This window comes from Bradyrhizobium sp. URHA0013 (genome assembly GCF_000518345.1).
In the GTDB taxonomy this organism is placed as follows: Bacteria; Pseudomonadota; Alphaproteobacteria; order Rhizobiales; family Xanthobacteraceae; genus Bradyrhizobium.
Genome location: NZ_KI912427.1, coordinates 112,532 through 153,116, shown reverse-complemented (window position 1 = coordinate 153,116; position 40,585 = coordinate 112,532). Strand labels below are relative to the sequence as shown.

The 40,585-nt window shown below is 63.5% G+C and carries 39 protein-coding genes; 22 read left to right on the top strand and 17 right to left on the bottom strand.

Annotated elements, in window-relative coordinates; genetic code table 11:
• On the bottom strand, positions 1 to 2,848 hold a 2,848-nt coding region (locus N551_RS36410), incomplete at its 3' end, for a VCBS domain-containing protein (protein WP_035963327.1).
• A gap of 620 nt (positions 2,849 to 3,468) precedes the next feature.
• On the opposite strand from N551_RS36410, the gene N551_RS0130120 reads away from it, so the two are divergent.
• Positions 3,469 to 4,200 (top strand): transglutaminase-like cysteine peptidase, encoded by a 732-nt coding sequence (locus tag N551_RS0130120; RefSeq protein ID WP_027570086.1) that lies wholly within the window; start codon positions 3,469 to 3,471, stop codon positions 4,198 to 4,200.
• Between the two features lie 216 nt (positions 4,201 to 4,416).
• Positions 4,417 to 5,541 (top strand): lysozyme inhibitor LprI family protein, encoded by a 1,125-nt coding sequence (locus N551_RS0130115; protein ID WP_027570085.1) that lies wholly within the window; start codon positions 4,417 to 4,419, stop codon positions 5,539 to 5,541.
• A 183-nt stretch (positions 5,542 to 5,724) separates the two neighbouring features.
• On the opposite strand, the gene N551_RS0130110 is transcribed toward N551_RS0130115, so the two are convergent.
• The 6 genes from N551_RS0130110 to N551_RS0130085 all read right to left on the bottom strand — a co-directional run bounded on the left by N551_RS0130110 (position 5,725) and on the right by N551_RS0130085 (position 12,552).
• Positions 5,725 to 6,924 carry an ABC transporter substrate-binding protein gene (locus tag N551_RS0130110; RefSeq protein ID WP_027570084.1) on the bottom strand — a complete coding sequence of 400 codons (1,200 nt, stop codon included), beginning with the start codon at positions 6,922 to 6,924 and terminating at the stop codon, positions 5,725 to 5,727.
• 79 nt (positions 6,925 to 7,003) lie between these two features.
• Positions 7,004 to 8,842, bottom strand: a complete 1,839-nt coding sequence (locus N551_RS0130105; RefSeq protein ID WP_027570083.1) for a long-chain fatty acid--CoA ligase — start codon at positions 8,840 to 8,842, stop codon at positions 7,004 to 7,006.
• Positions 8,843 to 8,972: 130 nt separating this feature from the next.
• Complete coding sequence (locus N551_RS0130100) at positions 8,973 to 9,761, bottom strand: ABC transporter ATP-binding protein (protein WP_027570082.1); 789 nt, start codon at positions 9,759 to 9,761, stop codon at positions 8,973 to 8,975.
• A 4-nt stretch (positions 9,762 to 9,765) separates the two neighbouring features.
• Positions 9,766 to 10,524 carry an ABC transporter ATP-binding protein gene (locus N551_RS0130095; RefSeq protein ID WP_027570081.1) on the bottom strand — a complete coding sequence of 253 codons (759 nt, stop codon included), beginning with the start codon at positions 10,522 to 10,524 and terminating at the stop codon, positions 9,766 to 9,768.
• Positions 10,521 to 11,672 (bottom strand): branched-chain amino acid ABC transporter permease, encoded by a 1,152-nt coding sequence (locus N551_RS0130090; RefSeq protein ID WP_027570080.1) that lies wholly within the window; start codon positions 11,670 to 11,672, stop codon positions 10,521 to 10,523. The genes N551_RS0130095 and N551_RS0130090 overlap by 4 nt, the downstream gene beginning before the upstream one ends.
• A 4-nt stretch (positions 11,673 to 11,676) precedes the next feature.
• Positions 11,677 to 12,552, bottom strand: coding sequence for a branched-chain amino acid ABC transporter permease (locus tag N551_RS0130085; protein ID WP_027570079.1), 876 nt, complete (start codon positions 12,550 to 12,552; stop codon positions 11,677 to 11,679).
• A 263-nt stretch (positions 12,553 to 12,815) separates the two neighbouring features.
• Between N551_RS0130085 and N551_RS0130080 the strand changes: the two genes are divergently transcribed.
• From N551_RS0130080 to N551_RS0130055, 6 genes are all read left to right on the top strand, one after another.
• Positions 12,816 to 13,565: an ABC transporter ATP-binding protein gene (locus tag N551_RS0130080; RefSeq protein WP_027570078.1), complete on the top strand. Its 750-nt coding sequence runs from the start codon at positions 12,816 to 12,818 to the stop codon at positions 13,563 to 13,565.
• Positions 13,562 to 15,085 carry a hypothetical protein gene (locus tag N551_RS0130075; protein ID WP_027570077.1) on the top strand — a complete coding sequence of 508 codons (1,524 nt, stop codon included), beginning with the start codon at positions 13,562 to 13,564 and terminating at the stop codon, positions 15,083 to 15,085. The genes N551_RS0130080 and N551_RS0130075 overlap by 4 nt, the downstream gene beginning before the upstream one ends.
• A 112-nt stretch (positions 15,086 to 15,197) precedes the next feature.
• Positions 15,198 to 16,010 (top strand): MBL fold metallo-hydrolase, encoded by an 813-nt coding sequence (locus tag N551_RS0130070; protein ID WP_027570076.1) that lies wholly within the window; start codon positions 15,198 to 15,200, stop codon positions 16,008 to 16,010.
• A gap of 70 nt (positions 16,011 to 16,080) precedes the next feature.
• The gene (locus tag N551_RS0130065; RefSeq protein WP_027570075.1) at positions 16,081 to 17,025 is read left to right on the top strand and encodes an EamA family transporter; all 945 of its coding nucleotides are present in this window, start codon (positions 16,081 to 16,083) and stop codon (positions 17,023 to 17,025) included.
• A gap of 75 nt (positions 17,026 to 17,100) precedes the next feature.
• Positions 17,101 to 17,622: a hypothetical protein gene (locus N551_RS0130060; protein WP_027570074.1), complete on the top strand. Its 522-nt coding sequence runs from the start codon at positions 17,101 to 17,103 to the stop codon at positions 17,620 to 17,622.
• 117 nt (positions 17,623 to 17,739) lie between these two features.
• A complete protein-coding gene (locus N551_RS0130055) occupies positions 17,740 to 18,789 on the top strand; it encodes an amidohydrolase (protein WP_027570073.1) in 1,050 nt (349 codons plus the stop codon).
• Positions 18,790 to 18,887: 98 nt separating this feature from the next.
• Here N551_RS0130055 and N551_RS0130050 read toward each other — a convergent pair whose 3' ends face one another.
• A complete protein-coding gene (locus tag N551_RS0130050) occupies positions 18,888 to 19,343 on the bottom strand; it encodes a cupin domain-containing protein (protein ID WP_027570072.1) in 456 nt (151 codons plus the stop codon).
• Positions 19,344 to 19,578: 235 nt separating this feature from the next.
• Between N551_RS0130050 and N551_RS36405 the strand changes: the two genes are divergently transcribed.
• Positions 19,579 to 19,818: a hypothetical protein gene (locus tag N551_RS36405; RefSeq protein WP_245287877.1), complete on the top strand. Its 240-nt coding sequence runs from the start codon at positions 19,579 to 19,581 to the stop codon at positions 19,816 to 19,818.
• 103 nt (positions 19,819 to 19,921) lie between these two features.
• On the opposite strand, the gene N551_RS0130040 is transcribed toward N551_RS36405, so the two are convergent.
• Both N551_RS0130040 and pcaB read right to left on the bottom strand, forming a co-directional pair.
• Positions 19,922 to 21,178, bottom strand: coding sequence for an aminopeptidase (locus N551_RS0130040; protein ID WP_027570071.1), 1,257 nt, complete (start codon positions 21,176 to 21,178; stop codon positions 19,922 to 19,924).
• Between the two features lie 113 nt (positions 21,179 to 21,291).
• Positions 21,292 to 22,653: a 3-carboxy-cis,cis-muconate cycloisomerase gene (pcaB, locus tag N551_RS0130035; RefSeq protein ID WP_027570070.1), complete on the bottom strand. Its 1,362-nt coding sequence runs from the start codon at positions 22,651 to 22,653 to the stop codon at positions 21,292 to 21,294.
• Between the two features lie 420 nt (positions 22,654 to 23,073).
• On the opposite strand from pcaB, the gene N551_RS0130030 reads away from it, so the two are divergent.
• A complete protein-coding gene (locus tag N551_RS0130030) occupies positions 23,074 to 24,633 on the top strand; it encodes a winged helix-turn-helix domain-containing tetratricopeptide repeat protein (protein WP_027570069.1) in 1,560 nt (519 codons plus the stop codon).
• A gap of 48 nt (positions 24,634 to 24,681) precedes the next feature.
• Here the strand turns inward: N551_RS0130030 and N551_RS0130025 are convergent, their stop codons facing one another.
• Positions 24,682 to 25,104: a GFA family protein gene (locus tag N551_RS0130025; RefSeq protein WP_027570068.1), complete on the bottom strand. Its 423-nt coding sequence runs from the start codon at positions 25,102 to 25,104 to the stop codon at positions 24,682 to 24,684.
• Between the two features lie 230 nt (positions 25,105 to 25,334).
• Positions 25,335 to 26,120, bottom strand: a complete 786-nt coding sequence (gene mddA, locus N551_RS0130020; RefSeq protein WP_027570067.1) for a methanethiol S-methyltransferase — start codon at positions 26,118 to 26,120, stop codon at positions 25,335 to 25,337.
• 134 nt (positions 26,121 to 26,254) lie between these two features.
• On the opposite strand from mddA, the gene N551_RS0130015 reads away from it, so the two are divergent.
• On the top strand, positions 26,255 to 27,805 hold the full coding sequence (locus N551_RS0130015; RefSeq protein WP_027570066.1) for a winged helix-turn-helix domain-containing tetratricopeptide repeat protein: 1,551 nt from the start codon (positions 26,255 to 26,257) through the stop codon (positions 27,803 to 27,805).
• A 7-nt stretch (positions 27,806 to 27,812) separates the two neighbouring features.
• Here N551_RS0130015 and irrA read toward each other — a convergent pair whose 3' ends face one another.
• Complete coding sequence (gene irrA / locus N551_RS0130010; protein WP_027570065.1) at positions 27,813 to 28,295, bottom strand: iron response transcriptional regulator IrrA; 483 nt, start codon at positions 28,293 to 28,295, stop codon at positions 27,813 to 27,815.
• Positions 28,296 to 28,472: 177 nt separating this feature from the next.
• On the opposite strand from irrA, the gene N551_RS0130005 reads away from it, so the two are divergent.
• The 5 genes from N551_RS0130005 to N551_RS0129985 all read left to right on the top strand — a co-directional run bounded on the left by N551_RS0130005 (position 28,473) and on the right by N551_RS0129985 (position 34,074).
• A complete protein-coding gene (locus tag N551_RS0130005; protein ID WP_027570064.1) occupies positions 28,473 to 28,784 on the top strand; it encodes a hypothetical protein in 312 nt (103 codons plus the stop codon).
• A gap of 218 nt (positions 28,785 to 29,002) precedes the next feature.
• Positions 29,003 to 30,553 (top strand): ABC transporter substrate-binding protein, encoded by a 1,551-nt coding sequence (locus tag N551_RS0130000; RefSeq protein ID WP_027570063.1) that lies wholly within the window; start codon positions 29,003 to 29,005, stop codon positions 30,551 to 30,553.
• A gap of 91 nt (positions 30,554 to 30,644) precedes the next feature.
• Positions 30,645 to 31,616 carry an ABC transporter permease gene (locus tag N551_RS0129995; protein WP_027570062.1) on the top strand — a complete coding sequence of 324 codons (972 nt, stop codon included), beginning with the start codon at positions 30,645 to 30,647 and terminating at the stop codon, positions 31,614 to 31,616.
• Positions 31,613 to 32,452, top strand: a complete 840-nt coding sequence (locus N551_RS0129990; RefSeq protein ID WP_018458168.1) for an ABC transporter permease — start codon at positions 31,613 to 31,615, stop codon at positions 32,450 to 32,452. Before N551_RS0129995 ends, N551_RS0129990 begins: the two co-directional genes overlap by 4 nt.
• Before the next feature lie 2 nt (positions 32,453 to 32,454).
• Positions 32,455 to 34,074, top strand: coding sequence for an ABC transporter ATP-binding protein (locus tag N551_RS0129985; protein WP_027570061.1), 1,620 nt, complete (start codon positions 32,455 to 32,457; stop codon positions 34,072 to 34,074).
• A gap of 18 nt (positions 34,075 to 34,092) precedes the next feature.
• Here the strand turns inward: N551_RS0129985 and N551_RS39495 are convergent, their stop codons facing one another.
• Both N551_RS39495 and N551_RS38480 read right to left on the bottom strand, forming a co-directional pair.
• A complete protein-coding gene (locus N551_RS39495) occupies positions 34,093 to 34,362 on the bottom strand; it encodes a hypothetical protein (protein ID WP_081747969.1) in 270 nt (89 codons plus the stop codon).
• A gap of 130 nt (positions 34,363 to 34,492) precedes the next feature.
• Positions 34,493 to 34,654: a hypothetical protein gene (locus tag N551_RS38480; protein ID WP_155810025.1), complete on the bottom strand. Its 162-nt coding sequence runs from the start codon at positions 34,652 to 34,654 to the stop codon at positions 34,493 to 34,495.
• A 50-nt stretch (positions 34,655 to 34,704) separates the two neighbouring features.
• Here N551_RS38480 and N551_RS39100 point away from each other — a divergent pair, with 50 nt between their 5' ends.
• Both N551_RS39100 and N551_RS0129975 read left to right on the top strand, forming a co-directional pair.
• The gene (locus tag N551_RS39100) at positions 34,705 to 34,869 is read left to right on the top strand and encodes a hypothetical protein (RefSeq protein WP_197031214.1); all 165 of its coding nucleotides are present in this window, start codon (positions 34,705 to 34,707) and stop codon (positions 34,867 to 34,869) included.
• Positions 34,866 to 35,075 (top strand): hypothetical protein, encoded by a 210-nt coding sequence (locus N551_RS0129975; protein WP_027570060.1) that lies wholly within the window; start codon positions 34,866 to 34,868, stop codon positions 35,073 to 35,075. The genes N551_RS39100 and N551_RS0129975 overlap by 4 nt, the downstream gene beginning before the upstream one ends.
• Positions 35,076 to 35,208: 133 nt before the next feature.
• Here N551_RS0129975 and N551_RS37535 read toward each other — a convergent pair whose 3' ends face one another.
• Together N551_RS37535 and N551_RS36400 are read right to left on the bottom strand one after the other, a co-directional pair.
• Positions 35,209 to 35,499 carry a hypothetical protein gene (locus N551_RS37535; RefSeq protein WP_081747968.1) on the bottom strand — a complete coding sequence of 97 codons (291 nt, stop codon included), beginning with the start codon at positions 35,497 to 35,499 and terminating at the stop codon, positions 35,209 to 35,211.
• 42 nt (positions 35,500 to 35,541) lie between these two features.
• Positions 35,542 to 36,309, bottom strand: a complete 768-nt coding sequence (locus N551_RS36400) for a helix-turn-helix transcriptional regulator (protein ID WP_081747967.1) — start codon at positions 36,307 to 36,309, stop codon at positions 35,542 to 35,544.
• Positions 36,310 to 36,424: 115 nt separating this feature from the next.
• Here N551_RS36400 and N551_RS0129960 point away from each other — a divergent pair, with 115 nt between their 5' ends.
• The 4 genes from N551_RS0129960 to N551_RS0129945 all read left to right on the top strand — a co-directional run bounded on the left by N551_RS0129960 (position 36,425) and on the right by N551_RS0129945 (position 40,501).
• Complete coding sequence (locus N551_RS0129960) at positions 36,425 to 36,829, top strand: RidA family protein (RefSeq protein WP_027570058.1); 405 nt, start codon at positions 36,425 to 36,427, stop codon at positions 36,827 to 36,829.
• An 84-nt stretch (positions 36,830 to 36,913) separates the two neighbouring features.
• Positions 36,914 to 37,234, top strand: coding sequence for a hypothetical protein (locus tag N551_RS0129955; protein ID WP_027570057.1), 321 nt, complete (start codon positions 36,914 to 36,916; stop codon positions 37,232 to 37,234).
• A gap of 223 nt (positions 37,235 to 37,457) precedes the next feature.
• Positions 37,458 to 38,183 carry an outer membrane protein gene (locus N551_RS0129950; protein ID WP_027570056.1) on the top strand — a complete coding sequence of 242 codons (726 nt, stop codon included), beginning with the start codon at positions 37,458 to 37,460 and terminating at the stop codon, positions 38,181 to 38,183.
• Between the two features lie 164 nt (positions 38,184 to 38,347).
• Positions 38,348 to 40,501 (top strand): methyl-accepting chemotaxis protein, encoded by a 2,154-nt coding sequence (locus N551_RS0129945; RefSeq protein ID WP_027570055.1) that lies wholly within the window; start codon positions 38,348 to 38,350, stop codon positions 40,499 to 40,501.
• Positions 40,502 to 40,585 lie beyond the last annotated feature (84 nt).

Here is a 40,585-nt window from a genome sequence, read left to right as displayed (position 1 = left end):
CGCTGATCGTGGCCCCGTTCACCGTCAGCTTGCCGTTGGCATCGACCGTGACGTTGCCGGCATTCGCAACCGTCGAGCCCTGGTCGATCGTCAGCCAGCCATTCGCCAGCACCTTGATCGTGCCGCCGGAGGTGTTGGAGACGGTCTCATGGGCGAAATCCGCGGTGCCCTTGACGTTGACGGCTCCTGAATTGTTCAGCGTGCCGTCCTTGAGGACGCTGCTGCCGTCGAGTTCCAGCGTGCCGGCGATGGTGACCGTGCCGCCGCTGATGGTGGCGGTGTCGACGATCAGCGTCGTGCCGGCATCCGCCTTCAGCGTGCCGCCGGCATTGTTAATTCCGGCGAGCGTCTTCAGCGTGCCGCCGAACAGCTCGATCGTGCCGGAATTGGTGATCGTGGTGCCCTCGGCGAAATCGCCGCCGCCCTTGAGCGTCAGATCGCCGGCGTTGGTGAGCACGCTACTGTCCAGGAACTCGGCCTTGCCGCCAACCGAGATCGTGCTTGCCGTGAAATTGGTGAGCTTCGAATCGGCCTTGAGGCTGACCTCGCCCGCAATCGTCAACGCACTCTTGTTGATGACCTCCGGTGCCGTGTGGCCGACCGTGGTGTCGTAGTCGTTCATCGTGATCGACTTGGCATAGGCAGCCGCGTCGATCGTCACCGGATAGGACGGCGTCAGCCCGTGCAATTGATCCGTGATGACGATGACGTCGTCATTGATGGTGGGGACCGTGCCGGTTTCCCAGTTGGCCGCGTCCTTCCAGAAGCCGCCGGAGGGAGCGCCGGCATGGTCGGTGGCGATCCACACCACGGCGGGAGCGTCGGTGCCGGTGATCGTGACGGTGATGGTCTGCTGCGAAGTGGCGCCTTGCGCGTCCTTGAGCGTCACGGTGTAGACCAGCGTCAGCACTTCACCCTTGGGGATGAAGTCGGCGAGATAGACCGGCAGGTCAGCCAGCGACCAATTGATGGTGCCGGTGCCGCTGCCCTTGCTGTCGGCGCCCGCCGCGATCGCGACCGACATCGCGCTCTGGAACGCCGCGAGCGGGCCCGGCGGAACGCTACCGTCAGGCAGGGTCGCGCTGGTCAGCTTGACCGCGACCGTGTGGGTGTCGGTGAGGTCGACATCCTTGAAGGTCAGCGTGCCCGAAGTCGGCACCTCGCTGGTGAGCGGGCCACCCGGCACGCTGGTGCCGCCTTCGAAGATGATGACCGGAACGCTGGTGGTGATCACCGGCTTGTCGTTGGTGCCGGTGATCGTGATGGTGATGTCGATGGTCGACGCTTCGGGATTGACCGAGAAATTATTGTTGACGCGGACCTTGTAGGTCAGCGTCAGCGTCTCACCCGCCGCGAGAAAGTCGAAGACGTGGTCGGGAATCGTGTAGGTCCAGACCGCCGAGCCGTGGTTGGTGTTGCCGCCATTGGCGACCACGTCGATGTTGATCAGCGTCGCAGCAATGTCCTGCTTCTGGAGCGCGGTGAGCGATCCGGTGACATCGTGCAGCCCGGCGTCCTTGTAGACGTAGTTGGGCGCGTCGGCGACGCTCATGCTCACAGTCGGCCGGTCGCCCAGGTTCTGGTCGTCGAAGGTGATCAGGCCGGAGATGGTATCGTAATGGGTTGTGTCGCCGGTCGTGTCCGCGCGCTCGGTCAGCGGGAACGCCTTCTGCACATTGCCGTTGAGATCGAGGCTGCGCGCAAGGGGCGGGCCGGGAATGCGGGTGCTGGTCGCCGGATCATGGCCGGTCCCCGGCGATGTCGGCTCAGGGAGATGCGTGAAGGTCGCGGTCGCGGTGGCACCGGTATCCGTCTTGATGAAGACGATGTTGCCGGTCTGCGTGATCGAGTCGGTGAAGTTCTGGGTCAGCTTGGTGTTGCTGTTGTTGTCCGTGAACTTCAGCGTGAACACGTCCGTGATCAGCTTCTGGATGTCCGGCGACATCAGGGCATTGGAGATCGAGACGTTGCCGCCGCTGATCTGGATCATCTGGCCGGCCTGGTTGACCGTCGCGATCGGCAGCAGCGTGACCTTGTCGAACAGGATGTAGGAGCCCGTCGTGCCGTTCGGCTCGACCAGCACCTGGAAGCTCGCCTGCGGCTGCGGATCGCCGCCGCCGGCGGGAACGACGAAATTGATCTGGCTCAGCACCGCCGTGCCACGGATGCCCATGGTGGCGACCGGCGTGTCGACCTTCATGTCGCCGTGCTTGGCGGTCTCGCCGGCAACGAAAGTGATGGTGCCCGCGACCAGACTGAGCAGCGAGGAATTGTTCGACCCGTTGGGGTCGTAGACCATCTCGTTCAGCACCATCCGCGCATTGGAGGACAGGCCGAACACCGTGCCGTCGATGAACGTGATGCCGAGCGTCGAATCGCCACCGGTCGAGACCACGTCGCCCTTCTCGACGTTGTCGCCGTTGTTCAGGATGACGGAGACGCCGTTACGGACCGCGGTCGCGCTGCCGGAGAGCTTGGTGACGTGGCCGATGACCTGCGCGGCGGCAATTCCGGAGGCGGCCTGCGCATATTGCACATGGCCGGTGAGTGCGTTGACGACGTCGCCGGTGAGGTGCGCGCCGTCGGGCGAGGCGATCGCCGCGCGCTTGTCGCCCCTGAAATAATCGTGAACGACGAAATCGTGCCCATCATGGGACAGCACGAGGTCGAGGCCGGCGCGCTTGAAATCGCCGTTGAAGATCAGGTTCGGGTCGGGAACGACGAACGCGCCATCAGGCACGTGACCGTGCGCCTTGGCGGTAAAGGAATCGACGTGGCCATCGGCGGGCGATCGGGAACCCAAGCCGTCCAAGGAAATCGCGGCGTCAAATTTGCCAGCGTAATTCAATCCGGGCACCAAAAAAGGAGTTAAAATCTAAGTAAGTATCGCTCGCCTAAACTTGCATATCATTACCAAGTCCTTAGCGAAACCACCTATTGCTTGTGTGATTAGGCATCACCAAGCGGTCGATGCTCTCAGGCGGCTGGGCGCCTGCAGAGAAGCCAAAGTAATTTTTGAAATACTCATAAGTAAAGTAGCGCTTATTTTCGCTCATCTCCAGTAACCCCATGTATTCCATTGTAGAAATCCTACAATAGATACTTCTGTCATCTTTTGTTCGTGGATCCCCGCAGCACCCTGCGGCAAATACGGGGCCAAATCTGTGATCCAACTAACAGAAGCCGTGAAATAGCGAGCCGTTAGCCATAAGGCGCAGAATCAGTTCCACGACAACTTGTGCCTGCAATTGGTCCTTCTTCGCGGCAACTGCCGCCCTCCTAGCCGGCGAATCGTAAAATTTTACGCAATTTGAGCAGGCCCATTTCAGCCTGTTGCCCGGTTTTGGGACCCCAGCCGGGCGCGTTAAGCAGAACAAAACCGGCGGCCTCGCACTATCTCCGCGAAAGCAACAAAGCCCGGCACGTGCAGGTCGAGGGGGACCTGGCGAAGCAGGAAGGGGATGTCAGATGGAGACTGCTGCTCGCTCGCGCGCTTGGCGCGCAATCGTTGTGCTGTGCGGATTGATCCTGCTCGGATCGGCCGCCGAGCTTCGCGCTGGAACACTACTGTCGCCGGGGGCCGGCGTCCTCGTGCGCAAATCCGCCGAGCCGTTCGGCGTGTTCGCCTTCGCTATCTCCGCCGGCAGCCTGCAACAGAAATGGCTCGCGCTGAGGTCCAGGCTCGACGATGACATGGTGCAGCTCGCGCTGTGCGACGGCGACCGGGACAATTGCGCGTCGCCTGCTGCGCTGAAACTGCTCGCCATCGTCGACCAGGCCCGCAGCCGTGACGGCCGCGCTCTGCTGGGCGAAACCAATCGCGCGATCAACCTCGCCATCCGTGCCGCCGATGACGGTTCCGAGGACGTCTGGAGCTCGCCGCTCGCGACTTTCGCGCGTGGCGCTGGGGACTGCGAGGACTATGCCATTGCCAAGCTCGCCGCCCTTAAGCTCGCGGGCGTCGCCGCCGAAGATCTCCGCATCGTCGTCGTGCGCGACATCCGCGCCGGCGAAGAGCATGCGGTTGCCGCTGCACGGCTCGACGGCCACTGGCTGATGCTCGACAACCGCCGCATGGCAATGGTCGAGGACGACGCTGCGCGGAGCTATCAGCCGTTGTTCGTCCTCTACCAGTCGGCCGTGCTGAAATATGTCGACGAACCCGTGCGGTTCTCGATGGTCGCCGCCGAGGCGCGTTGATTTTCTTATAGGCCGGGGTGGAGCCGCCGGGTCGGCGCACAGCGCCGCCCGACGACGGGCTCCGCGAAATCCGGGGCCGCTGCCGCCTGTCGCACGAATCCCGGATTGCGCTGCGCTCCATCCGGGCTACCAGCACAAAGTACGCTTACCCACAAACCCATTCCACAGCGCGATCCAGGACGCTAGCATGGCCGCGGCTATGCGGGGGCGACTGGAATGCGGTTCATCGTGCTGACTATGCTTGCGCTACTGGCCTTGCCGGCGGCTCCAGGCTTCGCGCAATCCAGCCCGTCCGACCGCTCCGTCGCCGACAGGCTGCCGCTGTTCGCCAGGAACAACTGCCAGCAGATCCGCGATCCCGGTAATCAATTGTTCTGCGGTGATGCAGAGCTTGCCGCCGCCGCCGAGAAGCTGAGTACGGGAATCGAGGCGCGGCTTGCCCGCCTGCCCGATCGCCTGCCTGGGATCGAGGAGAACGCGATCTGGGTTCGCCAGCGCAACCTCGGTTGCGGCATCGTCGGCCAGACCGCGATCCGCACTGACGATTTCGACCGGGTGAAGGCATGTCTTCTCAAGGTGACCGATGAGCGCGCCGCGATCGTACGCGATCCGGATTTCGACTGTCTCGCCGCCAACACCGCCGCGGGCGCGCTGATCTGCGCGGACCCTTCGCTGGCCCTTGCCGAGACCGAGTTGAACAGCCAGGTTCTCGGCCTGATCGGCAAGCTCGATCCGACCGCGGCCCGCTTTGCCTTCGCCGAATATGGCCGGTGGACGCGGGAGCGCGATCGCAAATGCAATCTGGTCGGCAAGGAGAACGTGCCGCTCGGGGAGCTCGAGTCCGCGGAGGACTGTCTCGCCGGCTATCTGAAGCACAAGGCCGACGAGATTGGCGCGGCGAAAGGCGATCCGAAGAAGGTGTTTGGCCGGCAGGTCGCAGCCCGCGCGCCCGACACCGATGCCATCGATTTCTGCGCCGCGCGAATCCACGCGGCCAATTCCTGCGGCAACTTCCTCCGCATCAACCGCGTCTACGCGCTCGACAGCCAGGTGGGCGAGCAGGAGGCGCAGGTCACGGGCGAAATCGAGATGGCCGTGCTGGCACCCTTCGCCACCTGCAGCAAGATCGCCACGACGTGCACTGGCACCTGCTGGAACGCCACAACGGGTCGTCCGCAGCCTGGCGTCGGCAACAAGGAGCGCTCCGCAGACGCCTTCAACGTCACACGCCGCCTGCGGATCCAGCGCACCTTTGCGTTTGTGAAAGCTGCCGACGGCTGGCGCTGCCGGGAAGACGAACTGGCCCCGGTGAATTCAGGCACCGCCGGTGGGGGATCGTAGGGCTGTGTACTCTCCCTCTCCCCGTTCTTACGGGGGCGCGACGAGCTTCGCTGGCGCTGAGAGGGTTGGGGTGAGGGGCTGCTTCAGCGAATCCGGTGACGTTAGACTCGCGGAGAGCCCCCTCACCCGGAATTTGCTGCGTAAATTCCGGCCTCTCCCCGCCTGCGGGGAGAGGCGAAGAAATCAAAACATCAGATTGTCCTTCACCAGAACCCAGCGGCCGCCCTTGACCTGCTGCACCTGGGTGATGGTGTTGGCGAGGTGGTCGGTCTTGGAGAATTTGGTGGGCGGCGAGTTGAAGATGTCGAGGAATTTGTCGCCCGATTCCAGCGCGTCCAGCATCTTCTGCCCGGTCAGATCCTTGCCCGCCTTGTTGGCGTAGAACGCAAACGTCGTCACCGCGTTGTAGCCGATGATCGCCTGGGTGTTGGCATCGGTGTTGAACATCTTCTTGTAGTTGATGAGCCAGTCGTGGACCTTGCCCTTGGCGGTGTCCTCGTAGGGGATCTCGAAGCCGCTCGCCGCATAGAGGCCCTCGACGGCGTCCTTGCCGAGCGCCGGCACTTCCAGCACGTTGGTCGGCGTCGCCCCCAGGAAAGTAACGTCCCAACCGAGCTTCTTCGCCTCTGTCATCGCTCCGATGGTCTCGCGGATTACGGTGCCGAGCACGACGAGGTCGCAGCCGTCGGACTTCATTTTGGCGATCTGCGCGCTGAAATCGGAGGCGCCGCGCTTGTAGCTCGTCACCGATGCCGGCTGCAGCTTCATGGCCGTCAATTGCTGGGTGAAGCCGTCGAGCACGTTCTTTCCGTACTCGTCATCCTGATGCATGATGCAGGGCTTCTGGAAGTTCTTCCACTCCACCATGTATTTCAGCGCGGCGCGTGTGCTCTCGACATAGGGCAAGAGGTTGTTGAACTTCAGCCGCTCCTGCGGCTTGGCCGGGTCGAATTTGAAGGTGAACTCGGCGGCGGTCAGCGGGAAGAGCTGGAGCACGCCGGCATCGAACAGGATATCCTGCGCGGCGAGCGTCGGCGCCGATCCCATCGAGCCGATCATTGCAAATATCTTGTCGCGCTCGACCATCTTCTGGGACGCCAGCACGCCCTTCTTCGGATCGTAGCCGTTGTCCTCGAGGATCATCCTGATCTTGCGGCCATTGATGCCGCCGGCCGCGTTGATTTCCTCGACCGCCATCTTCATGCCGTTGGAGACCGGCACGCCCCAGACCTTGATCGGCCCCGACAGATCCTGATGGGTGCCGATGACGATCTCGGAGGCCGAGATGCCTTCATTGGTGACCTTGGTCTGCGCCGCGGCAGGCAAACAGGTGAGCACCACCGCGCCTGCCGCAAAGCCGAACGTTCTCAACGATCTCGACATTGACGTCTCCTCTCCTTGGGGCCCTTATGATGCGAAGGGTGGGGCCATCACTCCTTCGCTGTTATTCAAACAGGATTGTTCAAGCCACCGCCCGCGTCGGATACATTGCGTCGATCTCGGCGGCATAGCGCTTGTTTACGAAGCCGCGCTTCAGCTTCATGGTCGGCGTCAGCTCCTCGTCCTCCGGAGTGAGTTGCCGTTCGATCAGATAGAATCTCTTGATGGTCTCGACGCGGGCGAAATTGGCATTGACCGCTTCGATCTCGCGCCAGATCAGGTCCTGGATCTCCGCCGCGCGGCACAGGCTGGCATAATTGGTGAAGGGGATGTCGTGGTCCTGCGCGAACTTCTCGACATTCTCCTGGTCGATCATCACGAGGCAGGTGAGGTATGGCCGCTTGTCGCCGATCACCACGGAATCCGAGATGTAGGGCGAGAATTTCAGCTGATTCTCGATCTCGGACGGCGTGATGTTCTTGCCGCCCGAGGTGATGATGATGTCCTTCATCCGGTCGGTGATGCGGACGAAGCCCTCATTGTCGATGGTGCCGACGTCACCGGTATGCAACCAGCCGCGATGGTCGATGGTCTCTGCTGTCCTCTCCGGCTGGTTCAGATAGCCCATGAACAGGAAGTCGCCCCTGATCAGGATCTCCCCGTCGGGCGACAGCGCCACTTCACCCCACGACACCGCCTTGCCGACCGAGCCGAGCTTGATCCGCTCCGCCGGCATCATGGTGGCGACCCCGCAATTCTCGGTCTGGCCGTAGACCTCATGAATGTCGATGCCGAGCGCGAGATACCAGCGGATCAGCTCCGGCGCGATCGGCGCCGCGCCGGTGAAGGCGATGCGGCAACGGTCGAGCCCGATCATGCGGCGAATGTTGCGGAATGCGAGCCGATAAGCGATGCCGTTCGCGATACGCAACGACAGCGGCGGCGGTTTCCCTTCGATCCTGCAATCGACCATGCGATAGCCGATATCGATGGCGCGGCGGTAGACCCATTGCTGCAGCGGCGTCGCGTCCTTTAGGGCGATAGTGATCGCGGAATAGAATTTCTCCCAGATCCGCGGCACCGCGAGGAAGATGGTCGGCTGCACCTCGCGCAGATTGTCCGGCACGGTCTCCGGACTCTCGGCAAAATTCATCACCGAGCCGAGCGCGACCGAGATGTAATAGCCGCCAATCCGTTCGGCGACGTGGCAGAGCGGCAGGAAGATCAGCCGGTCCTCGTTCTCGCGCGCCGGAATGAAATCGTTAGCGTGCCGCATCTGGTGCGTGACGCTGCGATTGGCATGCATGGCGCCCTTGGGAGGGCCCGTGGTGCCGGATGTATAGACGAGGACCGCGAGATCGCTCGCACTACGACTGTCGACCATTTCCTGCCATAGCGCGTCACGGCCGGCCATGTGGTTGCGCCCGAGCGCGCGGAACTCGTCGAGCGACATCACCATGTCGTCGGAGAAGCCGCTGAGGCCCTCCATGTCGAACACGATGATCTTTCGCAGAGAGGGACAGCGTGCGCGACAGGCCAGGACCTTGTCGAGCTGCTCCTCGTCCTCGGCGAAGATCACATTCGTCCGGGAATCGTTGACGAGATATTCGACCTGGGATGAGGCATCGGTCGGATAGATCCCGGAAGAGACGCCGCCGGCGCACAGAATGCCCATGTCGACATGGACCCATTCCGGCACGGCGTTGGCGATGATGGAAGCAACGTCGCCGGGCCTGAAGTCGATGGCGTGCAGAGCGTAGGCGATCTCCTTCGAGATCTCCAGCCATTCGCGCCAGCTGGTCGGCTGCCAGATCCCGAATTTCTTCTCGCGTATAGCCGGCCTGTCGCCCCGCGTTTCCGCGGCGCGCAAAAAGCTTTTCGCGATCGTGTCAGCGACCGTCAGCACCGCCGGTCGGGCCATTCACGTCTCCTCCTTGTCGCGTTCCCCCCGCTGCCTGCCTTGCCGGCGGTCTATTGTTTCGGACGGGTCTCCCGATCTAACGCCAATTCTTGCTTCAACGCCAAGGCTTGCTTCAACGCCAAGTCTTGCTTCAACGCCAAGTCTTCTTCTTTTTCCAGCGCCGCTCGCCTCGTGCGCCCGCTTCCTTGGCGCCAAGGTAGAATTCCTGGATGTCCTTCGAATGCATCAAACGGTCGCAGCTGTCGTTCATCACGATCCGGCCGATCTCCAGCACATAGCCATAATGCGCCGTCTCCAGCGCCACCTTGGCGTTCTGCTCGACCAGCAGGATCGACATGCCCTGCTCCTCGTTGACGCGGCGTATGATAGCGAAGATTTCCTTCACCAGGATCGGCGACAGCCCGAGCGAGGGCTCGTCGAGCAGCAACAGCGTCGGCCGGTTCATCAGCGCGCGGCCGATTGCGAGCATCTGCTGCTCGCCGCCGGAGAGCTGTCCGGCCGGCTGGTTGATGCGCTCCTTCAGCCGCGGGAAATAGCCATAGACGCGCTCCAGATCGTCCGCGACGCCATCACGATCCTTGCGCGGATAGGCGCCCATCATCAGGTTCTCGCGCACGGAGAGGAACGGGAACACCTCGCGTCCCTCCGGCACATGGCTGAGACCCAGCCGCACGATCCTGTCCGCCTCCATGCGCTGGATCGACTTGCCCATGAACTCGATGGCGCCCTTCTGCGGATCGAGAATGCCCGAGATCGTCTTGAGCACCGTGGTCTTGCCGGCGCCGTTGGCGCCCAGCAGCGTGACGATGCGGCCGCGCGGCACTTCGAGCGAGATGCCGCGGATCGCCATGATCGGCCCGTAATAGCTCTCGATGTTGGAGAGTTTCAGGATGATGTCTGGTGTCACCACGGCATCCATCGCGTCAGGCTCCCAGATAGGCGGCGACGACATCGGGGTGCTGTTGCACTTCGGATGGCGAGCCCATCGCCAGCACCCGGCCGTAGTTCAGGGCGATGACGCGGTCGGAGACGCGGTTGACCAGTGACATGTCGTGCTCGACCATGAGCACGGTGACGCCGAGCTCGCTCTTGAGGTCGCGGATCCAGAACGACATGTCGTCGGTCTCCTCCACGTTGAGGCCGGAGGACGGCTCGTCGAGCAGGATCAGCTTCGGCTCCGAGCATAGTGCGCGCGCCAGCTCGATCACCTTGCGCACGCCGTAAGGCAGACCCGAGATCAGCTTGTCGCGGTAGGGTTCGAGATCGAGGAATTCGATGACCTGCTCGACCCTGCGGCGATGCACCTTCTCGTCGGCCCGTACGCCCGGTAGGAACAACAGTTCCTGCCAAAGCTGCGTGGTCGAATGCCGGTGGCGTCCGACCAGCAGGTTCGAAAGCACCGTCGCGTTCTCGAACAGCTCGATGTTCTGGAACGTGCGGGCGATGCCGAGCCTTGCGATGTCGTGGGGCGGCTGCTCCGTGATGTCCTGATCCTCGAAGAAGATGCGGCCGGAGGTCGGCCGGTAGATCCGCGAAATCAGGTTGAAAATCGAGCTCTTGCCGGCGCCGTTCGGCCCGATGATCGAGAGGATCTCGCCCCTCTCGACCGCGAACGACACCGCATCGACGGCCTTCAGCCCGCCGAAATGCAGCGACAAGCTCTCGGCGCGAAAATAGCTCATCGGTTGCGCTCCGACTTCACGTAGATCTTCTGCCGCTTGAAGGTGGCGCGTTTGTAGAGCGGGAACAGCTGGAAGAAGAGTTTGATCTTGAGCCAGCGGCCGTAAAGCCCGAGCGGCTCGAACAGCACGAACAATACGATGATGATGCCGTAGATCGCGCCTTTCAGGCCGTTGAGTGAAGCAAAGGCCGCGACCTTGGACTGGACATTGGCGGCGGTCTGCGTGCCCGCTCCGAAGGTCGCGGCAATGCCGGCGATGATGCCGGGCATGTCGTCCTTGAGGTAGGTCAGGAACGGATCGATCATCACGATGAAGATCGCCCCCAGCACCGCGCCGTGCAGGCTGAAGGTGCCGCCGATCAGGATTACGATGATGAACTCGATCGAGAGTTGGAGCGTGAACATCTCCGGCGAGATGAAGGAGAGCTTGTGCGCGAACAACACGCCGGCGAAGCCGGTGATCGCCGCGGAGATCGCAAAGGACTTCACTTTGTAGAGTGCGACATTGACGCCCATGCTGCGCGCCGCGGTCTCGCTGTCGCGGATTGCGACGAAGGCGCGCCCGGTGGGCGAGCGCAACAGGTTGAGCGTACCGACGATGGTCAGCACCAGCACCGCGAGGCAGAGGAAATAGAAAGTGGGGCTGTCGCGCGAGACTGCAACCCCAAACAGCGACACCGCCTTGATCCGCATGCCCTCGTTGCCGTTGGTGACGCTCTCCCAACGCGCCAGAATCTCCTCGACGATGAAGGCGAAGGAGATGGTGGCGATGACGAGATAAATGCCTTGCAGCCGCAGCGCGGGGAATCCGACCAGCGCACCGATCAGCCCGGTCAGGAGCCCGGCGGCGAGAAAGTAGACCGGGAACGGCACACCGTATTTCTGCAGATAGGCCGCCGTATACGCACCGATCGCGAGAAACGCCGCATGCCCGAGCGAGGCCTGCCCGGTGAAACCGGTCAAAATCAGCAGCGCCACGCCGACGGTCGCGTAGATGCAGACGAAGACAAGCTGGCTCATCAGATAGCTGGAGAGCACATAAGGCGCGATCAGCAGCACGGCCAGCAGGAGACCGTACGAGACGCAATAGCCCGAATGCGGAAACAGCCTGATGTCGTCCTCGTAGTCGGTCTTGAACAGGAAGCGCATGCGTTCAGACCTTCTTGCGGACGTGAAGGCCGAACAGGCCTTCGGGCTTGAGCAAGAGCACGGCGAGCAGCACGATATAGGGCGCGACGTCCTTCCAGCCCTCGGCCAGATAGAAGCCGGCCATGCTCTCGATGACGCCGATCAGAACGCCGCCGACGACGGCGCCGGGGATCGAGCCGAAGCCGCCGAGCACGGCGGCCGGAAACGCTTTCAGGCCCAGCACCAGACCGACATTGGAATGGATGAAGGTGATCGGCGCCAGCAGCACGCCGGCGCAGGTCGCAACCGCCGCGCTGATCGCCCAGACGATCGACACCACGCGCTTGACCGGGATGCCCATGTAATAGGCCGCCAGCATGTTCTCGGAACTGGCGCGCATCGCGGTGCCGAGCGTGGTCTTGTTGAAGAACAGCCAGAGCAGCGCGCAGAGGATGACCGTCGCCGCGATCACCGAGAGCTTGTCATGGGCGAGCACCAGCGAACCGATCCGCAGCACGCCCTGGCTGAACGGCGTGTCGATCTTGAAATCGTCGGTGCCCCAGATCATGCCGGAGACCGAGCGCAGGAAATAGCCGAGCCCAATGGTGGCCATGATGATGGAGAATTGCGGATAGCCGAGGATCGGCCGCACCACCACGCGCTCGGCCAGCATGCCGAACAGCGCCATCGCCGCCACCGCGCCGGCAAAGCCGATCCAGTAGTTCAGCCCCATCATGCCGATGAAGGTGAAGGCAAAGAAGCCGCCCAGCATCATCAGATCGCCCTGGGCGAAATTGACGACCTCGGTGGCCTTGTAGACGAGCACGAAGCCGAGCGCGATCAGGCCGTAGACGCAGCCGAGCGCAACACCGCTGACCAGCTGCTGAACGAAATCCAGCATCGTCGCGCATCCTCCCGATACAACCGGCGGTTCTTCCCGACCGCCTTGCCGCATCTTGTGTTCAGTCGCTACGCAGTCGTTTCGCTGCGTTCGCGCCATTCGTCCCTTCGCCAATTCAGCCTGAACCGCCAAGCGCTGTCAACAAACGGTGACTTGCCATTAGTCCAGTCCGGATGACGGAATTTGCCGCAGCGCGATTCACGGTGCCGAAACATCTTCGGGGCATGGTCGCGAGCGATGCAAAACCGCAAGGTGTGGCCGTGATGAAGCGGGACGACTCGGCGCTCGAAGTCCTGGGGTTAACGAAGCGTTTTGACCGTCTGGCGGTCGATAACCTCGATCTCACCATCCATGCCGGCGAATTCTATGCGCTGGTCGGCCCCAACGGCGCCGGCAAGACCACCACTTTGCGCATGGTTGCAGGCCTTTTGCGGCCCGATGCGGGCGCAGTCTCCATCTTCGGCATCGATGCGCTCCAAAACCCCGTCGCCGCCAAGCAGGTGATGGCGTGGGTCTCCGACGAGCCCATGATCTATGACAAGCTCACACCGCTCGAATATCTCGAATTCGTGGCTGGTCTGTGGGGCATCGCACCATCGGCCTCGGAACCGGTCGCCGCGGAGCTCCTGAACTCGCTCGGGCTCGAGCCGCACCGGCACGAACGCTGCGAGGGTTTTTCCAAGGGCATGCGCCAGAAGGTCGCCCTCGCCGGCGCCCTGGTGCACGATCCCCGCCTCATCATCCTCGACGAGCCGCTGACGGGACTGGACGCCGTCTCCGCCCGCCATGTCAAGGGACTCCTCAGCGAGCGCGTCCGCGCCGGCTGCACCGTCATCATGACCACGCATATCCTCGAGGTCGCCGAACGCATGGCCGACCGCATCGGCGTGATCGCAGCCGGCCGGCTGGTTGCGGAGGGCACGCTGACTGAGCTGCGACAGCAAAACGGGCATGCCGATACCAGCCTGGAAGATCTCTTCATCGCACTGGTGACGCTGCAGGAAGCCGCATGAGCTCGGCCACCGCGCTGTCCTGGTTCGCCCGCCACGAGCTCCGGCTCGCCTGGCGCGAATGGCTCGCCATGATGACCGGCGGGCGGCGCAAACGAACGCGTGCCGCGGTGATCGGCCTGCTGTTCTTCGCGGCGCTGCTGCACGTGCCGGCCTGGGCGGTGATCGGCCGCTTCGCCGACCTGCAATTGCCGCTCGACAAATCCTCGCTGATCGTGATCTCGGCGACGATTTTTCTCGCCTGGACGCTGATGCTGTCACAGGCGATCGAATCAGTGACCCGGGTGTTTTACGCCCGCGCCGATCTCGACCTCATCATGTCCTCACCCGCGACGCTGGCCAATCTGTTCTCGGTGCGCATCGCCGCGATCGCGCTCACCGTCACGGTGATGGCGCTGCTGTTCTCGACGCCTTTTATCGACGTGCTGGTGTTCGGGGGCGGCGCGCGCTGGCTCGCAGCGTTCGGCGTCGTCGTCGCCATGGGCCTGTCGGCCGCAGCGGTCGCGATCGCCGTCACTATCCTGCTGTTCCGCCTGATCGGTCCGGCGCGGACACGGTTCGTCGCCCAGATCCTCGCCGCGATCATCGGCGCCGGCTTCGTGATCGCGCTCCAGGTCGCGGCAATCATGTCCTACGGCACGCTATCGCGCTTCACCATCCTGACTTCGGGTAGCCTGGCCGCTTACGCGCCCGATGCCGACAGCATCTGGTGGTGGCCGGCACGGGCGGCGATGGGGGACACCGAGGCGCTGCTGCTGCTCCTGGCACTCGGGCTCGTGCTACTCGGAAGCGTCATGGCGATCTTCTCGAGCCGCTTTGCAGACACGGCGATCGATGCCGCCGCCTATGGCGCGTCCGGCCGTCGCAGCGCGAAGGAGCGCCCGTTTCGTGGCGGATCGCGGCAGCATGCCCTGCGGCGCAAGGAGTTTTCGCTGCTCTGGCGCGATCCCTGGCTGATCTCGCAGACGCTGATGCAGCTGCTCTATCTGGTGCCACCGGCGCTGCTGCTCTGGCGCAACTTTGCCGACAGCTCCGCGGCACTGACGCTGATCACGCCCGTCATCGTCATGGCGGCGGGACAACTCGCCGGCGGGCTTGCCTGGCTGACGATCTCGGGCGAGGACGCGCCCGACCTGGTTGCAACCGCGCCATTGACGCCGTCGAGCGTCGTCCGCGCCAAGATCGAGGTGGTGCTGATCGCGATCGCCGTCATCTTCTGCCCGTTGATCGCGGCGCTCGCTTTCGCCTCGGCGTTCCAGGCCGCGGTCAGCGCCGGTGCGGTCATCGTCAGCGCGGCCTCCGCCACCGCAATCCAGCTCTGGTTCCGGGTGCAGGCCCGGCGCAGCCAATTTCGCCGCCGCCAGACCTCGTCGCGGCTTGCGACCTTTGCCGAGGCGTTCTCCTCGATCGGCTGGGCTGCCAGCGCTGCCCTAGTGCTCACGCTGCCCATCGTCGGTCTCGTCAGCGGCCTGATCACCGCGAGCCTCGTCGCCATCACCTGGAAGTTCAGCCCGCGGCGGTAATGACAATGGGCCGGCGTGAGGGTGCGACACTGACGCGCTGTTGATCGCGCGCTGTTGGCCACGCGTTGCATTGCACGCTAGACTTTCCCCTGAAGTCATCGGGGATGGATTCATGCGGCGACTGGTTTCGGTGGCTCTGGCGCTGTTCGGCGCAACTCTGTCGCATGCCCTCGCCCAACAGCCACAGCGCAGCGAATGCCTGGCGATGGCCAATGCTGCGCCGCGCCTCATGTCGGTCGCGTTCAAGCAGGCGGCGGCGGCGGCCGAGGTCGAGATCACCTATGCCGGCCATTCCACCTATTTCATCGACACGCCCGGCGGCTTGCGCATCGCCACCGACTATAGCGGGGCCTACCAGGTGGGCCGGCTGCCCGATGTCGTCACCATGAACCGGGCCCACAGCACGCACTACTCTTTATATCCCGACAAGCGCATTCCACGTGTGCTGCATGGCTGGGGCGAGGACGGCAAGCCGGCCATCGTGTCGGAGCGCATCGGCGACACCTTCATTCGCAACGTCACGACCGACATCCGCCGCTATTTCGGCGACGATTCCGGCGCCGACATGATCCGTGACGGCAACTCCATTTTCATCTTCGAGGTCGCGGGCCTCTGCATCGGCCATCTCGGCCATCTTCACCACAAGCTCGACGACAGCCATTTTGCCCAGATCGGGCGGCTCGACATCGTGATGGTGCCGATCGACGGCACCTATACCATGTCGCTCGACGGCGTCTCCGAGATCACCAAGCGGCTGCGCGCCTCGGTCGTGCTGCCGATGCACCGCTTCGCCACCCCGCTCGACGATTTCATGCAACGCATCGGCCAGCAGTTCGAGATCGATCGCCGCATGGAACGAAGTTTCCGGATGTCCCGGGATGCGCTGCCGTCGAAGCCGACGGTGATCATCCTCGACGGGGTGTGAGGCGCGAAGCCGGAACACATCAGCCTCCTCCGACTTGGTTGCTTCGAGATCAGTTACGATCGGAGCAATCATGAGCAGACGGTTGCTGGTCATAGGCTCATTTGCGGCCATTTACCTGCTGTGGGGTTCCACCTACTTCGCCATCACTTTGGGCCTGAAATCGATTCCGCCATTTCTGCTGATGGCGTTACGTTCGTTCTGTGGCGGCATCTTGTTGCTGGCCATGAGTGCCGGTGAGGTCGCGAACGTATCCGCGCAGGCATGGATAAGGGCGAGCCTGTGCGGGCTCCTGTTCTTTGTCGGTTGCCACGGCGTACTCGCCTTCGCGCAGCAATCGGTTCCGTCGGGCGTCGCGGCCATCGTGCTGGCCACGATCCCGTTCTGGATCCTGCTGATCGATGTCTTGTTCCCCGGCGATCAGCGACCGAAGCCCCCCGCCCTGCTCGCTCTCGCGCCGGGCTTCTTCGGCGTCGGACTCGTGGCGTGGCAAAACGTCGAGCAGGCTGGCATCAGCATCCTTCCCGTCGTCTGGCTGCTGGCTGCGGCCTTGTCATGGTCGGCCGGGACTGTCTTGTCCCGGAGCATGTCGAGCCTGGCATCCGCTATCCTGCTTTCGGGCATCCAGCTTTCGATCGGCGGCACCGTGTTGTTCGCGATCAGTTGGCTGACAGGCGAGATCGGAAACTTCAGGCCAAGCGAGGTTTCGCTGGTCTCGCTCGCAGCGGCGCTTTGGCTGATCATCGCTGGCAGCGTGATCGGATTCGTCGCCTACAACTGGCTTTTGGAAAACGTCTCGACCTCGTTGGTGTCGACCTACACTTTCGTCAACCCGGTGATCGCTGTGCTGCTCGGCACTGTCGTGCTGAACGAGCCATTTTCGCGCATGATGCTGCTTGGTGCGGGTCTCGTCATTGTCTCCGTGATCGTCATTTGGCTTGCGGAACGTTCAACGAGCCGACCAACGAACGAAAAGTCTAATCCTGGCATAGGGCATCTGTCGCCCAACAAGACCTGACGGCGGGCGCCGCGCAATTTTCTCCAAGTCGGCTGCCGGCCGGTCGTGCTGATCTCCTCGCAACAGGAGATCGACATGACCGACTTAGCGAGATTATTGCACGCGGACGGACCGAACCCCGAGCACGCGGCGGCGCTGCGGCTTTACGGCCGTTTCGTCGGCGATTGGGACGCCGAGATCACCGCCCATGGACCCGATGGAACGAAACACATCGCGCCCGGCGAAATCCATTTCGGCTGGGTGCTGGAGGGCCGCGCCGTGCAGGACGTCTGGATCATTCCGCGCCCGGCCGGCAGCCCGGCCTTGCCGATCGCCGGCAATTGGTACGGCACGACGCTGCGGGTCTACGATCCGACCATCGATGCCTGGCGGATTTCCTGGTTCGATCCCGGTCGCTGCATATTCCGCCAGCAGATCGGCCGGCCACGCGATGCCGACATCGTGCAGGAAGGCACGACCGAAGCCGGCGACCTGACGCGCTGGAGTTTTACGGAAATCACCGAGGATTTCTTCCATTGGCTCGGCGAGGTCAAGCCGGCCACCGCAACCGATTGGCGGCTCGTGGTCGATGTAAGGGCGAAGCGGCGCAAGGGTTGACGACGGCGCCGCTGTGCCCGTGATGCCGGGTGCGGTTGCGCAACGCGCGCTGCTGTGTGCGATGACGAGGTGCTAGGCTCCCCGAACAAGAAGCATTCATAAGGGGAGCGCACGCCCATGGCTGCAAGCGGTCTGCCCACCAACACGAGCGGGTTATTCGTCGAGCCGCGCGAGGACTGGCTCGCGCTGCATCAGGAGGAGATCATCGATCCCTTACGGCCGATCGTCGATCCCCATCACCATCTCTGGAATCGCGGGCACCGCTATCTGATCGAGGAGATGGCGGCCGATATCGCCTCCGGCCACAACGTCCTCGCCACCGTCTATGTCGATTGCCGCTCGATGTATCGTGCGTACGGGCCAGAAGCATTCCGGCCGGTCGGCGAAGTCGAGTTCGCCAATGGCGTCGCCGCGATGAGCGCCAGCGGCGGTTACGGCAAGGCCGCGATTTGCGCCGGCATCGTCAGCCACGTCAATCTGCTGCTCGGCGATGCCGCAAAGCCGGTGCTGGAGGCCGAGATCGCGGCAGGCAACGGTCGCTTCCGCGGCATCCGGCATTCCTCGGCCTGGGACCCGGATCCTGCTGTCGCCGGCATGTATGCGAACCGGCCGCAGGGATTGCTGCAGGACCCGACCTTCCGCAGGGGCTTCGCCTGTCTCGCGCCGCTGAATCTGAGCTTCGATGCCTGGCTGTTCCATCCGCAGATCGGCGAGCTGACCGAGCTCGCCCGCGCATTTCCCGACACCAGGATCGTGCTCGACCATTGCGGCGGCCCGGCCGGAATCGGCCGCTTTGCCGGGCGACGCGAGGAGGTGTTTCCGCAATGGCGGGCGTCGATCCAGGAGATCGCCAAATGCGAGAACGTGGTGGTGAAGCTCGGCGGGCTCGCGATGTGCCTGCTCGGCTACGACTTCCATTTACGCGAGAGGCCGCCGTCATCCGAGGAGCTTGCCGCCGCGTGGCGGCCTTACGTGGAGACCTGCATCGAGGCGTTTGGACCCAAGCGCGCGATGTTCGAGAGCAACTTCCCGCCGGACAAGGGCCAGTGCAGCTACCAGGTGATCTTCAACGCCTTCAAGCGTATCGCGGCGCCCCTGAGCGAGACCGAGAAGACGGCGTTGTTCTCGCAGACCGCGAGCAACTTCTACCGGCTCGATTTGCCTTAAAAAGGATTGCCGTCATGACGAGAACAGGGGCCGGGATCTTGATCCCGGCCCCCGTTCCGTCGTGACCGCTGGGAAGCGTCCTTGAAACTGATTGAACTCTAGCCGGCGCCCATCAGCGAGGCCGGACGGCGCTCGCCGGTGGAGACGAAGATCTTCTTGAGCTTGTTGACGACGCGGATCAGGAAGCCGATCATCACGGGATTGGTCTTGCGGCAGAACGCGATCTTCTTGACGTGGCCTTCGACATGCCATTTGGCATGCGCGCCGTTGCGGAAGAAGATGACGTCGCCCGGGCCGTAGCGCTTCGGCGGCATGCCGTCGCTTTCGAGCACGATCGACCCTTCCATGATCATGATCGTTTCGTCGATATCGTAGTACCAGTTGAAGCGCCCTTCGGTGCAGGCCCAGATGATGGTCGAAGCGGTGCCGTCGGCGCTGGTGGACAGGATGTGCGAGCGCGACACCGGATTGCCTTCGATGATCCAGGACGGTTCGATCGGCCGCAGCTCGAGGTCTACATTGCAACTGCTGATTTCAATCAATGTACGCGACATCTGCTTCCCCAGGGGATAAAATATGATCCGCCGGGTCTCGGCCCGGATTGTTCAAAGATGGCGGGAACGCTAGTAGCCGGTTTTTAATTCTTTCTTACGCAGGGGCCGACAATCAGCCGCAAGTTGCAGACGCGAAACGGTTAACGTCGCAATTTCCCTGCAATTTCGCGCACATGAACCCTTCCTTTCCGGGGTGCGACAAAGTGCGCGAAGCTATCTGAAAGGAGCCATGCCGATGCCCCTCACCCCGGAGGTTCTCGCAACTCAAGGCGAGGTCGTCGCCTGGCTCGGCAGCCTCGATGTCTCCTTCGCAACCGAAGAGGAGCCCTGGTTCACGGTCGACGGAATCGACAGCCCCCGGCAGATCGGCAGTGACGGCTCCGGCGGCGCGTTCGTGCTGCTGCGGTCTCAGAACGTGCTCTACGTCTCATCGGAAGGCCGCGCGGGAATCATCGCGAAAAGAGACGCGCCGTGAACGGCGCTCCTCACCATGAGGGTCTAATATCTCACCGCAAGAAGAAACCTCATCCTGAGGAGCCCGCGAAGCGGGCGTCTCGAAGGATGGGCTGCAAGACGCGTTACTTCGCCCATTCGCCCTTGCGAAACACCGGCACTTTGCTGCCGTCGGCCAGAATGCCGTCGATGTCGGTCTCGGCCGAGCCGATCATCCAGTCGATATGGATCAGGCTCTGGTTGCCGCCCTGCGCCGCGATCTGCTGCGGCGTGAGCTGCGCGCCGTTGACGAAGCACTTCGAATAGCACTGGCCGAGCGCGATGTGCGAGGCCGCGTTCTCGTCGAACAGCGTGTTGTAGAACAATAATCCGCTCTGCGAGATCGGCGAGGAGTGCGGCACCAGGGCCACCTCGCCGAGACGCCGCGCGCCCTCGTCGGTGTCGAGCACCTTGTTCAGTACCTCCTCGCCGCGCGAAGCCTTGGCGTCGACGATCCTGCCGTCCTCGAAGCGCACCGCGATGTTGTCGATCAGCGTGCCCTGGTAGGACAGCGGCTTCGAGCTCACAACATGGCCGTAGACGCGCCGGCAATGCGGCGTGGTGAAGACCTCTTCGGTCGGGATATTGGCGTTGCAGCTGATGCCGTTCTTGGAGAGCGAAGCGCCGCCCTCCCATTCATGGCCGTCGGCGAGGCCGATCGTGAGGTCGGTGCCCGGTCCTGAATACTGGAGCGCGCGGAAACGCTGGCCGTTGAGCCAGTTGGTGCGCTCGCGCAGCACCGCGTTGTGGCTCGCCCAATTGGCCGGCGCGTCCTCGCGATCGACGCGGGACGCCGCGAAGATCGCATCCGCAAGCTTGCCGATCGCGACCTCTTCAGGATCGTTCGGAAAGACCTGCTTCGCCCAGGACGGGCTCGGATAGGCAATGATGTTCCAGTTGGTGTCGAAATTGACGATCTTTTCCAGCGCGGGCTGATAGGCCATGGAATTGGCCTTGCTGGCGCGCGCGACCTTGGATGCATCTTCGCCCGAGAGCAGCATCGGATTGTCGCCGACGATGGCGAGACGCGCGGTGTTGTTCGAGAACGCCTTGGCCATGCCCTCGTAGAGCCAGTTGGCGGCGCGATCGAAGCTGTCGTCGTGGCCGTGGCGGTAGCGCGCCAGCGTCATCTCTTCGTCGGAGAGAATGGGCGTCACGATGCCGGCGCCGGCCTTGTAGGCATGCACGGCGATCCGCCGCACCAGCGGCAACGCGATCGCAGGCGCCGTCAAGAGCAGATCCTGGCCGGGCCGCAAGCCCAGGCCCACCTTCACCGCAACCTCGGCCAGCCGGTCGAGCTTCACGGGATCGATGGGAGTGGAGGTGATGCGTTGATCAGTCATGCCGAATCCTCTGCCGAACGTCTCTCGCTCAATCTAAGTCTAGCATCGCGAGACACAAGTGCGCGAGTGCCTTGCGACACCCCAAAGATACGCAGTTTCGCGCATTTTGGTTTTCAACGCGTTGCCGATTTCAGCACCCGGTCGACCATGGCGGGAGCAAGGCCGAGGTAATTTTTCGGTAATGTCAGCGCCTCGATCGTGGCACGATCGATTCTGACGGAGACGCGGGAATCGGACGACAGTGCGTCCGCCAATGTCAGACCTTTCTCATTGGCGAGCCGGCAGGCGTCATAGACCACGTCATGGGCCTCCTGCCGCCCGATCTGCGGCGCGAGCCCCATCATGACGGCTTCGGCCACGATCAGACCGCGGCTGACGGCGAGATTCTCGTTCATCTTGCTTTCGTCCACGATGAGGCCGGCGAGCGCGAACTTCGCCTGATGCAACGCGCCGGCAGTCAGCACGAAACTCTCGGGGATAGCCATCCATTCGGCGTGCCAGGGCCCGGTGGCGCGCTCGAAATCCTGCACCATGGCATCCAGCATGAGGCCGGCGTGCTGGCGCACCGCCTTGGACGCCGCAAGCATCAGTTCCGAGGAGATCGGGTTGCGCTTCTGAGGCATGGTCGAGGAAGCACCGCGTCCCTTGACGAAGGGCTCGTAGACCTCCGCGAATTCGGTCGAGGCCATGATCATGACGTCGAGCGCGATCTTGCCGAGCGAGCCGGTGACGAGCGCCAGGAAATTGACGGCCTCGGCAAAACCGTCGCGTGCGACGTGCCAGGTCGAGGCGGGAACGCCGAGCCTCAGTTCGGCGCAGAGCGCTTCCTGCACCTCGAACCCCTTGTCGCCGAGCGAGGCCAGCGTGCCGGCGGCGCCGGCGAACTGGCCGACTAGAACGCGCGGCTTCAATTCACTGATGCGCTCGGCGTGGCGGTCGAACATCGCGAGCCAGATCGCGGTCTTGTAGCCGAAGGTCACCGGCAACGCCTGCTGGAGATGGGTGCGCCCCGCCATCGGCGTGTCGCGGTAGCGCTTCGAGAGGTCGGCGAGGATTGTGCGCAGCGCGGCGATGTCCTGCTCGACGATCTCGAGCCCGGCGCGCAGTTGCAGCACCACGGCGGTGTCCATGATGTCCTGCGTGGTCGCTCCCCAATGCACATAACGGCCGGCATCGCCGCATTGCTTCACCATCTGATGCACCAGCGGCAGGATCGGATAGCCGACGACATCGGTCTCCTGACGCAACTGATCGAAATCCAGCGCGGCAACGTCGGTCCGCGCCGCGATCTGGTCGGCGGCATCCTGCGGAATCACCCCGCATCTCGCTTCCGCCTTCGCCAGCGCCACCTCGACCTCGGCATAGCGCGCGACCGTCGCGATATCGGAAAACACCTCCCGCATCTGCGGCGTGCCGAAGGCATCGCGGAACAGCATGGAATCGAGCACGGTGGTTGAGGCATGAAAAGCGGGCATGGGCGTTTCTTCGTGGCTGGTGTTTTGTGTGAGGGCAGCTTACGCACACGGAACTGTTCGGCAATGGACATTCACTATTCGTCAGGTATTCGATGCTGTCGCGAAGGCCAGGACAACATGGGAAGCTGCCGCACGCCATTGCCTGAACACCGTCATTGCGAGGAGCCCTTGCGACGAAGCAATCCACGCTAGCTCCGCGGCGGCAGGATGGATTGCTCGCAACGCCGTGACGAAATCGCGACAATCCGGCCGAAACGGCTTTATTCTAATCCAAGTTGCATTCCTCCCCGTAAATCGCATGGCTGCCATCACGCGATCGTGGTGAACCGGACAGGCCCCTTGGCGGACTCACAGACATCAGCCGAAATCCGTTTTGCTTTCATCATTGCCCGATGTTGCCTTGAGGTCTGAGTTTTCGACGTGCAGTTTCTGTTCCGGGATCATCTGCTCGATACCGACTTGCGCGAGCTGAGCCGCGAGCAGGTTCCCGTTGCCGTGGAGCCGCAGGTGTTCGATCTCGTTGTCCACCTCATGGAGAACCGCGATCGGGTGGTCAGCAAGGACGAGCTGATCGACAAGATCTGGCACGGGCGCAGCGTCTCCGAATCCACGCTGACCAGCCGGATCAATGCGGCACGCAAGGCGGTCGGAGACAGCGGCGCGAGCCAGGCGCTGATCCGAACCATCTCACGCAAGGGTTTTCGTTTCGTCGGCGACGTCGAAACCAAGCGTGGGGCAACCGCGCCGGAATCCGATTTCGGAGCGAAGCTCCTGCGGGCCCCGCTGCCGCTACCGGACCGGCCGGCGATCGCGGTGCTGCCCTTCACCAACATGAGCGGCGACCGCGAGCAGGATTATTTCTCCGACGGAATCAGCGAGGACATCATCACCGCGCTGTCGAAGCTGCGCTGGTTCTTCGTCATCGCGCGCAACTCCTCCTTCGTTTACAAGGGCCGCGCGGTGCACATGAACGAGGTCGCGCGCGAGCTCGGCGTGCGTTACGTGCTCGAAGGCAGCGTGCGGCGGAGCGGCGATCGCGTGCGTATCTCCGCGCAGCTCAACGACGTCTCAACCGGCAGCCATCTTTGGGCCGAACGCTACGACCGCGAGCTTGCCGACATCTTCGCGGTGCAGGACGAGATCACCGAGGCGATCGTCGCCGCGATCGAGCCGCAGCTCTATACCGCCGAGAGTTTTCGCGCCCAGCAGAAGCCGCCGGGAAGCCTGGATGCATGGGACCTCGTGATGCGCGCATTGTCGCATTACTGGCGCATCACCCGCGAGGACAATGCCGCCGCGCAGGGACTGCTCGAAAAGGCCGTCGCGCTCGATCCCGCCTATGGCAAGGCACTCGGCCTGCTCGCGACCAGCCACATCTTCGGCGCGCATATGGGCTGGTCCGACATGGCCCCGACCGTGCCGGTCGCCGAGCGCGCCGCGCTCGCGGCGGTGGAGGCCGATCGCGAGGATGCCTGGGCTCATCATGGTCTGGCTTATACTTATCTATTCCGTCGCCGCTTCGACGACGCGCTGGCGGAGTTCGAACTGGCGCTGAACCTCAATCCGAATTTTGCGATGGCACACGCCTTCTACGGCGTGACGCTGTGTTACGCGGGACGATGGCAGAACGGCGATGTCGCCGCGCGCCGCGCGCTGCGGCTGAGCCCGCGCGACCCGCTCGCGGCGATCTATTGCGGCGTCGCGGCCTATGCCCGGTTCATCGGCCGCGATTACGAAGGCGCCGCACATATGGCGCGCGAGTCGATGCGGCAGCGCGCCGATTTCGTCGGCGCGCATCGCGTGCTGACGGCCGCCGCCGGAATGTCGGGCGATCCCGCGCGCGCGGCTTCCGCCCTGGAAGGCTTGCGCCGCGCCCAACCCGGCATCTCGCTCGCCTGGATCACGCGCGAGCTGCCGATGCTGCGGGACGAGGATCGCGAGCATTATCTCGAGGGATTGCGGCGCGCGGGGATGACATAGCGAATCTCTCCTCTCCCCGCTTGCGGGGAGAGGAGAGAAGAAAGCGCATCACTCCTGCATCATCTCGCCGCTGCCGCCGAATTCGGCCGGGAAATCCTTGAGCTTGGGCAGGCCGTCGCGCATTGGCAGCACCGTCTCGGCGTAGTTGACGTGGACGCCGGGCGCGAAGGCGAGGGTGGGAATGGTGGCGGTGAAGACGTCGATCAGGCCGAGCGGCGGATGGTTGGTCATGAGATGGCCGCCGCACTTCTTGCAATATTTGCGCTGGCTGAGCGGCGTCTTCGCAAAGGTCTCGACATTCTGAGCACCTTCTGTGATGCGCACGGCTTCGGGCTTCCACAGGCTGAAGGCGTTCACCGGACCGCCCGACCACGAGCGGCACGAGCTGCAATGGCAATAGCCCATCGCCTCCGGCGCGCCCGTGACCTCGATCGTGACTGCGCCACAGAAGCAGTTTCCAACATGTTTCATTAGGTCGTCTCCGTTGATGATTGTTCAGATTCCTCTCCCCGCTCCTGTTTGCCGATAACTCGGCGAGAACGAATGCGGGGGTCGCGACGAGCTTTGCTCGCACTGATAGCGTCGGGATGAGGGGGATTCACCCCGAGAAACGTTGAAGGTTGCGTCCGGCAGGATCCGTTACGCGCCTCTGCGCCGCCGCGCGTCCTCCTTTCGGGGGACGCGACGGGAAGACGCGCAAGCTATACCGACTTGCGCCAGGGAATAAGCATCGACACCCGTTGTTTGTACTGCCGGTACTCGTCGCCGAAGAGATCGATGAGGTCGTGCTCCTCCAGCGCGATGCCGACGAAGATGTAGAGCGTGGTCACGGCGGCGAACAGCAGATGGCCCGCGGTCATGACCGGCGCCGCCCAGAACGCGATGATGAAGCCGAGATAGATCGGATGACGGACGAACTTGTAGAGTAGCGGCGTCTTGAAGCGCGGCGGCGACGCCTCCTTGCCGACGAGATGATTGGTCACCTGATGCAATCCGAACAACTCGAAGTGATTGATGATGAAGGTCGAGGTGAATACCAGGACCCAGCCCACCAGCGACAGCGTGACGATCGTCACAGCAAGATCCGGGTTCGCGACGTCCCATACGACCGTGGGCAGCGGACGCCACTGCCAGAACAGGAGGAGCAATGACAGGCTCGCAAACAGCACATAGGTGCTGCGCTCGACCGGCTTGGGGACGTACTGCGTCCACCAGGCCTTGAATTGCCGGCGCGCCATCACGCTATGCTGGACCGCAAACAGGGCCATCAGGAGCAGATTGATGATGACGGCCTCGGCCACGGGCGTGTCGGTCCCGGTGTCGATGGTCTTCGGCACCACCAGCCCCATGACGAAGCCGATGGCGTACAGAATGGTGACGAAAAACACGAGATACGCCGCAATTCCGTACAGAAATGCGATGAACTTGAAAATGCGTGAGCCCGCAACCGGGCCGATAGGATGAACCTGATGATCAATTTGGGTCATAAGCAGCTCCGTTGTGCCAAAACGCCGGCACTTCATTGGTCGCTGCACCATGCCGCACCGGAGGTCTCAAGACTTTCGCGGACGGTTGATTTTCGCCTGAGACGACTTTGATTTTTGCTTGAGACGACAAAAACGTGCGATTTCGCTTTGAAAACAACGTGCTCGACGGCGACCTGCGGGAACTTACCTGCAGCGGCGCCGCCGTGCCGTTGCAGCCGCAGGTGTTCGATCTCCTGCTCTATCTGGTGGCGCAGCGCACCCGTGTGGTCAGCAAGGATGACCTGATCAGCCAGATCTGGAGCGATCGGATCATCTCTGATTCCGCCCTGAACAGCCGGATCAACGCCGCGCGCAAGGCGCTCGGCGACGACGGTGCGAGCCAGCGGCTGATCAAGACCATTCCGCGCAAGGGCTTTCGTTTCGTCGGCGAAGTCCGGGAAGAAGTGGCAGCCGCGACGGCGCCTGCGCAACCCGTCGCTGTTCTGCCGCGCGCCCAGGCGGACCGTCCGGCGGTCGCGGTGCTCGCTTTCGAGAACATGAGCGGCGATCCCGCACAGGACTATTTCGGCGACGGCATCAGCGAGGACATCCTCACCGCGCTGTCGAAGCAGCGCTGGTTCATGGTGATCGCCCGCAACTCGTCCTTCACCTACAAGGGCCGCGCGGTCCACATCCGGCAGATCGCCGAGGAACTGGGCGTCCGCTACGTCGTCGAAGGCAGCGTGCGCAAGTCGGACAACCGGGTGCGCATCACGGCTCAGCTCAACGACGCCACGACCGGCAGCCATCTCTGGGCCGAACGCTACGACCGCGAGCTGGTCGACGTGTTCGCCGTGCAGGACGAAATCACCAACGCGATCGCCGCGGCGATCGAGCCGCAGATTCATGCGGCGGAAAGTTTTCGCGCCCATCGCAAGCCCCCCGCGAACCTGGATGCCTGGGATCTCCTGATGCGGGCGCTATCGCATTACTGGCGCGTGACGCGGCGGGATCACGAGACCGCACGGGTGCTGCTGGAACGCGCGATCGGGATCGACCCGAACTACGGTCAGGCGCTGTCGGTGCTCGCGGCGAACCACATGTTCGGCGTGCATCTCGGCTGGGCCGAGCTTGCGCTGGTGGCGCCGGTGGCGGAAGTCGCCGCGCTCGCCGCGGTGCGCTGCGACCACGAGGATGCCTGGGCGCACGCCGCGCTCGGCAGCGTCTACTTCTCGACGCGAAGGCTTGCAGACGCACTGTCCGAGTTCGAGCAGGCGCTCGCGCTCAATCCAAACTTCTCGCTGGCGCAGGGCTATTACGCACTGGCGCTGTCCTATGCCGGGCGACCGAAGGATTCATTCGAGGCAGCGCAGAGGGCAATGCGGCTCTCGCCGCGCGATCCATCCCTGGCGATCTATCATGGCATCGCCGGCTATGCCCGCTTCACCGAGCGGCGCTATGGCGAGGCCATCGCGCTCGCGCGCGAGGCGATCCGCCACCGCGGCGACCTCACCGGCGCCTACCGCGTGCTGGCGGTTTCTGCCGGTATGACCGGCGACGGCATGGTTGCGGAGATGGCGCTGGGCGAGCTCCGCCGCACCCAGCCCAACATCTCGTTGCACTGGATCGCGACGCAATTGCCGTGGGCCAACGAGGCCGACCGCGAGCACTATCTGGAAGGATTTCGGCGGGCGGGCTTGCGCTAGACGATCCTCATGCCGGGTCTGCGTCGCGCTTCCGGCGCAGATGGACGACGACGTCGAGCCGCGCGATCTCGTGGCCCGGAAGCGCCCCGGGTATCCTGGTGAAGGTCAGGCCGTCGGTGACGTCGACCAGCACATCCTCGCCTTCGAGGTAGAAATGCGGATGCACGGACGTATCGGTGTCGAAGAACGACTTGATGCCGTCGGCCGCGATCCGGCGCAACAGGCCGGCTTCGGTGAACTGGTTCAGCGTGTTGTAGACGGTCGCAAGCGACAGCCGCAGATTGGCGGCCGTCGCTTCTTCATAAAGCCCCTCCGCTGTCACATGACGATGGGGGCAGAGGAACAACATTTGACCAAGCGCCAGACGGTGGCGCGTCAGCCTGAGGCCGGCATCGCCGAGCAGTTGCGCGCAACGTGCCGACGCCTCGTCCGCGAAGGAGATGGCGATATCGTCTGAATCCGCTTCGGGTGGGGTGGAATGGACGTTCATCGCCGATGCACTCGCAGTTGACCGGGCACGCGGGGCTTCACGCGTCCTGCCATCAGATCGCAGAAGCGGCAGCGCGGCTTTGATCCCGATCAAATCCGGAACGAGCCCGCCTCTGACCTATCGCAAGGCGGCCGAGTTTATTCCCGGCCAGAATAGCCTGACATCAATGAGGCTCGCATGTCCAAGCCGGTTCCCGACAAGGCAGAGATCGCGCTCGAATATCCCGACAAGTTCTATGTCGGCACCTTCGGGCATTCATCGCGGTTCGAGGCTCGCCTCGACGGCAGCGGCGTTGCGCTGGTGCTGCAGCATCCGGGGACGGCGGAGGAACGCAAATCGGTGCACCTGCACCTCAATTTCGGCCTGCTCGCCGGAATCCTGCGCGAACTCGCGGGCAGTGTCGCGGCCATCCCCAAGGACGACATCGCGCACCGGGAGCAACTCGCGGATGCGCTTGCCGAGTTGCAACGGGTGCTGCGGCCCTCCTGAAGCCGTGCGGCGCGGCGGCGCCGGCTTGGCCGTCAAATGCCATAATAGGACGCGCTGTACATTTTTTGTGCGAACACTGTCGAGACTTTCATCTTGCGGCGCCGAACGAGACTGTGTGAGCCTCAATCCCGGATGGGCACTGGGATGGGCCGGCCATAGCTTTGCGCGCCATGACGTGCGAAGCGTTTGCGGCTGGTCTCGCTTGAGAAAGATACGACATGTCAAAACGAGTGTTGCTTGGTGTCCTCCTGGCTTGTGGTCTCGCGGCCCCGGCACTGGCGCAAGAGCCGAAAGCGGGTGGAGCGATCAATGCCGTGATTCAGCCCGAGCCGCCCGGGCTGATGCTGGCAATGGTCCAGAACGGCCCGGTGCAGATGGTGTCGGGCAACATTTTCGAAGGCCTGCTTCGCTACAGCCCCAAGCTCGAACCGCAGCCGGAGCTCGCCGAGAGCTGGAGTGTCAGCGAGGACGCAAAAACCTACACATTCAAGCTCAGGAAGGGCGTGACGTGGCATGACGGCAAGCCCTTCACCGCCGCCGACGTGCTGTTCTCGCTCGAGATGCTGAAACAGACCCACGCGCGCGCCCGCAACAATCTGGCGCAGGTCGACAAGGTCGAGGCTCCCGACGACTACACGGTGGTGTTCACTCTGAAGCAGCCGTTCGGCCCGTTCCTCGGCATCTTCGAGGTCGGCTCGATGCCGATGGTGCCGAAGCATCTTTATGAAGGCACCGACTGGAAGACCAATCCCTACAACAACGCCCCCGTCGGCACCGGCCCCTTCATGTTCAAGGAATGGCAGAAGGGCTCATTCATCCGCCTGGTCAAGAACCCGAACTATTACGAGAAGGGCAAGCCCTATCTCGACGAGATCTACTGGCAGATCATTCCCGATGCCGCGGCGCGCTCGGTGGCGTATGAGACCGGCAAGGTCGACGTGCTGCCCGGCGGCTCGGTCGAGAATTTCGACGTGCCGCGGCTGTCCAAGCTGAAGGACACCTGCGTCACCGGCGCCGGCTGGGAGTTCTTCTCGCCGCTGGCCTGGCTGTGGCTCAACAATCGCCAGGGTCCGCTCGCCGACAAGCGGGTGCGGCAGGCGGTGATGTTTGCGATCGACCGCGACTTCGCCAAGGACGTGATCTGGAACGGGCTCGGCAAGGTCGCAACCGGCCCGTCGGCCTCGACCATCAAATACTACACCGACGACGTGCCGAAATACCCTTACGATCCCGCCAAGGCCAAGGCGCTGCTGAAGGAAGCCGGCTACAAGGGCGAGAAGATCCGCCTTCTGCCGCTCGCCTATGGCGAGACCTGGCAGCGCTGGGGTGAAGCCGTGAAGCAGAACCTCCAGGACGTCGGCATGAACATCGAGACCATCGCCACTGACGTCGCCGGCGGCAACCAGAAGATCGGCGACTGGGACTACGACATTGCCTTCACCTATCTCTACCAGTACGGCGATCCGGCCCTCGGCGTCGGTCGCAACTACGTCTCCAGCGCCATCGCCAAGGGCCAGGTGTTCAACAACGTCGAGGGTTACTCCAACCCGGAAATCGACAAGCTGTTCGCCGACGGCGCGGTGGCGACGCCCGACTCCAAGCGCAAGGAGATCTACGAGAAGGCGCAGAAGATCCTGGTCGAGGACGTGCCGGTGGCCTGGATGCTCGAGTTGCAATTCCCGACCATCATGCGCTGCAAGGTCAAGAACCTGATCACGACCGGCATCGGCGTCAATGACGGCTTCAAGGACGCATGGCTGGACAAGTGAGGGCTGCCTCCGTCACCTCTCCCCGCTCGCGGGGAGAGGTGATCGCTCCATCTCTGTCGCTCCAGGTCACATCACCGATATGATCCTCTAGATGCTCTCCTTTGTCGCTCAGCGTATTGCGAAGGGCGTGATCGTCCTGCTTGCGATCGTCGTCCTCAATTTCTTCCTGATCCGGCTCGCGCCCGGCGATCCCGCCGTCGTGATGGCGGGCGAGGCCGGGGCGAGCGACCAGATCTTCGTCCAGCAGCTCAGGGAGAAGTTCGGCCTGGACAAGCCGCTGCCTGAGCAGCTCTTCATCTACGTCAAGGGCATTGCTACCCTCGACCTCGGCTTCTCGTTCCGCCAGCAGGCACCGGTCGCGAAGCTGATCGGCGAACGACTGCCCGCGACATTGCTGCTGACGCTGACGGCGTTTGCGATCTCGCTCGTACTCGGCATTCTCTTCGGCACCTTCGCCGCGCGCTTTGCCGGAACCTTTCTCGACACCGCGATCACCGTCTTTGCCCTGATATTCTACGCAATGCCGATCTTCTGGGTGGCGCTCATGAGCATCCTGCTGTTTTCGGTCACCATGGATTGGCTGCCGAGCTTCGGCTACGAGACCGTCGGCGCCAACTTCACCGGCTTCGCTCATGCCGTCGATGTGGCAAAGCACCTGATCATGCCGGCGATGACGCTCGGCTTGTTCTTCATGGCGACCTACACCCGCATGACGCGCGCCTCGATGCTGGAGGTGAAGCGTCTCGACTTCGTCAAGACCGCGCGCGCCAAAGGCCTCTCCGATGCCGTGATCCAGCGTCGCCACGTCCTGCGCAACGCGCTGCTCCCCGTCGTGACGCTCGCCGGCGTCCACTCCGGCACCCTGATCGGCGGCGCCGTCATCACCGAGACCGTGTTCGCCTGGCCCGGCATTGGACGCCTGATGTACGACGCCCTGCTCCAGCGCGACTACAATCTGCTGCTCGGCGTCTTCGTGATCTGCTCCGCCATGGTCCTGATCTTCAACCTCATCACCGACCTGGTCTATCGCCTGGTCGACCCGCGCATCGAATTCACCACATGAAACAGTTCTGGAAATCGATGCTGAGGAGCCCGAGCGGCGTGATCGGGCTCATCATCCTGCTCCTTGCGATCTCGGTCGCGTTGTTTGGTCCGATGCTGTTCCCGAACTCACCCTGGCGCATGGTGCAGCGGCCGTTCCTGCCGCCGTTCACGCTCGCGACCGTGCCGCTCGGCACCGACGCGCTCGGTCGCGACGTGTTCGCGGGAATGATCTTTGGCGCACGCGTCTCGCTGCTCGTCGGCATGGTCTCTACGCTGGTGGCGCTGGTCGTCGGCGTTCCCATCGGCGCCATGGCCGGCTATTTCGGCGGCAGGGTCGACGACGCCCTGATGCGCTTCACCGAGTTCTTCCAGACCATTCCGAGCTTTGCGCTCGCGATCGTGCTGGTCGCGATCCTGCAGCCCTCGATCTATTCGATCGTCGCCTCGATCGCGCTGGTAAGCTGGCCGCCGGTCGCGCGCCTCGTCCGCGGCGAGGTGCTGTCGTTGCGCACGCGGGAGTACGTCCAGGCCGCGGTGGTCACGGGCCAGAGCAACACCTGGATCATCCTGCGCGAAATCCTGCCGAACACGTTGTCGCCGGTGATCGTGCTGGCCTCGCTGATGGTGGCGACCGCGATCCTGCTGGAATCCTCGCTGGCGTTCCTCGGCCTCGGCGATCCCAATCTGATCTCCTGGGGCTACATGGTCGGTGCCGGCCGTACCGTGATCCGCCAGGCCTGGTGGATCACCGTGTTTCCCGGCGTCGCGATCCTGATCTCGGTGCTCGGGCTCAATTTGATTGGCGAAGGCCTCAACGACGCGCTCAATCCGCGGCTGTCCCGGGAGGGCCGCTGATCATGACCGCACCGCCCGCCGTCTCCATCAAGAACTTGCGGATCGCATTGCCCAAAGGCGCGGAACGGCCATTCGCGGTCGACGGCGTCTCGCTCGATCTGCGGCCCGGCAAGATCGTGTGCGTCGTCGGCGAATCCGGCTCCGGCAAATCGATGTGCGCGCATGCGCTGATGGGCCTGTTGCCTGACACGGTCACCGTCACCTCCGGCGAGATCCAGTTCGAAGGCCGCGACCTGCTCAAGCTCGACGGCGACGGCTGGCGCGATCTGCGCGGCCGCCGGCTCGCGATGATCTTTCAGGAGCCGATGACCGCGCTCAATCCGTTGATGCGGATCGGCAACCAAATGGCGGAGATGTTCGAGGCGCACGGGCTGCTCACACCGAGGGAACGGCGCGCCAAGGCGCTGTCGCTGGCGCGCGAGGTCGGCCTCCCCGATCCCGAGCGCATCGTGCGCGCCTATCCGCACCAGCTCTCCGGCGGCCAGCGCCAGCGCGCCATGATCGCGATGGCGCTCGCGCTCGAACCGGCGGTGCTGGTCGCGGACGAGCCGACAACCGCGCTCGACGTCACCACGCAAGCGCAGATCCTGAAACTGATCCGCAACCTCCAGCGCAATCGCAACATGGCGGTGATGTTCATCACCCATGATTTCGGCGTGGTCGCCGACATCGCCGACCAGGTCGTCGTGTTGCGCCACGGCAAGGTGGTCGAGGAAGGCCCCGCCTCGGCCGTCTTCAACGCGCCGCAGCACGACTACACCAAGGCGCTGCTCGCCGCCGTGCCCTCGATGGACCCGCCCGCCCGCAGCGCCCTCGACGACCAGGCCAAGGCGGTCGAGGTGATCGGACTGGACAAGACCTACGTCACCTCGGGCGGCTGGTTTCGCGAGGACCGCCGCGTCGATGCCGCGCGCGAAGTCAACTTCACGATTCTCAAGGGCGAGACGCTCGGCCTGGTCGGCGAATCCGGTTCCGGAAAATCGTCGGTGGCCCGGCTTGTGATGCGGCTGATCGAGGCTGATCGCGGCACCGTGCGGATCGGCGAGACCGATCTCACAAAGCTCGCGGGCAAGGCGCTACGCGCCGAGCGCCATCGCATCCAGATGATCTTCCAGGATCCGTTCGCTTCGCTCAATCCGCGCCGCAAGGTCGGTCATATCATCGCCGACGGCCCGATCGCGGCCGGGACCGATCCGAAAGTCGCGTTCGACCGCGCCCGCGATCTCCTCAAGATGGTCGGCCTCGATGCCGGCGCGCTCGAGCGCTATCCGCATGAATTCTCCGGCGGCCAGCGCCAGCGCATCGGCATCGCGCGCGCGCTCGCGCTCGAGCCCGAGATCATCGTCGCGGATGAGGCCGTCTCGGCGCTCGACGTCTCCGTGCAGGCGCAGGTCCTGAGGCTGCTCGAAGACCTCAAGGCCCGCCTCGGCCTCTCGATGCTGTTCATCACCCACGATCTACGCGTTGCCGCCCAGATCTGTGACCGCATCGCCGTGATGCAGCGCGGCCTCATCGTCGAGCTGAAGCCGACCGCGCAGCTCTTCGCCGCGCCCGAGCATGTCTATACGCGCGAACTGCTCGCGGCGGTGCCGGGACGGAAGCATCGCGCGCCGGCGGCGTGAGTCAGCTGATCCCGATTTCTACTTCGTTCGAGGATTCGTGTTGTTCCAGGTGGGGACTGAGTTTGTTACGCCGACGGAGGGCTGGTTGGACGTTCCGACCGACGGCGCCGTCACGGTGCCGACGGTCTGCCCGGAACTTCCGATAGTTCCTTGCTGTACCGGCGCTCCGGTGCGTCCGCTCGTGCTGCCTGGTGTACCTGTCGCCGACGTCTGTGCGTTGACAGCGAGTGGCGCTGCGGCCAATCCGAGAGCAATGAGTGCAGCAATGGAGCGTTTCGTTGTTGTCATGGCTGATCCTTTCGGGCGGTCTCTCAATCGCAATGCCGTTCGTCAGGCGCACGTGCACTGAGTGATCTTACAACTCCGCGCGCGAGAAAATGTGCCGCAATGCCCTCACACCGCAGAGCTCAACACGTCATCACGAAGCTGCGAAGCGATCCCGGCCGAACAGATGCGTCGTGAAACGGCACATCGCTGAAGGTATCCCGTTCCACTTCAGGAACGGAATACTCACGGGCTTTTTATCCCTCGTGACCGCCCGCACGGCTGCAAAGCCGAAGCCGGCACCCCACATCCGCATGAAATGATTTCCATCATGTGATGATGGATTGAGGATCTATTGGAGCCGACATGGGCCAGGTTATTGAGTTTGTCTCGAAATCCGAGCGCGAGCGCATTCGCCTCATCCAGGAAGCGCGCGCGATCTACGACAGCATCTTCCCGCCGGCTGATCCGGTAGGCGAACGATCGAGCGGAGCCTCCGCGCGTCGCAGCGACGGAGGAAACCTCGCGTGATCAAGATCATTGCCGTGCTCTGCAACCTCGCCTCTCCAGCGAACTGTCATGAGCAAACCGTCACCACATCCGACTTCGCCGACGTCTCGATGCAGTCGTGCCTGATGGGTGCGCCACAGCTCGCCGAATGGATGAACCAGCATCCAGCCGAGCGCCTCGCCGGATGGCGCTGCGTGATCGGCCAACAGGTCGGTCGGGGAATTTAGGATCGGGCTGCGCTGTCCCTGAACGATCCGAAATGCCTGGTCCACCGCCATGATCATTGCTGGTTGCGCTTGATCTTCTCTGGCCTCGCGACCGGCGCAGGGTGACCGGCATTGGCTCGCCGGACAGGCGCGCCTATCGGATGGGCGGGTTGGTGTTGTTCCAGGTCGGGACTGCGTTGGTCACGCCGACGGACGGCCAATTATACGTACCGACCGATGGCGCCGTGACCGTCCCGACCGACTGTCCGCTCGACCCGTAGGCTCTGGGCTGTGCTGCCAACGATCCGGCGCTCCCATAATTCGGAGCCACCACGCCGGTGCTGTAAGATCGGATTGACCGGTGCTTTTTGGCTTCAGCCGCGAACGGCGCGGCAAGCAGCCCGATGGTGACGAGGGCGGCGATGGCGGGTTTGATGCTTGTCATGGCTGATCACTTCATTCTGCGGCCCCCTTAGCATTTGTTCATTCAGCGGCGGATTTCCATGGGCACCCCATTCATAACTTCGTGCGCGGGCGAAGATGCCGCGGACCGGTCGCCGTTACCGCTCAGATGGATGCCGAATGTCTTGCGCAAACCGATTTGCCCGGCTGGCGTGACGTGCACGATCCGCGTGTCGCGGTCCCGTCTCAGCCAGCCGCGCTCCAGGCAGCAACGTTGAATCTCTGCGCCGACGTGACCGGCGACGTGAAAGCGACGCTCGCTCCAGTCCAGGCATGGGCGGCAGAAGATTCGCCTGCTTCCGGATTTCGGCTCCAGCACCGCGCCGAACGCGGAGAGGAAATGTGTTCCGGAGGCCGTTACCTCTCCGCCGTCATCGGTGAGCACGACGTGCGCTTTGGCGACGAGGGCGTCGGCGATGGCGACGCCGAGATAGCCGGCCAGATGGTCGTAGCAGGTGCGCGCAAAGCGAAGTTGATCGTCGGCGATCGAGCGTGACTGATGGCGCGGCGGAACCTCGATGGCGGCAACGGCCTTGATGCTCTCCAGCATCCTGGCCACCAAAGGAGACGCGATGCGGTAATAGCGGTTGCGACGTTTCTGCGTCACGATGAGCAGCCGCGCCCCGACCAGCTTGCCGAGATGTCCGCTTGCCGTCGACCTCGATATTCGCGCGCGCGCCGCCAGTTCGCTCGCGGTCAGGGCCTGCCCGCCCATCAGCGCCGCCAGCATCGTGGCCCGCGCGGTATCGCCGACCAGTGCCGCCACCTCGACCATGTTTGCCGCTGCGATCATGGAGAAAGCGTATCGCGACCGTCCCGGCACGACAACGGTGATGGTTTGGCCGCGGCCGAACCATTGGACGCCGAGCGCGCTCTACCGTGGCTCCGACACAATCCGGAGACCCAGCATGAAACGCATCCGCGTGGAGCCGATATCGACCTATCTGGAGCGCCGCCGCAGAGGCCCGATCTATCCGGTCGTCGTCGTCGAAGGCTTCGTCTATCTATCCGGCCTGCCGCCATTCGATCCCAAAACGGGCGAGGTCAGAACACTACCGTTCGAGCGGCAGGCCGAGATCGTGCTCGACCAGATGAAATGCTGCCTGGAAGCGGCGGGGTCCTCGCTGGCGGACGTGATCAAGTGCAATGTCTATTGTACGCCCGATCCCGCGCATTTCGTCACGTTCAACGAGGTCTATGCCCGTTACTTCCAGGACTGTTCACCGGCGCGCATCTTCCTGCACGTCCCATCGTGGCCTGGGCCATTTGACATCGAGGTCGATTGCGTCGCGCTGGCGAGGCAACATGGATGAGGTCAGGCGCGGATTGCCCGCCTTCGGATGGACCCGAATCAGCGCTAGTGCATTCACCTCATCGACTTCGCGTATTGAGGCGACATGACCGGTCCCGAACTGAAGCAACTCCGCAACGATCTCTCGGAGGTCCTCGAGCGCAAGCTCACCGCGGCCGACATGGCCCGGCTTTGCGGATTGCCGGAGAAGGGCGGCGCCGACACCATCCGGCGCTGGGAGGTGAGCGGCCCGACACCGTCGGCGACCAAGGTGCTGCGCGTGCTCGCGATGGCGAGCGAGCGCTATCCGATCCTGGAGAAGTTCGACGTGTTCGATCGTCATGACGTGCGCGAGGAAGACCGGCCCGCAAAGCGCGCTGCATTCCGCGAACAGATGCGCGATGAGGCGCGGCGCCGCCTTGGTTAACGAGATGCGCGCGCAAGTTACCCTGATAGCGCCGAGTTAAGCCTTCCTTCACCACTTCTTAAGCCGCCATTAAGCACGAAAATCATTTACAGCCCAATAAGTTAGGTTGGCTGCCGCTGTGCCACGGATGTGACAGCATTTTCGTCAAAAGCGAGCTATCTGCAGAACCAACGACGGCGCGGAAAGCGCGCCTGCCGCGGACCTAAGTGTTGGAGTTTGGATGATGAAGAAGATTCTGTTTGCGACCGTTGCGCTGCTCGTGGTGGGCGCTGCCGCGCCGGCGGTCGGTGCCGATCTCGGTAACCGCAATTACTATAAGGCGCCCGCGCCCGCCTATGCCGCGCCGATCTACAACTGGACCGGCTTCTACATCGGCGGCCATGTCGGCGGCGCGTTCTCCAGCGACAACAATTTCAGCGGCCTCTCCACCGGCAACAACGGCAACGGCCGTTTCCTCGGCGGTCTGCAGGCCGGCGCGGACTGGCAGTTCAACCCGAACTTCGTTGTCGGCGTCGAAGGCCAGTATTCCTGGCTCTCCGGCAGCGTCGGCGCGGTGTTCCCGGGCGGCGTCGCCTACACCAACGACCAGCGTGGTCTCGGCTCGATCACCGGCCGCGTCGGCTACACCTGGGGTCCGGGCCTGCTCTATGTGAAGGGCGGCTACGCTTATTCGGACAACAACGAGAAGGTGACCGTCGGCGGCGTGCCGGCTGCCTTCGTCATCACGGGCGATCACCGCAACGGCTACACCGTCGGCGCCGGGCTCGAATACATGTTCGCGCCGAACTGGTCGGCCAAGGCCGAGTACCAGTACTACAATTTCGGCGACGCGCACTTCACCGGTGGTCCGCTGGCGGGCACCGGCAACTTCACAACCGACGACCACACCATCAAGGCGGGCGTCAACTACCGCTTCAACTGGGCCAACTCGGCGGTCGCGCGCTACTGAACGGTTACCAAGACCTTATCATGATGAAGGGCCGGCATCATTGCCGGCCCTTCTTTTTTCGCTGTGCGGAACGTACGCAACCGATTGAGCAACTTGCGATTTTTTAACCTGGCCCGAGGATACTCCGCGGCGAAAACATAAAGATCACGCGTGGGGGAATTTCGATGGCGATCCGTCTGGGCCTTGGCCGCTTGCTTGGTCGTATCCGGCCTCGTTTCAAAATGCCGACATGGGGCGTGCGCGGCAGCCTGTTCACGGCCTTCGCGGTGATCGCGGGCATGGGCCTCGTGATTGCAGCCGGCGCCGGCTTCGTCTTCAACCATCTCGGCAGCACCATGATGGACCTGAGCGGCCGCGACATCCCGCGCCTTTCCGCCAGCCTTCAACTCGCATCGCAAAGCGCAACGCTTGCGGCACAGGGGCCGGGCCTCCTGGCGTCGCCGTCCGACGAGGCGCTGAACGAACGCACCAAGAAGGTGCAGGAGATCCAGCAGCTCGCCATGGCCAAGCTCGGCGAGATCATCGAGCTCGGCGCCGACAAGCAGATCGCAACCGCGTTGCGCGACACCGCCAAGAGCATCGACGAGGCGACCCAGAGCCTGGTGTCGGCCGCGCGCGAACGGCTGGATACCGGCGCACTGCACGACAAGCAATATGAAGCGCTCCGCAAGGCGCAGCTCACCTTCGTCGGTGCGGCCGCTCCTGCCATGCTGGATGCGCAAACGCGCCTGAACGCGATCCTCGGCGCGGCGGAAGTTTCCGCCGACGATGCCACCGAAGCCGCCCGCACCGTCTCCCAGGTCGCGACCATCTCCGCCAACGGCAATCTGATGGCCGCCGACATGATGGCGGCGCTGTCGGCCAACAACAGCGATACGCTGGAGGCGATCGAGAAGGAGTTCAAGGCGACGCGCGACCGCGTCAAGTCGAACCTCGAGGACCTGCCGAACATGGCCTCGATGCAGGCGGTGCGCGACACCGTGCAAAAGCTGTTCGCCTTCGGCGAAGGCAAGTCCGGCGTGTTCAAGATCCGCCAGAAAGAACTCGACGCGATCGACTACGGCCAGACCATCCTGGACGAGACCCGCAAGCTCAATGTCGGCCTCGGCATCAGCGTGCAGCAGCTCGTCGAGGGCGTGCAGAAGGAGACCAACGCGTCGACCTTCCAGGCGCGGCATGAGATCTCGCTCGCGACCACCGCGATGCTGGCACTCGGCGCTCTGACGCTGGTCGGCTCGGCGCTGTTCGTTTGGCTCTATGTCGGCCGCAACATCCTGCGCCGCATTCGCGAGCTTCAACGCGCCATGCAGTTGCTCTCGGCCGGCGACCTCGACACCGAGATCGTCCGCTCCCGGCAGAACGACGAGATCGGCGCGATGAAGGAAACGCTGACGGTGTTCCGCGACAGCATGATCGAAGCTCGCACGCTTGCGAGCGAGCAAGACAGGGATCGCGTCGCCAAGGCCGAGCGTGCGGCGCAGATGGAGGCGAAGATTGCAGAATTCGAGGGCGCGGTCCGCACCGCACTCGACAATCTCGCCCAGTCAGCCAATTCGATGCAATCGACCGCGCAGAGCATGTCGAACACGGCAGACCAGTCCAATGCGCTGGTGAACGCGGTTGCCTCCGCAGCCGAAGAGACCTCGGTCAACGTGCAGACCGTATCATCAGGCACCGAGCAGCTCTCGTCCTCGATCGAGGAGATCAGCAAGCAGGTCGTGACCTCGGCCGCGATCGCCAGGAAGGCGGTCGACGAAGCCGGCGCGACCGATGCCACGGTGCAGAGCCTCGCCGACAGCGCGAGCCGCATCAGCGTGGTGGTCGACCTGATCCAGACCATTGCCTCGCAGACCAATCTGCTGGCGCTCAACGCCACCATCGAGGCGGCGCGCGCGGGTGAAGCCGGTCGTGGCTTCGCGGTGGTCGCCTCCGAGGTGAAGAGCCTCGCGAGCCAGACCGCCAAAGCGACGGAGGAGATCCGCAGCCAGATCGCCAGCATGCAGTCAGTGACGACTTCGGCCGTCGGCGCCATCCAGGGCATCGGCCGGATCATCGGCGAGATCAACGACGTCACCACGACGATCGCCGCCGCGGTCGAGGAACAGGGCGCGGCGACCCGCGAGATCGCCCGCAACATCCAGCATGCCGCCGGCGGCACCAGCGAGGTTTCCAGCAACATCGTCGGCGTCTCCACGGCTTCGGCGGAGGCCGGCGCAGCGGCGAACGAGGTGCTCGGCGCCTCCGACGCGCTCCGCCGCGAGGCCGACATGCTGCGCGGAGAGATCGACGCGTTTCTCAACAACATGCGGGCGGCGTAGGCGCCGTTCCGTGACCCGGAATGACCGCTATGCGGACCCCGCCAGCGTCCTTTTTCGGCTGGCGCGGCGGGGGCGGCGGGTTTA

Bases quoted from the DNA above. Each gene is read 5' to 3' on its own strand.
- N551_RS0129950 (WP_027570056.1), top strand. From the start codon at position 37,458: ATGAAGAAGATTCTGTTTGCGACCGTTGCGCTGCTCGTGGTGGGCGCT.
- N551_RS0129995 (WP_027570062.1), top strand. From the start codon at position 30,645: ATGCTCTCCTTTGTCGCTCAGCGTATTGCGAAGGGCGTGATCGTCCTG.
- irrA (WP_027570065.1), bottom strand. From the start codon at position 28,295: ATGAACGTCCATTCCACCCCACCCGAAGCGGATTCAGACGATATCGCC.
- N551_RS0129945 (WP_027570055.1), top strand. From the start codon at position 38,348: ATGGCGATCCGTCTGGGCCTTGGCCGCTTGCTTGGTCGTATCCGGCCT.
- N551_RS0130070 (WP_027570076.1), top strand. From the start codon at position 15,198: ATGCGGCGACTGGTTTCGGTGGCTCTGGCGCTGTTCGGCGCAACTCTG.
- N551_RS0130105 (WP_027570083.1), bottom strand. From the start codon at position 8,842: ATGGCCCGACCGGCGGTGCTGACGGTCGCTGACACGATCGCGAAAAGC.
- N551_RS39100 (WP_197031214.1), top strand. From the start codon at position 34,705: ATGGGCCAGGTTATTGAGTTTGTCTCGAAATCCGAGCGCGAGCGCATT.
- N551_RS0129990 (WP_018458168.1), top strand. From the start codon at position 31,613: ATGAAACAGTTCTGGAAATCGATGCTGAGGAGCCCGAGCGGCGTGATC.
- N551_RS0130115 (WP_027570085.1), top strand. From the start codon at position 4,417: ATGCGGTTCATCGTGCTGACTATGCTTGCGCTACTGGCCTTGCCGGCG.
- N551_RS0130100 (WP_027570082.1), bottom strand. From the start codon at position 9,761: ATGGATGCCGTGGTGACACCAGACATCATCCTGAAACTCTCCAACATC.
- N551_RS0130065 (WP_027570075.1), top strand. From the start codon at position 16,081: ATGAGCAGACGGTTGCTGGTCATAGGCTCATTTGCGGCCATTTACCTG.
- N551_RS0130025 (WP_027570068.1), bottom strand. From the start codon at position 25,104: ATGAAACATGTTGGAAACTGCTTCTGTGGCGCAGTCACGATCGAGGTC.
- N551_RS0130095 (WP_027570081.1), bottom strand. From the start codon at position 10,524: ATGAGCTATTTTCGCGCCGAGAGCTTGTCGCTGCATTTCGGCGGGCTG.
- N551_RS0130110 (WP_027570084.1), bottom strand. From the start codon at position 6,924: ATGTCGAGATCGTTGAGAACGTTCGGCTTTGCGGCAGGCGCGGTGGTG.
- N551_RS38480 (WP_155810025.1), bottom strand. From the start codon at position 34,654: ATGCGGATGTGGGGTGCCGGCTTCGGCTTTGCAGCCGTGCGGGCGGTC.
- N551_RS0129955 (WP_027570057.1), top strand. From the start codon at position 36,914: ATGACCGGTCCCGAACTGAAGCAACTCCGCAACGATCTCTCGGAGGTC.
- mddA (WP_027570067.1), bottom strand. From the start codon at position 26,120: ATGACCCAAATTGATCATCAGGTTCATCCTATCGGCCCGGTTGCGGGC.
- N551_RS0130085 (WP_027570079.1), bottom strand. From the start codon at position 12,552: ATGCTGGATTTCGTTCAGCAGCTGGTCAGCGGTGTTGCGCTCGGCTGC.
- N551_RS0130080 (WP_027570078.1), top strand. From the start codon at position 12,816: ATGAAGCGGGACGACTCGGCGCTCGAAGTCCTGGGGTTAACGAAGCGT.
- N551_RS37535 (WP_081747968.1), bottom strand. From the start codon at position 35,499: ATGACAAGCATCAAACCCGCCATCGCCGCCCTCGTCACCATCGGGCTG.
- N551_RS36405 (WP_245287877.1), top strand. From the start codon at position 19,579: ATGCCCCTCACCCCGGAGGTTCTCGCAACTCAAGGCGAGGTCGTCGCC.
- pcaB (WP_027570070.1), bottom strand. From the start codon at position 22,653: ATGCCCGCTTTTCATGCCTCAACCACCGTGCTCGATTCCATGCTGTTC.
- N551_RS0129985 (WP_027570061.1), top strand. From the start codon at position 32,455: ATGACCGCACCGCCCGCCGTCTCCATCAAGAACTTGCGGATCGCATTG.
- N551_RS0130120 (WP_027570086.1), top strand. From the start codon at position 3,469: ATGGAGACTGCTGCTCGCTCGCGCGCTTGGCGCGCAATCGTTGTGCTG.
- N551_RS0130000 (WP_027570063.1), top strand. From the start codon at position 29,003: ATGTCAAAACGAGTGTTGCTTGGTGTCCTCCTGGCTTGTGGTCTCGCG.
- N551_RS36400 (WP_081747967.1), bottom strand. From the start codon at position 36,309: ATGATCGCAGCGGCAAACATGGTCGAGGTGGCGGCACTGGTCGGCGAT.
- N551_RS0129960 (WP_027570058.1), top strand. From the start codon at position 36,425: ATGAAACGCATCCGCGTGGAGCCGATATCGACCTATCTGGAGCGCCGC.
- N551_RS0130050 (WP_027570072.1), bottom strand. From the start codon at position 19,343: ATGTCGCGTACATTGATTGAAATCAGCAGTTGCAATGTAGACCTCGAG.
- N551_RS0130005 (WP_027570064.1), top strand. From the start codon at position 28,473: ATGTCCAAGCCGGTTCCCGACAAGGCAGAGATCGCGCTCGAATATCCC.
- N551_RS39495 (WP_081747969.1), bottom strand. From the start codon at position 34,362: ATGACAACAACGAAACGCTCCATTGCTGCACTCATTGCTCTCGGATTG.
- N551_RS0130055 (WP_027570073.1), top strand. From the start codon at position 17,740: ATGGCTGCAAGCGGTCTGCCCACCAACACGAGCGGGTTATTCGTCGAG.
- N551_RS0130075 (WP_027570077.1), top strand. From the start codon at position 13,562: ATGAGCTCGGCCACCGCGCTGTCCTGGTTCGCCCGCCACGAGCTCCGG.
- N551_RS0130040 (WP_027570071.1), bottom strand. From the start codon at position 21,178: ATGACTGATCAACGCATCACCTCCACTCCCATCGATCCCGTGAAGCTC.
- N551_RS0130060 (WP_027570074.1), top strand. From the start codon at position 17,101: ATGACCGACTTAGCGAGATTATTGCACGCGGACGGACCGAACCCCGAG.
- N551_RS0130090 (WP_027570080.1), bottom strand. From the start codon at position 11,672: ATGCGCTTCCTGTTCAAGACCGACTACGAGGACGACATCAGGCTGTTT.